The sequence below is a fragment of the Streptomyces sp. NPDC002870 genome (genome assembly GCF_042888505.1).
GTDB lineage: Bacteria > Actinomycetota > Actinomycetes > Streptomycetales > Streptomycetaceae > Streptomyces.
This window is the reverse complement of the sequence record NZ_JBIAPW010000016.1, coordinates 1-57,671: the sequence shown is the minus strand read 5'-3', so window position 1 is coordinate 57,671 and position 57,671 is coordinate 1. Positions and strand designations below refer to the sequence as shown.

Below are 57,671 nucleotides of genomic sequence, written 5' to 3'. Positions count from 1 at the left end.
ACTATGATCACGGCATGTCGCCCTACGACCCGTCGGCCTTTCCGCCCTTCGCTGTCACCGTCGACCTGGTCGTGCTCACCGTGCGTCGACATGCGCTCTGTGCGCTGGTGGTACGCCGCGGAGAGCCGCCGTTCCAGGGCCGGTGGGCGCTGCCCGGTGGCTTCGTCAGGGGTGACGAGGATCTGGCCGCGGCAGCAGCGCGCGAGCTCGCCGAGGAGACCGGGCTGTGCGCGCACGATCCGGCCTCCCCGGCACCGGGAAACGGCGCGCATCTCGAGCAACTGGCCACGTACGGCGACCCCAAGCGGGACCCCCGCATGCGAGTCGTCAGCGTCGCCCATCTGGTGCTTGCGCCCGACCTCCCCGCGCCCCGAGCGGGCGGTGACGCGAACAGCGCGCGGTGGGCCCCTGTCGAGGATCTCCTGGGCCAGGAGAACGGGTTCGGTCGCGAGGGCGAGCAGTCCGCGCAGCTCGCCTTCGACCATGCGCGGATCCTGGCGGACGGCGTGGAACGGGCCCGCTCCAAGATCGAGTACTCCTCGCTGGCCACTGCGTTCTGTCCACCGGAGTTCACGGTCGGCGAGCTGCGACGGGTGTACGAGGCCGTGTGGGGCGTCGCGCTCGACCCCCGCAATTTCCACCGCAAGGTCACCGGCACCCCAGGGTTCCTGGTGCCCGCGGGCGGCACGACCACCCGCCAGGGCGGCCGCCCCGCGCAGCTGTTCCGGGCCGGCGGCGCGACCTTGTTGAACCCGCCGATGCTGCGTCCCGAAGTCTGACCGAACCCGGTCCGATGTCGGTGAGGGGCTGACACCCGGGCTCTGGCCGTTGCGTGAAAAGTCGGAAATGTCGCGTTATCTTGCTGGGTACCCGCCGTGCCGCCGAGCGGTCTCACCTTCCGCGAGAGAAGCGATGCTCCAGGCCATCGGACTGACCAGCACCCCCCGCCGAGACCTCCCGCCCGCAGTCGACGACCTCACCTTCGAGGCGATGCCCGGCCGTGTCACGGCGCTCGTCGGAGCCGACGGCTCCGGCAAGACGACGGCGCTGCGGCTAATGCTCGAACTCGAGTCCGGCCGGGGCATCACGTACTTCCGCGGCAACCCTCTCCATCGCATCGCCGACCCAGCTCGCGAGGTGGGGGTGCTCCTCGGCGATGTTCCGGGCCATCCGGCAAGGACCGCCCGGGGCCAGCTCCGTATGCTCTGCGCCGCCGCCGGAGTGCCTGCCTCCCGGGCCGAGGAGCTGCTCGAAGTCGTCGGTCTCACCGGCCTCGGCGGTCGGCCTCTCGGGACGCTCTCGCTCGGCATGGACCGCAGGCTGGGGCTCGCCTCAGCGCTGCTGGGCGACCCGCAGACGCTCATCGTCGACGAGCCCGCGAAGGGTCTCTCGCCCCGCGAGAGCAGCTGGCTGTACGGACTGCTGCGCGCCCACGCCACCCGCGGCGGCACCGTCCTCTGCACCACCAACGACCCCAAGGAGGCCGCGCGCCTCGCCGACCGGGTCGTCACCCTCGATGAGGGCCGCCTCGTCGCCGACCAGGACGCAGCCGCCTTCTCCCGCACCAGGCTCCGCCCCCGCGTGGCGGTCCATACCCCGCACGCCGCCCGCCTGGCCGCCGTCGTCACCCGCGAGGCGCGCGCCGCCCGGCGCTCCGTCGAGGTCGTCGCCGAGGGGGGCAGCCTGCTCTCCGTCTACGGCAGCAGCTGCGCCGAGATCGGCGAAACCGCCTTCCGGCACGGCGTACTCGTCCACCGGCTCACCGACGAGGTCGGTGACACGGGCCCCGCGCCCAGCCCGGCACCGGAACCCGCCCCGGAACCGGCCCCCGCGTCGGCCCCCGCCTCGCCCGCCCCAGCCCCGCTTGCCTCTGCCGCGCACGCCCCCGGTGCCACCCCCGACCCCGACGCCGAGAAGCCCCCCGCCCCGCCCGCCCCCCCAGCCACGCAACACCCCGGCCCCCCTCCACCCCCAGCCCCACCCCCGGTCGGGTCCCAGCCGCGCCCCGTACGCAGCCCCCTCAGGCCCCTGCGGTACGAACTACGCCGCCTCCTCGGAGTCCGTACCGCCCTCCTCGTCGCGGCAGCCGTGCTCGTCGCTTCCGCCGCCCTGTGCGTCCTGCTCGCGCGTTCCGGCTCCACCCCCCTCCCGACCGCGCTCGCCGCCTGGCCCGACTTCCTCCCGCTGCCGCCCGCAGCCTTCGGCGCCGGACTGCTCGGGGCGCTCTCCTTCGGCGAGGAGTTCCGCTACCCCGCGCTCGCCGCCGCCCGCGGCACCGTGCCCCGCCGCCTCGGCCTCCTGCTGGCCAAGCTCGCGGTGACCGCCGTGGCCGCGCTTTTGCTCGCGTTCCTCACGGTGGCGGCCGACGTCCAGGTCCTCCGCCTCGTGTACGGAAGCGATTTGGCCCAAGTCCCACGGAACTGGCCCGACCCGGCTGTCAGTTGGGGCGGGCTGACGGTTGGCTGTGCATGGGCGGGTCTGCTCGCCGCCGGAGTCTTCCGGGTCACGGCCGCCGGGGTGGCCGCCGTACTCGCCGTACCGGTTCTCATCGCTCCCCTCGTACAGACGGCGCTCGTCGCTCCGTCAGTCCGTTCGATCGCCGGACTCCCGGGCAGGCTGCGTGAGCTGGCCTGGGTGCAGCTGCCGTGGCAGGCCGACGACTGGCTGACGGGCGGCGCGAGCCTCCTCGCCCAACCTGTCGGCGCGGCACTGGCGTTGTCGTTGTCGGCTCTGATCTGCGCGTATCTGTTCACGGGCCTTCGGCGTAGCGCCCGTTGGTGATCATGATCGACCGGGTCTCGGCGAACTGCTCACAACTCCCTTGAGTGCGCTCGCTTCTTTCCGATAAGGCGTCAATTGCGGGGCCAGCGCCGATCACCCTTTCGTGTGCTTTTCACCAAAGACCTCAAGGGCCGCTGAACCCAAGCCGACAAAGGATGCGTGAGTACCCTTGCGCACACCATGATGACCGCCGCCCGCCCCGCCGAGTCCGGCCTCGCCGGCCCGGGCGAACTCGACCGATACCCCTACGCGGAGTCGCCCGGCGCCGACCGCGTCGGCCCCCCGTCCTGGGACGGGTCCGACGCAGAGTTGGGCCGGGTCGGCCGCCGCGCGGCAGGCAGCCGCGGCCGCGGACTGCACGGCCAACTCGTCCAGCAGCTTGGCCAGATGATCGTCTCCGGAGACCTCGGAGCCGACCGCCCGCTCGTCCCCGAGGAGATCGGCCAGCGCTTCGAGGTCTCCCGCACCGTCGTCCGCGAGTCGCTGCGCGTCCTCGAGGCCAAGGGCCTGGTCAGCGCCCGCCCCAATGTCGGCACCCGGGTCCGTCCGGTGAGCGACTGGAATCTGCTCGACCCCGACATCATCGAATGGCGCGCCTTTGGTCCACAGCGTGACGACCAGCGCCGGGAGCTGAACGAGCTGCGCTGGACCATCGAGCCGCTCGCCGCCCGTCTCGCCGCAGGTCACGGCCGTGAGGACATCCAGCAGCGGCTCGCCGACATGGTCGAGATCATGAGCCATGCGCTCGCTCAGGGTGACGGGATCACTTTCTCGCGGGCCGACGCGGAGTTCCACTCCCTGCTGATCCAGCTCGCGGGCAACCGAATGCTGGAGCACCTCTCCGGCATCGTCTCCGCCGCCCTCCAGGTCTCCGGCGGCCCGGTCACTGGCTGTGACCGTCCGACCGAGGTCTCCCTCACCCATCACGCGCGGATCGTCGACACCCTCGCCACCGGCGACTCGCAAGCCGCTGAGTCGGCCATGCGTCAACTGCTCACCGTTCACCCGGAGGTGGAGCGAGTCGTGCCCGCGCCGCGCGAGCACTGACCGCGGGGCACGGTCAGGAGTATGGAGGCGTACGCATCGCGTGTCGCCGGATTCCACGGGGTCCGGCGGCACGATTGTGTGGTGAACGCCCCTTCTGACCGTTTCGTCGTGGATGGGGTGTGACTCGGGCCACGTGGATTGGGCGTAACACTCCTCGAAACAGTGCGATGACCTAAGAGGTGACAGCCGAAGAGGGAATACAGCCGCCAGTCGGCGCGCTGTGGCAAATCCGAGGTTCAGCCCGCGCCACCGGCACATCCGCAGCCTGGTGGTCGTCGGCTCCTGCCCAGTCATGGGCGGGGCCGGAAGCCGTTTCCATCGTTCCGAGAGGTTGTTCGTGTCGGCCAGCACATCCCGTACGCTCCCGCCGGAGATCGCCGAGTCCGAGTCTGTGATGGCGCTCATCGAGCGGGGAAAGGCTGATGGGCAGATCGCCGGCGATGACGTGCGTCGGGCCTTCGAGGCTGACCAGATTCCGCCAACCCAGTGGAAGAATGTTCTGCGCAGCCTCAACCAGATCCTCGAGGAAGAGGGTGTGACGCTGATGGTCAGTGCCGCGGAGTCGCCGAAGCGCGCCCGCAAGAGCGTCGCAGCGAAGAGCCCGGCAAAGCGCACCGCCACCAAGACTGTCGCGGCCAAGACCGCCACGGCGAAGACCGTCGCGGCCACCGCGGCGCCGACGGCCGAGACCGTCGACGTCCCGGCCGACGAGGTCGAGGCGAACGCGCCTGCCAAGAAGACCGCCGCCAAGAAGACGGCAGCCAAGAAGACGGCGGCGAAGAAGACCGCCGCCAAGAAGACCGTGGCCAAGAAGACCACGGGCAAGAAGGACGCCGACGAGGCCACCGAGGGCGAAGAGCTGCCCGATGAGGCCCAGCCCGGCGCCAAGGGCGAGGAAGAAGAAGCCGAGGGCGAGAACAAGGGCTTCGTTCTCTCCGACGATGACGAGGACGACGCGCCTGCGCAGCAGGTCGCCGTCGCCGGCGCCACCGCCGACCCGGTCAAGGACTACCTCAAGCAGATCGGCAAGGTCCCCCTCCTCAACGCAGAGCAGGAGGTGGAGCTCGCCAAGCGCATCGAGGCGGGTCTGTTCGCCGAGGACAAGCTGGCGAACTCCGACAAGCTCGCGCCGAAGCTCAAGCGCGAACTGGAGATCATCGCCGAGGACGGCCGCCGGGCCAAGAACCACCTGCTGGAGGCCAACCTCCGCCTGGTCGTCTCGCTGGCCAAGCGCTACACCGGCCGCGGCATGCTCTTCCTGGACCTGATCCAGGAGGGCAACCTCGGTCTGATCCGCGCGGTCGAGAAGTTCGACTACACCAAGGGCTACAAGTTCTCCACGTACGCCACCTGGTGGATCCGTCAGGCGATCACCCGCGCCATGGCCGACCAGGCCCGCACCATCCGTATCCCGGTGCACATGGTCGAGGTCATCAACAAGCTCGCGCGCGTGCAGCGCCAGATGCTCCAGGACCTGGGCCGTGAGCCCACCCCGGAGGAGCTGGCCAAGGAGCTCGACATGACCCCCGAGAAGGTCATCGAGGTCCAGAAGTACGGCCGTGAGCCGATCTCGCTGCACACCCCCCTCGGTGAGGACGGCGACAGCGAGTTCGGTGACCTGATCGAGGACTCCGAGGCGGTCGTCCCGGCCGACGCGGTCAGCTTCACCCTGCTCCAGGAGCAGCTGCACTCGGTGCTCGACACCCTGTCCGAGCGTGAGGCGGGCGTGGTCTCCATGCGCTTCGGTCTCACCGACGGCCAGCCGAAGACCCTGGACGAGATCGGCAAGGTCTACGGAGTGACGCGGGAGCGCATCCGGCAGATCGAGTCCAAGACCATGTCGAAGCTGCGTCACCCGTCGCGTTCGCAGGTTCTGCGCGACTACCTCGACTAGGTCGCGGTCGTACGTGGACGAAGGGCCCGCATCCCGTAAGGGGCGCGGGCCCTCTGCGTGCGCCATGCGTGGGCCCCGCGCATGCGCATCGTGTGTGCCCGGGTGCGTGCTGTGGTCGGCTGGCTGACTCTGGGTGGACTCGTTTCACGCTGAGTCAGGAGGCCTTTATGCGTCGTTCCCTCGCCCGAGCCCTGACCGGGGCGCTGGCCCTGATCACCGCGTCGGCGGTGGCGCCATTGACATCGCCCGTACCAGCCGCCGCCGACGGAGTGGTCGTGGGCGGTAATCCGGTACGTGTCGCCGACAGCCCATGGGTCGTTGCGCTGGCCAGCCGTGACCGGTTCGGGGGTACGCGCGCTGGTCAGTTCTGCGGAGGTGTCGTGGTGGCACCGACGAAGGTGCTGACCGCCGCCCACTGCCTGAGCCGGACCGTCCTCGGCAAGGAGGCGAGCGAGATCCCCGACCTGCGCGTCCTTTCCGGCCGCTCGGAGCTGGTCGGCGCGGGAGGCCAGGAGATCGCGGTCAGCGGCACCCGGATCGCGCCGCAGTACGACCCGGTGACGAACAACGTGGACGTGGCGGTCGTGACGCTGGCCAAGGCGCTGCCCGCCTCCCGAGTGATCGGTCTGGCGGGCCCCGGGGACCCGGCGTACCGGCCGGGCACGAGCGCCACCGTCTATGGCTGGGGCGACACGAGGGGGGACGGCAGCTATGCGTCCTCCCTCCATGCCGCCCAGGTGACGGTCCTGTCGGACCAGGCCTGCGGACAGGCCTATCCGGGTGGCCTGAGCGGGCGGTACGTGGCGTCCACGATGCTCTGCGCAGGAGACGCCAAGGGCGGGCGGGACGCCTGTCAGGGGGACAGTGGAGGGCCGCTGGTGGCCCAGGGGAGGCTCATCGGCCTTGTCTCGTGGGGCAGCGGCTGCGGGCAGGTGGGCAGCCCAGGGGTGTACACGCGGATCTCGGGCGTAGTCCGGTCTCAGCGGGAGCCCTGAAAGCCGTACGCCCGGCGACTGGGCCCTGACGCCGGCGCCTGGGGCCCGGGGCAGGACGCCTGAGCGAACGCCGCCGCGGTCACGGTATGAGAGCGGGCGGCCCCCCTGGTATTCAGGGGTGGCCGCCCGTCGGCCGGTCCTGGAGACCGGCCCTTGGCTCGTCGTGGGATGCGAGGTGTCAGTGTTCCTCTTCACCGACAGCGGCCGGCACGGCCGTGAGTCGGTCGGTCTCATCCTGTATTTCCGCGGCGATCTTCTTGAGTTCCGGCTCGAACTTGCGCCCGTGGTGGGCACAGAAGAGCAGCTCACCGCCGCTGGTCAGGACGACACGCAGGTACGCCTGGGCGCCGCAGCGGTCGCAGCGATCAGCGGCCGTCAGGGGGCTCGCGGGGGTCAGAACAGTAGTCACGTCGCCTCTTCTCTAGCTCGACGAGCTGTCGTACCAGGGTCAACATCCAACCAGCCCGAAAACGTTCCCGCTCGGGGCTTTTCCTCGAAACTTCTTCTCAAGGTGGCTGTGTGCTGCCGGTTGGCGGCGAATGAGCCGTATTGCTTCGCTCTACGGATTTCGCGTTGCTTGTCTCGTTTGGCCCTCCCGGCTGGGTTGCCGGTTGTGAATGAGGACGTGCCCGGAGCCTAAATGGTTCATGCCTCGAAGGGAACGTGATGTGCACGTCACTCCATAGAGGGATCGAACATGTATGCGAGGCTGGACTAGCATGAGAAATCACGAGGGTGGCGTTACATCGGCTCTACCAGGCCTCGGTACCCTCTGACGGGGCGACCGACGCCCGGCCTATACCCCACTGGGCCACATCTGAAATTCAGCGAGGAGCGAACCGCGTGACCGCCGAAACGTCCGTGCCGTCCACAGCGGTGCTGACCGCAGACCGTGACGGCTCCAACTACACCGCGCGGCACCTGCTCGTACTCGAGGGGCTCGAGGCGGTCCGCAAGCGCCCCGGAATGTACATCGGGTCCACCGACAGTCGCGGTCTGATGCACTGCCTCTGGGAGATCATCGACAACTCCGTCGACGAGGCCCTCGGGGGCCACTGCGACCACATCGAGGTGATCCTGCACGAAGACGGTTCCGTCGAGGTCAAGGACAACGGCCGGGGCATCCCCGTCGACATCGAGCCGAAGACCGGCCTCTCCGGCATCGAGGTCGTGATGACCAAGCTGCACGCCGGCGGCAAGTTCGGTGGCGGCTCGTACGCCGCCTCCGGCGGTCTGCACGGCGTGGGCGCCTCTGTCGTCAACGCCCTCTCCGCCCGCCTCGACGTCGAGGTGGACCGCGGCGGCGCGACGCATCTGATCAGCTTCCGGCGCGGGGTCCCCGGCATCTTCACCGAGTCGGGCCCGGACGCCCCCTTCGACCCGGCGAACGGGCTGCTCAAGGGCAAGCGGGTGCCCAAGACCCGTACCGGCACGCGCGTGCGGTACTGGGCGGACCGGCAGATCTTCCTCAAGGACGCCAAGCTCTCCCTGGAGAACCTCCACCAGCGCGCCCGCCAGACCGCCTTCCTGGTGCCCGGCCTGACCATCGTGGTGCGCGACGAGCGGGACCTGGAGGGCGAGGGCAAGAGCGAGGAGATCTTCCGCTTCGACGGCGGCATCAGCGAGTTCTGCGAATACCTCGCCCAGGACAAGGCCGTCTGCGACGTGCAGCGGCTGACCGGGCAGGGCACCTTCAAGGAGACCGTCCCGGTCCTCGACGACCGCGGCCATATGACCCCCACCGAGGTCACCCGGGAGCTCGCCGTCGACATCGCCCTGCGCTGGGGCACGGGGTACGACACCACCGTCAAGTCCTTCGTGAACATCATCGCCACCCCCAAGGGCGGCACACATGTGAGCGGCTTCGAGCGCTCCCTCACCAAGACGGTGAACGAGGTGCTGCGCTCCGCCAAGGTGCTGCGCGTCGCCGAGGACGACATCGTCAAGGACGACGCCCTGGAGGGCCTCACCGCGGTCGTCACGGTCCGGCTGGCGGAGCCGCAGTTCGAGGGCCAGACCAAGGAGGTGCTGGGCACCTCGGCGGCCAACAGGATCGTGGCCAATGTCGTCGCCAAGGAGCTCAAGGCGTTCTTGACCTCCACCAAGCGGGACGCCAAGGCGCAGGCCCGCGCGGTGCTGGAGAAGGCCGTGGCCGCCGCCCGTACGCGTATCGCGGCACGCCAGCACAAGGATGCGCAGCGCAGGAAGACCGCCCTGGAGACCTCCTCGCTGCCCGCCAAGCTCGCCGACTGCCGCAGTGACGACGTGGAGCGCAGCGAGCTCTTCATCGTCGAGGGGGACTCCGCGCTCGGCACCGCCAAGCTCGCCCGGAACAGTGAGTTCCAGGCGCTGCTGCCGATCCGCGGAAAGATCCTCAACGTCCAGAAGTCGTCCGTCTCCGACATGCTCAAGAACGCCGAGTGCGGCGCGATCATCCAGGTCATAGGGGCCGGATCGGGCCGTACCTTCGACATCGACGCGGCGCGTTACGGCAAGATCGTCCTGCTGGTCGACGCCGATGTCGACGGTGCACACATCCGCTGTCTGCTGCTCACGCTCTTCCAGCGCTACATGCGGCCGATGGTGGAGGCGGGCCGGGTCTTCGCCGCCGTGCCGCCGCTGCACCGGGTCGAACTCGTCCAGCCCAAGAAGGGCCAGGACAAGTACGTGTACACGTACTCCGACAGCGAGCTGCGCCAGACGCTGCTGGAGTTCCAGCGCAAGGGGGTCCGCTTCAAGGACTCCATCCAGCGCTACAAGGGCCTCGGCGAGATGGACGCCGATCAGCTCGCGGAGACCACGATGGACCCGCGCCACCGCACCCTGCGCCGGATCAACATCGGCGACCTGGACTCCTCCGAGCAGGTCTTCGACCTGCTCATGGGCAATGAGGTCGCGCCCCGCAAGGAGTTCATCACCAGCTCCGCCGCGACGCTGGACCGCTCGCGGATCGACGCCTGACGACGGCCCCGCCCACCCAGGGGTGGAGCCGACGGCTCCACCCCTGATCCGATCCGGCCCGGGGACCCGCTCCGTAGCATCGACGGCGACGGAGGAGGACCCGACGTGCCCAGCAGCCTGTGGACCGCGTGGCCCACGCGGGAAGCGCTGTCCCGGGTGGGCGTACCGCGCGTCCGGATCGCACTCGACATCGCCGTGCTGGCCTCCATGGCGGCCTGGGCGGTCTCCAGCGCGTACGCATCGGGAGCCTTCCACGGCTGGCGGGCTGTGCTTCCGGCGCTCGGCCTGCTCTGCTGCACCGCGGCCTTCCTCGGCTACCACCGGACGACCCTGGCAGGCCGGCTGCTGGCCTCGCTCGGACTGCTCGCAGCCGTTGCCGCGGTGGGGGCGGTGGCGTACGCCGCCGGGGCGGACGTTCCCTCGGCGGTGCTGTGGATCTCGGCCTCCGTCATGGCGATGGAGCGCCTCCCTCTGGCCCCCGCTCTGGTCACCGGCGTGGTGATGGTCAGCCTCTTCGCGCTGATCCAGGACAGGAGCGCCCTGGGGTACGGGATCACGGTGGCCGCCGTGCTGCTCGGCGGCTACTCACTGCGCCTGGACGCCCAGGCTCGTGGCGCCGGATTCCGACTGCTCGCCCAGGAGCGGGCCGCGCGCGAGGCCGAGGCCACCTCCGCGGCCCTCGCCGAGCGGGCCCGGATCGCGCGCGAGATCCACGACGTCCTCGCGCACAGCCTGTCCGCTCAGCTCGTACATCTGGAGGCGGCCCGGCTGCAGATCGAGCGGGGCCCGGAAGGGACGTTCCGCGAACAGATCCTGGAGCGGGTGGTGGCCGCCCGGGTGATGGCCCGCGAAGGCCTCGCGGAGACCCGGCAGGCGCTCTCCGCCCTGCGCGGCGAGATGGTTCCCGTCGAGGACTATCTGCGCGAGCTGGGAGTCGCCGACGGGGCCGAGACCGAGGTGACGGGCGAGCGGCGGCAGCTGACCGCCGAGGCCTCTCAGGCGGTACGGCGGGTGGCGCAAGAGGCCCTGACCAACGCGCGCAAGCACGCGCCGGGCGCAAAGGTACGCATGCTGCTCGCGTACGAGGACGGCGAAGTGGCTTTGGAGGTACGCAATTCGGGAGCCGCCGGCCAGGCCGGTGAGCTCGGGATCTCCGGCTCCGGGTACGGTCTGCTGGGGATGCGCGAACGGGCCGAACTGCTCGGCGGCACCCTGGAGGCGGGACCGGAGGGAGAGGGTTTCGTGGTGCGGCTGCGAGTGCCGGCATGACCGCGCGGATCGCCAGAGTGATCGTCGCCGACGATCAGGCGGTGGTGCGCGAGGGCATTGTGATGCTCCTGGGGTTGCTGCCGGGAATCGAGGTCGTCGGCTCGGCGAAGGACGGCGAGGAAGCCCTCACCCTGGTCGCCGAACTCGCCCCCGACGTCGTCCTGATGGACCTGCGGATGCCCCGCTGCGACGGGGTCGAGGCGACCCGCCGTATCCGCCTCGAACACCCAGGCACCCAGATCGTCGTGCTCACCACCTATGCCGACGACGACTCACTCTTCCCGGCCCTGCGGGCGGGTGCGCGCGGCTATCTCACCAAGGACGCCGACGGCGACGAGATCGTACGGGCCATCCAGGACGTCATCGCCGGCCGGGCCGGGCTTTCGCCGGTCGTCCAGCGCCGACTGCTGGAGCAGGTCACCTCGGCGCCCGAACCGTCGGGACCGAAGCTGCCCGACGGGCTGACGGCGCGGGAGGGCGAGGTGCTGACCCTGATCGCGGAGGGCCTCAACAACGCGGACATCGCCCGCAGGCTGCACATCTCCACGGCCACCGTGAAGACCCACATCAACAACCTCTTCTCGAAGACAGGCATTCACGACCGCGCGCAGGCGGTGCGGTACGCCTACCGGGAAGGTCTCGCGATGCCACCTGGGTCGGGGATCACCTGATGGGGTGAAGACCGGCGGTAGATGCGTCCGGGATCTTCCTGCTCTGTCCATCCTTGTACACGCGGCCGAAACGGTTCGCCGACAAGGAGAGTTGATCGGTGGAGAAGCAGGAAGGGCGGGACGCCGCGGGGGTACGGCTCGACGACCCGTGGTACGACGCGCTGGCCTCCGGCTGGGGCGAGCTGGACGGCACAGGCGCCCCCGCGCCCGTCCTGCCGCCACAGTCCGCGGACCGGCAGAGCGCCGGGCCGTGCGCGGCCGACATCTATCTCGAGGTGCAGCACAGCGCCGCCTTCCAGGAGGTGCGCGGACGCTACCGGAGGTTCGTCGTCCCCGCCGCGTTCGCCTTTCTCACCTGGTACTTGGCGTATGTCGTCGCGGCCGTCACGGCACCCGGGCTGATGGCCCGGCCGGTGGCGGGCGCGGTGAATGTGGCGATGGTCGCCGGGCTCGGACAGTTCCTCACCACATTCCTGCTGACCTGGGCGTATGCCCGCCATGCGCGACTGCGCCGGGACCGTGCCGCACTCGATCTGCGCTGGACCGTGTTCGATCAGACAAGGGCGCAGGAGCAGGCGAGAGCGCAGGAGCCGGCCAAAGCCCAGGAGCAGGCGAGAGCACAGGAGACGACGCGGGGGCACGAGCGTTGAGCGGCGACCACCAGACTCTGGCGCTACTGCTCTTCAGCGCGTTCGTCGCGCTCACCCTCGCCATCACGACCTGGGTGAGCCGCAACCGGCGAGGTTCCGCAGAGGAGTTCTACGCGGGCGGGCGGCTTTTCTCTCCCATGGAGAACGGGTTTGCCATCGCCGGCGACTACATGTCCGCCGCCTCGTTCCTCGGCATCTCCGGCCTCATCGCCCTCTACGGCTACGACGGAATGCTCTACTCCGTCGGCTTCCTGGTCGCCTGGCTGGTCGTTCTGCTCCTCGTCGCCGAACTCGTGCGCAACTGTGGCCGGTTCACTCTGGCCGATGTCGTCGCATCGAGGATGAGCGAGCGCCCCGTCCGCATCGCGGCGGGAACTTCTTCGGTCGCCGTGTCCGTTCTCTATCTGGTGGCGCAGATGGTGGGAGCCGGCAGCCTCGTCGCGCTGCTGCTGGGCGGTACGAGCGAAGCCGCGCGCTCGTGGACCGTGATCGGCGTGGGTGCACTGATGGTGATCTATGTGTCGTTGGGAGGGATGCGAGCCACCACCTGGATCCAGATCGTCAAGGCCGTGCTGCTGATGGCGGGCGCGATCACGATGACCGTGCTCGTACTGACACGCTTCCACGGCGACTTCAACCAGCTGCTGAACTCCGCCGCCGAACGGAGCGGCCACGGCAAGGATTTCCTCTCGCCCGGCCTCAAGTACGGCGGGAACTGGACCGCGCGCCTCGACTTCATCAGCCTCGGCCTGGCGCTCGTCCTGGGTACGGCGGGGCTGCCGCACATCCTGTCCCGCTTCTACACCGTGCCGACCGCGCGGGCCGCCCGACGCTCGGTGGTCTGGTCGATCGGCCTCATCGGCAGCTTCTATCTGATGACGATCGTGCTCGGCTTCGGCGCGGCCGCGGTGGTGGGCTCCGACGCGGTACGGGCGTCGAACGCCGCTGGGAACACGGCGGTTCCGCTGCTCTCCCTCGATCTGGGCGGGGGCGCCGGATCGACCGGCGGCACGGTGCTCTTCGCGGTGGTCGCGGCCGTGGCCTTCGCGACGATCCTCGCCGTCGTCGCCGGTATCACCCTCGCCTCATCGGCCTCGGTCGCCCACGATCTGTACGCCTCACTCAGGCGCCGCCACTCCAAGCAGCGCAGCGAGGTCGCGGTCGCCCGGGTCGCCGCGGTCGGCATCGGGGCGGCCGCCATTGCGCTCGGCCTGCTCGCCCGCGATCTGAACGTCGCGTTCCTGGTGGGCCTGGCCTTCGCGGTCGCCGCCTCCGCCAATCTGCCCGTACTGCTCTACTCGCTGTTCTGGCGGAACTTCACCACGCGCGGTGCGGTGTGGTCGGTGTACGGCGGGCTGATTCCGGCGGTGCTGCTTGTGGTGCTCTCGCCGGTCGTGACGGGCAGCCCGGAGGCGCTCTTCCCGGGGGCGGACTTCCATGTCTTCCCACTGCAGAACCCGGGGCTGGTCTCCATCCCGCTGGGCTTCCTGGCGGGCTGGCTCGGCACCGTAACCTCTGCTGAGCCCGCGGACGCAGCGAAGCACGCGGAGACGGAGGTGCGGGCGCTTACGGGTGCGGGCGCGGTCTGAAGCTCGCCGCGCGGTCTCAACTCGCTGCGGGCTGAACTCGCTGCGGTCTGAAGTTCGCTGCGGTCTGAGGTTCGCGGCCGCGGTCGAAGGCCGCCTGCGGGCCGTTTTTCTCAGATGCTCGCCGACCACAGGTACCGGTGTTCCGGGCGGCCCGTCTCGCCGTACTTCAGGCTCAGTTGCACTCGGCTCGTCCGCTCCAGCAGCTTCAGATAGCGCTGCGCCGTTTGCCGGCTCACCCCCGCACGCTCCGCGATCTCCTGGGTGGACAGCGGTCCCTCGGCGGCCAGCAGTACCTGGCGTACCAGCTCGGCGGTCGTCGGCGAGTGGCCCTTGGGCAGGTCCGGGGCGATCGAGCCGGCCGACAGTGCCCCGAATATCCGGTCCACCTCGGCCTGTTCCGCCTCGCCGCCGCTCTCCAGGGTGCGGCGGAGCGAGCCGTACGCCTCCAACTTGGCGTGCAGGCCGGCGAAGTTGAACGGCTTCACCAGGTACTGGAGGGCGCCATGGCGCATCGCCGCCTGGACAGTGGCCACATCCCGGGCCGCGGTCACCATGATCACGTCGGTCTGGTGGCCCAGCCTGCGCAACTCCCGTACGACCGCGAGACCGTTCCCGTCCGGCAGATAGTGGTCGAGCAGGATCAGATCCACCGGGCTGTCCGCGATCCGGGCGAGCGCCTCCGCAGCCGAGTAGGCCTTCGCGGAGACCCGGAAGCCGGGCACCTTGGACACATAGGCCGCGTTGATCTCCGCGACCCGGACGTCGTCGTCCACCACCAGTACGTCGATCATCGTGCCTCCACGACAGTGGCCAGGATCATTGCGCCTCCGCGACGGTGGCCAGCCCCGGCTCGGTCAGCGCTTCGGGGAGTACGACGGTGAACTCGGCGCCGCCGCCCGGCGCCTCGCTCACCTGTGCGCTGCCGCCCTGCCGTTCCGCGAGCCGGCGCACCAGCGCCAGGCCGAGTCCACGCTTGCCATGGGCCGGGAGTTCCTTGGTGGACCAGCCCTCGGTGAAGATCAACTCTCGCTGTTCGGACGGGACACCCGGGCCGCTGTCCGCGATCCGCAGGACGGCCGTACGGCCCTCGGCCCGCAGCTCGACCTCGATCCGCGGGTCCAGCGAACCGGCGGCCGCATCCAGCGCGTTGTCGACGAGGTTGCCGACGACCGTGACCAGACCGCGGGGGTCCACCAGCCTGTCGGGCAGCAGCGTCCCCGGCGCGATGCGCAGCGAGACGCCCCGCTCGGCCGCCACCGTCGCCTTGCCCACCAGCAGTGCGGCCAGCAGAGGATCATGGATCTTCTCGGTGATCTGCTCGGCGGTGGCCCGGTGCACGCCGACCACCTCGGTGACGAACTCAACTGCCTCCTCGTGCATCTCCAGTTCGAGGAGTCCGAGCAGGGTGTGCATCCGGTTGGCGTGCTCGTGGTCCTGGGCGCGCAGGGCGTCGATCAGTCCGCGGGTCGAGTCCAGCTCGCGGCCGAGCTGCTCCAGCTCGGTGCGGTCGCGCAGGGTGGCGACGGCGCCGCCGTCGTCGGTCGGCATCCGGTTGGCGATCAGCACCCGGCTGCCGCGTACGGTCAGCAGGTCCTCGCCGGTGACCCGGCCCGCCAGTACATCGGTCGTCCGGCCCCCGCCCAGCACCTCGTCGAGCGGTCGTCCCATCGCCTCGTGGCCGAGGCCGAGCAGCCGCTGCGCCTCGTCGTTCATCAGCCGGATCCGGCCCGACCTGTCCAGGGCCACGACCCCTTCCCGGATGCCGTGCAGCATCGCCTCGCGCTCCGCCAGCAGCGCGGAGATATCGGAGAAGGCCAGGTCATGCGTCTGCCGCTGGAGCCTTCTGGAGATCAGATAGGCGGCCAGGGCCCCGACGGCCAGTGCCCCGCCGGCGTACGCGAGCAGCCCGGGGATCGCGGCCAGCAGCCGGGCGCGCACGCTGTCGTACTCGATACCGACCGACACCGCGCCGACGATCCTGCCGCCGTCGTCGCGCAGCGGCACCTTTCCGCGGGCGGAACGGCCGAGTGTCCCGCTGTCGATCTCCATGACCTCGTTGCCCGCCAGCGCCTGGCTGGGGTCGGTGGAGACGACGCGGCCTATCTCCCGGGGGGCGGTGTGGGACCAGCGCACCCCGCGCCTGTCCATGATCACGACGTACTCCGCGCCGGTCGCCTGCCGGATCCGCTCGGCCTCGGCCTGTACCGGACCGGCGGCCGTCGGCCGTGAGCCGAGCAGCTCGTCGGCGACCTCCGGGGACGCGGTGGTCTCGGCGATGGCGAGCGCCCGGCGCATCGCCTGATCGTCGAGCTGGGCGCTGAGCGGCGCGAGGAAGAGACCGGTGGCCAGCACAGTGACACCAGTGGCGATGGCCAGCTGCATCAGCAGGACCTGGGAGAAAACCCGCTGCGGCCAGCCGAACCGCCGGCGCCGGGCGGGGACGGTCGGAACGGGGTTCATGTCTAGGAACGGTAGATGGCCGAGCGGCCTTTCCGAAACTTCCATTCCCGCGCAAATGGCTTGCGCGTTTTGCAGTCGACTTACGTCTTCTTCAAAGTCAGCGATAAAAGCCGCTGGTGTCGCCGGATTTCGGGGTTCCAGGCGGGGGTGGCCAGATCGCTTGGCGTGGTCATGGCAGTAGACGACTTGGCATAGCTCTGCAACTCTCTGACTGCCACGCGCAAAAGACCCAGTCCGACAGTGCACAAACGCCAGTCGCACAGGTACGCCGACAGAGCCGCGCCTCGTTGCGTCAGCGCACGGGGCCGAAGATCGGGGACATATGAGACCGCAACGCTGGAGTTGGCGGGTGCTCTCCGCCGTGATCACCGCCAGTCTTCTGATGATCGCCTGGCCGTCACTGACCGCATCGGCGGCACACGGCCCCAACATCGCCGCAGGCCGTCCCGCGGCTGCGAGCAGCGGCCACAGCGAGTACGCCGCCCGCAACATCACCGACACCGACCAGGCGACGTACTGGCAGAGCGCCGGTACAAGCTTCCCCCAGTGGGCGCAGACCGACCTCGGCACCACCAGCCGGATCGACGAAGTGGTCCTCAAGCTCCCCGCCGGGTGGGAGAGCAGGCAGCAGACGCTCTCCGTCCAGGGCAGCGCCGACGGCACCAGCTTCTCGACCCTGAAGACCTCGGCCGCGTACACCTTCAGCCCGGGCCAGGCCAATACGGTGGCCATCGTCTTCCCGGCCGCCCAGACCCGGTTCGTGCGCGTGCACATCACCGCCAACACCGGCTGGCAGGCAGCGCAACTGTCCGAACTCGAAGTCCATGCCGCAGGTGAGTCCTCCGCCGATCTCGCCCGCGGCAGGACTCTGACGGCCGGCAGCCACACCGAGGTCTACACGGCCGCCAACGCCAACGACGGCAACCGGGCCAGCTACTGGGAGAGCCGCAACGGCGATCTCCCACAGTGGATCCAGGCCGATCTGGGGTCCTCCGTACGCGTCGACCGGGTCGTCCTGCGCCTGCCGGCCGGCTGGGAAGACAGAACGCAGACCCTGCAGATCCAGGGCAGCCCGGGCGGCACGGACTTCACCGATCTGACCGCGTCCAGGGCGTACGAGTTCAACGCGGCCGGCGGCCAGTCGGTGACGATCTCCTTCGACGCCGCCACCACGCGGTACGTGCGGGTCCTGGTCACCGCCAACACCGGCCGGGCAGCCGCCCAGGTCTCCGAGTTCGAGATCTACGGCCCGGCGACCGGCGACACCCAGGCCCCCACGGCTCCCACCGCGCTTGCCTACACCGAGCCGGCCACCGGCCGGATCAAGCTGACCTGGGAGGCGTCCACCGACAACACCGGCGTCACCGGCTACGACATCTACGCCAACAACGAACTGCGCACCAGCGTCGCCGGAAACGTCACGACGTACACGGACACCCAGCCCACGAGCGCCACGGTGGCGTACTTCGTGCGCGCGAAGGACGCGGCCGGGAACCAGTCGGCCGACAGCAACACCGTGACCCGCAAGGCAGACACGGGCGACACCCAGGCGCCGACCGCACCCGCCTCTCTCGCCTTCACCGAGCCCGCCGCCGGGCAGATCAAGCTGACCTGGGGCGCGTCCTCGGACGACACCGGCGTCGCCGGGTACGACATCTACGCCAACAACACGCTGCGCAAGAGCGTGGCGGGCAACGTCATGACATACACGGACACCCAGCTCGCGAGCGCGACGGTCTCGTACTTCGTACGCGCCAAGGACGCCGCCGGGAACGAGTCCGGCAACAGCAACACAGTGACCCGCAACGGATCCACGGGCCCGGGGTCCAACCTCGCCGTCGGCAAACCGATCAGCGCCTCCTCCGTGATCCACACCTTTGTCGCGGAGAACGCCAACGACAACAGTCTGACGACCTACTGGGAGGGCGCCGCCGGCAGTTACCCGGGCACTCTCACCGTGAAACTGGGCGCCAACGCCGATCTGAGCAGCGTGGCCGTCAAGCTCAATCCGGACAGCAGCTGGGGCACGCGGACGCAGAACATCCAGGTACTCGGCCGTGAGCAGAGTGCGCAAGGCTTCACGAGTCTGGCCGCGGCGAAGGACTACACCTTCAATCCGGCGAGCGGCAACGCGGTCACCGTCCCGGTCGACGCTCGAGTCGCCGACGTACAGCTGAAGTTCACCTCCAACACTGGCGCGACCGCGGGGCAGGTGGCGGAGTTCCAGGTCATGGGCGTTCCGGCGCCCAACCCCGATCTGGAGGTCACCGGTCTGGCGGCGTCGCCCGCAGCACCCGTCGAGTCGGACCCGATCACCCTGTCGGCCACCGTACGCAACAGCGGACCCGTCGCCTCCGCCGCGAGCACGGTCGCGCTTCGGCTCGGCGGCACCAAGGTCGCCACAGCGCAGGCCGGCGCTCTGGCCGCCGGGGCGCAGACGACCGTCAGTGCGACGATCGGGGCGCGTGACGCGGGCACGTACCAGCTCAGCGCCGTCGCCGACGAGGCGAACTCCGTCATCGAGCAGAACGAGACCAACAACACCTACACCAGCCCGACTTCGCTGGTGGTCAAGCCGGTGGACAGCTCCGACCTGATCGCATCCGCGGTGAACTGGACCCCGAGCGGCCCCGCTGCCGGTGACACCGTCACCTTCTCCGTGGCCCTCAAGAACCAGGGAACGGTGGCCTCGGCGGGCGGCAGTCACGGCATCACGCTCGCCGTGACCGACTCCAGGGGCGCGACGGTCAAGACCCTCACGGGCGAGCACGGCGGAGCCATCGCCGTCGGAGCGACCACATCACCCGTGAACCTCGGCAGCTGGCCCGCCGCCAACGGCTCGTACACCGTGAAGGTGGTCGTCGCCGACGACGCCAACGAGCTGCCGGTCAAGCGCGCCAACAACAGGAGCACCCGTCCGCTGTTCGTCGGCCGCGGCGCCGACATGCCGTACGACATGTACGAGGCGGAGGACGGCACGGCGGGCGGTGGCGCAGAGATCGTCGGACCGAACCGGACCGTCGGCGACGTTGCGGGCGAGGCGTCGGGCCGCAAGGCCGTCACCCTCAACAACGACGGCAACTACGTGGAGTTCACGACCAGGGCGAGCGCCAACACCCTGGTGACGCGGTTCTCCATTCCGGACTCGCCGGGCGGCGGAGGCATCGACTCGACGCTCAACGTCTACGTCAACGGCTCCTTCCGCAAGGCGATCGACCTCACCTCCAAGTACGCCTGGCTGTACGGGGCGGAGGCCAGCCCCGGGAACTCTCCGGGATCCGGCGCCCCGCGCCACATCTACGACGAGGCGCACATCATGCTGGGCGATTCGGTTCCGGAAGGCAGCAAGATCAAGCTGCAGAAGGACGCGGCCAACGGTTCCAAGTACGCGATCGACTTCGTGAGCCTGGAGCAGGTCGCGCCCATCGCCAACCCCGATCCGGCGACGTACACCGTGCCGGCCGGATTCACTCATCAGGACGTCCAGAACGCCCTGGACAAGGTGCGGATGGACACGACCGGCGCGCTGGTCGGCGTCTATCTGCCGGCCGGCGACTACCAGACGTCCAGCAAGTTCCAGGTGTACGGCAAGGCCGTGAAGGTGGTCGGCGCCGGGCCCTGGTACACCCGGTTCAACGCGCCCTCGACACAGGACAACACCGATGTCGGCTTCCGGGCGGAGGCGTCCGCGAAGGGCTCGTCGTTCGCGAACTTCGCGTACTTCGGGAACTACACCTCGCGCATCGACGGCCCGGGCAAGGTGTTCGACTTCTCGAATGTCTCGGACATCGTGATCGACAACATCTGGAACGAGCACATGGTGTGCCTCTACTGGGGCGCGAACACCGACAAGATCACCATCAAGAACTCCCGCATCCGCAATATGTTCGCCGACGGCGTCAACATGACCAACGGGTCGACGGACAACCTCGTGACCAACAACGAGGCGCGGGCCACCGGAGACGACAGTTTCGCGCTCTTCTCGGCGATCGATGCCGGGGGCTCGGACATGAAGAACAACGTCTACGAGAATCTGACGTCGATCCTCACCTGGCGGGCCGCTGGCATCGCCGTCTACGGCGGCTACGACAACACCTTCCGCAACATCCACATCGCGGACACGCTCGTCTACTCCGGGATCACCATCAGCTCGCTGGACTTCGGCTACCCGATGAACGGCTTCGGGACCGAACCGACCACGGTCGAGAACGTCTCGATCGTCCGGGCCGGCGGGCACTTCTGGGGAGCGCAGACCTTCCCCGGGATCTGGCTCTTCTCGGCCTCGAAGGTGTTCCAGGGGATCCGGGTGAACAACGTCGACATCGTGGATCCGACGTACAGCGGAATCATGTTCCAGACCAACTACGCAGGAGGACAGCCGCAGTTCCCAATCAAGGACACGATCCTCAGTGACATCTCGATCTCCGGCGCTCGCAAGAGCGGGGACGCGTACGACGCCAAGTCCGGATTCGGGCTCTGGGCGAACGAGATGCCGGAGGCCGACCAGGGGCCCGCGGTCGGTGAGGTCACCTTCAACGGTCTGAGGTTCAGCAACAACGCCCAGGACGTGAAGAACACGACCTCCACCTTCAAGATCAATATCAACCCCTAGGCGACCTGTCGCCATGAGCGCGGACTAGCGCAAGCCGCTTGCAAGGCTTGCGCTAGTCTTGCGTGCATGACGCGACGACTTGCTCAGGTGGCGAAGAAGGTTGGGGTCAGCGAGGCCACGGTCAGCCGGGTGCTCAACGGCAAGCCGGGGGTCTCCGAGGCCACCCGGCAGTCCGTGCTGACAGCGCTGGACGTCCTTGGGTACGAGCGCCCGACCCAGCTGCGCGGCGAGCGGGCGCGACTGGTCGGTCTGGTCCTTCCGGAGTTGCAGAATCCGATTTTCCCGGCGTTCGCCGAGGTGATCGGCGGGGCGCTGGCGCAGCAGGGGTTGACCCCCGTGCTCTGCACCCAGACCAAGGGCGGTGTCTCGGAGGCGGACTATGTCGAGCTGCTGCTCCAGCAGCAGGTGTCCGGCGTCGTGTTCGCGGGAGGGCTCTTCGCCCAGGCGGACGCCCCGCACGACCACTACAGGCTGCTTGCCGGACGCAAGATTCCGGTGGTGCTGATCAACGCCTCCATCGAGAATCTCGACTTCCCCTGCATCGCCTGCGACGACGCCGTGGCAGTGGAGCAGGCCTGGCGGCACCTGGTCTCGCTCGGCCATGAACGCATCGGTCTGGTCCTCGGCCCGCCCGACCATGTGCCGTCCCGCCGCAAGCTCGCGGCGGCCCACGCGGCCGCGAAGTCTGCCGGCCGTGAGCTGCCCGACGAGCGCATCGAGCGCTCTATGTTCTCGCTGGAAGGCGGGCAGGCGGCGACCGCGCGACTGCTCGACCGGGGTGTCACCGGGATCATTTGCGCCAGCGATCCGCTCGCTCTCGGAGCGGTACGGGCCGCACGCCGGCGGGGTCTGTCCGTCCCCGGCGAGGTGTCGGTCGTCGGTTATGACGACTCCGCCTTCATGAACTGCACCGAGCCGCCGCTGACCACCGTGCGCCAGCCCATCGAGGCGATGGGGCGGGCCGCGGTGGAGCTGCTCTGCGCACAGATCCAGGGTGGCGAAGTGCCGCCCGGCGAGCTGCTCTTCGAGCCGGAGCTGGTGGTGCGCGGCTCCACGGCCCAGGCTCCGCGCTAGCCGCGCGTCCGGCCCAGGCGCCCGGCCCCCGCGCTGGCTGTCGCCCTCCGGCGTGCAACTGACTGTCAAGCATTTACGAAATCAGCGCGAGATATTGCGGTCTCCTGTCGCCGGTGGTTGAGTGTGCCGCGCCCCCGCTGCGTGTCAGCCGCGGGTCGTCCACGCTCTTGCCCGAGGGGGACCACCGATGACAAGTGCTTGGTTCCGTCGTACTCGCCGTGTCGGTCGTAGCACCGCGACCGCCCTCGTCTCCGCGCTCGCCCTCTCCGCCCTGGCCGCCTGCGGCACGAGCAGCAGCGGCAACAACGACGAGGGCTCCGGCGGTGGTTCGTCCGACCCGTCAGCGCCGCTGGACCCGAAGACCAAGCTGACCCTCACGATCGACTGCATGCCTCCGGCCGCCAAGGCCGCGGAGCTCAAGGAGTGGAACGAGGACGTCAAGGCGTTCAACAAGACGTACCCGAACATCAAGATCGAGGGGCGTTCGACGCCCGGCCAGTGTCTTGAGCCGCCGCGCTTCACCGCGATGCTCAAGGCCAAGTCCCAGCCCGACGTGTTCTACACGTACTTCACCGATCTTCAGCAGGTGCTGGACAACGCGGGCACCGAGGACATCTCCGCGTACGTGACCGCCAAGACCGTCCCCGCTTTGGCGGACATCGACCCCGACGTCATGAACTCCCTCAAGCAGGACGGCAAGCTCTACGGCCTCCCCACCAGCAACTACACCATGGGTCTGCTGATCAACCGCAAGCTCTTCGAGCGGGCCGGACTCGACCCCGACAACCCGCCGAAGACCTGGGAAGAGGTCCGCGCGGCCGCCAAGAAGATCGCCGGACTCGGCAAGGGAATCGCGGGCTACGGCGAGTACAGCGCCGGAAACACCGGCGGCTGGCACTTCACCGCCACCATGTACGGACTCGGCGGCGACATCGTCGACGCGAGCGGCAAGAAGGCCGCCTTCAACAACGACCTGGGCAAGCAGGTCGCCGAGAACCTCCACGCCATGCGCTGGCAGGACGACAGCATGGGCAAGACCCAGCTGCTCAAGTGGGGCGATCTGCAGAAGCAGATCGCCAGCGACAAGCTCGGGATGTTCCTCGCCGCGCCCGACGACATCGCGTACATGGTCCAGCAACTCGGCGCCAAGTACGAGAACTTCGGCATGGGGCCGATCCCGGGCGAGAAGAACACCCTCTTCGGCGGCAACAACTACATGATCAAGAAGGGGATGTCCCCGGACAAGATCAAGGCCGCCGTCGCCTGGCTCAACTTCAAGAACCTCACCGTGGGCAAGGGTCAGTTCGACTGGGCCCGCGCCAAGGCGGACGGTCTGCCCGTCGGTGTCCCGCAGCCGAACTTCTGGCTGAACGCCAGCAAGACCAAGGACGACGCGGCGCGCGCCGCCAGCGCCACCATGCCGGTCGAGAACTTCAAGGCCTTCATGGACAACCCCGTCAAGGGCAAGGCCGAGCCGCCCAAGGCCCAGGAGATCTACAAGGTCCTGGACAACGTGATGTCGGCAGTCCTGACCAACAAGAACGCGGACGTGGCGGGGCTGCTCTCCACCGCGGAGACGCAGGTCGACCAGATCCTGGCGAACCAGTAGCAGATGTCGGCCCCCACGCTCTCACCGCGCAAGGCCGCACCGTCCCCAGGGCAGGGTGCCGGGCTCCGTACGAACGCATCGAGGGAGGCGTTCGTACGAGCCCTGCGCCACAATCTGTCGGCGCACGGCTTTCTGATCGGCGCCGTGCTCTGCTTCTCGTTCTTCTCCTGGTATCCGATGGTCAGGGAGTTCATCCTGGCCTTCCAGAAGACCGAGGACGGACGGACCACCTGGGCCGGCTGGTCCAACCTCACCACCGTCTTCAACGACCCGGCCTTCTGGCAGGCCTGGCGCAACACGCTGCTGTTCACCGGTCTCGCGCTGCTCCTCGGCTTCGCCGTCCCGTTCGTCGTGGCGCTGGTCCTCAACGAATTCCGGCACGCCCAGGGCTACTTGCGGCTGCTGGTCTATCTGCCGGTGATGCTCCCGCCGGTCGCGTCCGTACTGCTCTTCAAGTATCTGTACGACCCCGGATACGGGCTTTTCAACCGGATCCTGGAACTGCTGCACCTCCCGCAGCAGCAGTGGCTCCAGGACCCCGACACCGCCATGCTCTCCGTCGTCATCGCCGCCACCTGGATGAACATGGGCGGCGCGACGCTGATCTACCTCGCCGCACTCCAGGGCATACCGGGGGAGCTCTACGAGGCGGCGGAGCTCGACGGCGCGGGAGTGCTGCGCAAGATCTGGTACGTCACCATCCCGCAGACCCGGCTGATCCTCTCGCTGATGCTGCTGATGCAGATCATCGCGACGATGCAGGTCTTCACCGAGCCGTTCCTGCTCGCGGGCGGCGCAGGCCCGGAGGGCTCCACGACGACCGTGGTCTACCTCATCTACCAGTACGCCTTCAACTTCAACGACTACGGCAGCGCGGCCGCGCTCGGCCTGGTCCTGCTCGTACTGCTCGCGGGGTTTTCCGCGGCGTACGTACGGCTCAGCCGCGGCAGCGAGGACGAGTAGGACGGGGGAGACGGACATGAGCAGCACACGCACACTCATCTCACCGGCCCAACTAGCCAGACCGCGCGGGAAGTTGCTCTACTGGGTCGTCTTCGCCCTGGTCGTCGGCCTCTTCACGCTGGTCTTCCTCGGCCCGCTCTACTGGATGGTCTCCGGCGGGCTCAAGACCACCCAGGAGATCGTCCAGTCACCGCCGACCTTCGTGCCCGAAACGGTTCACCCGGAGAACTACTCCCGGGCCTGGGACGTGATGGACCTGTCCCGGCTGCTGTTCAACACGCTCTACTACGCGTTCGGGGCGCTCGCCTTCCAACTGGTTCTCGACGTCGCCGCGGCCTACTCGCTCTCCAGGCTGCGGCCGGTGTTCGGCAAGGCTATCCTCGCCATGATGCTGGTCACGCTGATGATTCCGGCCACCGTCCTGGTCGTGCCGCAGTATCTGACCGTGCTCGACGTGCCGATCGTGGAGCGCAATCTGCTCAACTCGCCCTGGGCGATCTGGCTTCCGTCCGTCACCAACGCCTTCAACATCTTCCTGCTGAAGCGGTTCTTCGACTCGATCCCGCGCGAGCTCCTCGATGCCGCCGCCATCGACGGGGCGTCCCGGATGCGGACCCTGTGGTCCGTGGTGCTGCCGATCTCCCGGCCGATCCTGGGCGTCGTCTCCATCTTCGCGGTCGTCGGCGTCTGGAAGGACTTCCTCTGGCCGATGCTCACCCTGCCCGATCCGGGCAAACAGACACTCAACGTCGGCATCTACTCCCTCTCGAACGGCGTGCCCGAGAACGTGCTGATCGCCGCGCTCGCCATCGCGTCCGTGCCGACGCTGCTGATCTTCCTGACCTTCCAGCGCAGCATCATGAGCGGTCTCACCGCGGGCGGCCTCAAGGGCTGACGCACCGAGGACCGGCCTCCAAGGACCGGCCTCCAAGGACCGGTCTTCGCAAGGGTCCCGCCCAACGGCCCGTCGCACCGCTCGTGCCTCACGCCTCCGCCGCCGGCCTCTCTCCGGCGCCCCGCTGTCCGGGCCGGCGGCGGAGTCCCCACCCTGCCCGAAAGGACCGTCACGTGGCAGCCCCTCATTCGGATCAAGCGGACGACTGGTGGCGCAGCGCCGCCATCTACCAGGTGTACGTACGGAGCTTCGCCGACGGCGACGGCGACGGCACCGGCGATCTCGCCGGGGTGCGAGCCCGGCTGCCCCACCTTGCCGAACTGGGCATCGACGCGATCTGGTTCAACCCGTGGTACCTGTCGCCGATGGCGGACGGCGGCTACGACGTGGCCGACTACCGCGCTGTCGACCCGGCCTTCGGCACCCTCGCCGAGGCCGAGAAGCTCATCGGCGAGGCTCGCGAGCTGGGCATCCGCACCATCGTCGACATCGTCCCGAACCACATCTCGCACCAGCATGCGTGGTTCAGGGCGGCCCTCGCGGCGGGACCCGGCAGCCCCGAGCGCGAGCTGTTCCACTTCCGTCCGGGGCGCGGTGAGAGGGGTGAACTGCCGCCCAACAACTGGCCGTCGCAGTTCGCGGGGGAGACCTGGACCCGGGTCCCCGACGGCGAGTGGTACCTGCACCTGTTCACGCCGGAGCAGCCCGACCTCAACTGGGACCACCCGGTCGTACGCCGGGAGCACGAGGACGTGCTGCGCTTCTGGTTCGAGCGCGGCGCGGCGGGTGTACGGATCGACTCGGCGGCCCTGTGCGCCAAGGACCCGGCCCTGCCGGACGCCGACGAGGGCGACACGACCCCCTACGTCGACCGCGACGAGCTGCACGACATCTACCGTGCCTGGCGGGCCGTCGCCGACGAGTACGGCGGGGTGCTCATCGGCGAGCTGTGGGTGCCCGACCCGGACCGGTTCTCCCGCTACCTGCGCCCCGACGAGCTGCACACCGCCTTCAACTTCGACTTCCTGGCCCGCTCTTGGGACGCCGCGGAGCTGCACGCCTCCATCGACACGACGCTCGCGTACCACGCCCCCGTCGGGGCCCCCGCGACCTGGGTGCTCTGCAACCACGACGTGACACGCACGGTCACCCGCTACGGGCGGGACGACACCGGCTTCGACTTCGCGAAGAAGCGCTTCGGCACCCCCACTGACCTGGCCGTCGGGACCCGGCGCGCCCGGGCGGCGGCCCTGCTCTCGCTCGCCCTGCCCGGCAGCGTCTATCTGTTCCAGGGCGAGGAACTCGGACTGCCCGAGGCGGACATACCGCTGGACCGCATCCACGACCCGATGCACTTCCGCTCCCAGGGCGTGGACCCCGGGCGCGACGGCTGCCGGGTGCCACTGCCGTGGGCCGCGGACGCGCCGCATTACGGCTTCGGCTCGGACACGGAGCCTTGGCTGCCGCAGCCCGGCGACTGGGCCTCGTACGCCGCCGACCGCCAGGCCGCGGATCCCACCTCGATGCTGACCCTCTACCGGCGGGCCCTGCGCATCCGCCGCGTCGAGCCCGGCTTCGGCGACGGACCGCTGCGCTGGCTGAGGTCCGCGCAAGGGGTCCTGGCCTTCATCCGCACCGACGGCCTGATCTGCGTGGTCAATCTTGTCGGGGAACCCGCGGAACTCCCCGGCCACACCAGCGTCCTGCTGACGAGCGGTCCCCTGGACGACGAGGGCCGTCTTCCGCGGGACACGGCGGCCTGGCTACGGAGCTGACGCCGCGGCCGACGGCACAGTTCGGTGAGGTGGAGGCGTACCGCTCCTGACCCGTTCTTGGGGGCCGGTGTCGACAGGCGTCGGCCCTCGCCAGAGTCAGCTGTGGCCCGGTGGTGTGCCCGTGGCCATCTCCACGATGACGGAGTCAAAGATCTCAGCGAGGCGCCGTTCGTCGCTCTCAGGGGGCAGGGCTCGCTTTGCGTCGCGTGATGCGTCCCAATAGCGGAGGAAGGGTGCGCTGTTCGCGAGGTCCCGTGCATGCGCCCGGAGCTCTGCTTCGGAGTAGGTCCCCCATCTATAGGCGAGCAGAAAGTGGCCGAACGTCAGATTGGCGAACAGGTGCTGGCGGCTGACGACGGGGGGCGACGCGGGGAAGGCATTCCAGACATCAGCCAGGGAAGGGTCCTCCATGGCCATCCTGGAAAGCTGCACGTGCAGTCCGCGCATGTGGGACTCAGCGCTCCTGTGCAGTTCAATACGCGAACTGGCCAGTTCCTCGCGCTGCTCGGCGAGTTCGTGGCGCTGTAGTCGCAACTCCTGCTGCTGAAGGAAGAGCGTCACTACCAAGATGAGGAGAGCCATTCCGGAGAAGACGGCACTGGCTGCTCCGAAGTAGTCGCCGACCCGGCTCCGGTCTGCGGCTGCCTGAGCCCCTCCGCTGGACCGTTCGACAGCGTCTATGAGCCAGCCGCTGACCAGCACGGATGCAGCGCATACGAGAGCGATGACGAGGAGTGACAAGCCGCCCCAGACACAGGCCCGCCGCATCAGCTGTAACCGCTCCATGCCGTGTTTCCCCCGCCCCCGGCCGATGCGCTGGGTAGCACCGTACCCGTGCCGCAGAGCGGGAAACCCGGCCGACCTGGGGGCGCACACACGTATCCTTGAGCAGCTCAAACTCTGCGTGAAAAGGTGAAATCTTTGGTGAGGAACCCCATTCCCGTCGTCGTACTCGCGGGCTTTCTGGGATCCGGCAAGACGACCTTGCTCAACCATCTGCTGCGCGCGAGTCGTGGGACCCGGATCGGTGCGATCGTCAATGACTTCGGGTCCATCGAGATCGACGCCATGACCGTGGCCGGTCAGCTGGGCGACTCCACGGTGTCCCTCGGCAACGGGTGTCTGTGCTGCGCGGTCGACGCGAGCGAGCTGGACGTCTTCCTCGACAAGCTCACCCGGCCCGCCGCTCGCCTCGATGTGATCGTCATCGAGGCCAGCGGACTCGCCGAACCGCAGGAACTCGTTCGTATGCTTCTGGCCAGCGAGAACGAGCGCATCGTTTACGGCGGACTCGTCCAGGTCGTAGACGCGCCCGAGTTCGAAGCGACGCGGGAGCGGCACCCCGAGATCGACCGGCATCTCGGTATCGCCGATCTGATCGTGCTGAACAAGGCGGACCGTATCGGTGAGGCCGTCGGCCGACGGTTGCGGGAGACGGTTGCACCTCTCGCCGGGGGAGCCGCCGTGATGCCGGCGATGTACGGGCGGATTGACCCGGAACTGCTCTTCGAGTGCCGCCCCCGGACCGAGCGCGTGGGGCAGCTGTCGTTCGAGGATCTCCACGACGACGACCGAGATCACGACGGTCACGACGGCCATCTGCACACCGCTTACGAGACGGTGTCGTTCAGTTCGGCCGAGCCCCTCCACCCGCGCAGGCTGCTGGACTTTCTCGACTCACGGCCCGATGGCCTCTACCGCATCAAGGGATTTGTCGACTTCGGCGCGCCCGACCCTCGCAACCGGTACGCCGTCCACGCCGTCGGCCGGTTTCTCCGGTTCTACCCGGAGCCCTGGCCAGACGGCGCGCAGCGGGCGACCCAGCTGGTCCTGATCGGCTCCGGCGTCGACACCGGAGCACTGCTCAAGGAACTCGACGCCGCCCGGGTGACCCGGCCGCAGGACGCCCCCGATGAGCACAGCATGTGGGGCGTCCTGCGGTTCGTACAGGAAGAAGAGGCTGCGGGCTAGCCGACAGGCCCCGCCAGTACCGCCACCGGCGACGTCAGCGGTGTGCCCGAGCCGTCGCGGCGCGGGTCGGTCTCCGGCAGCTCGGCCGGTGCGCCGCTCTTCTGTGCAGCCCGCGCCGGAGCCGCGCCCGCCCAGGCCAGGACGAGCACGTCCTCGCCCTTGAGGAACCGCTGGCAGCGCACCCCGCCCGTGGCCCGCCCCTTGCGTGGGTACTGGTCGAAGGGCGTCAGCTTCGCGGTCATCACCGAGTCGTCCAGCGTGCCGTGCGAGCCGGCGACCGTGAACACCACCGCGTCCCCGGCGGGGTCCACCGCCGTGAACGAGATCACCTCGGCGCCGTCCGTCAGCTTGATACCGGCCATGCCGCCCGCCGCCCGGCCCTGCGGCCGCACCTGCGAGGCCGGGTAGCGCAGCAGCTGCGCGTCGGAGGTGATGAAGACCAGGTCCTCCTCGCCCGTACGCAGCTCGGCACCGCCGACGACCCGGTCGCCGTCCCTGAGGCCGATGACCTCCAGCTCGTCCTTGTTCGCGGGGTAGTCGGGCACCACACGCTTGACGACACCCTGCAGGGTGCCGAGCGCCAGGCCCGGCGAGGACTCGTCGAGCGTGGTGAGGCAGACGATCCGCTCGTCCGCCTCCAGTGACAGGAACTCCGAGACCGGCGCCCCGCCCGAGAGGTTGGGCGCCGAAGCGGTGTCCGGCAGCTGCGGCAGATCGATCACCGAGATCCGCAGCAGCCGCCCGGCCGACGTCACCGCGCCCACGTCGCCGCGCTGCGTCGCGGGCACCGCGGAGACGATCACATCGTGCTTGGCGCGCCTGCCGCCCTCGTCCACCGGCGGCTCGCCGGTGGCGGTACGGGCCAGCAGACCCGTCGAGGACATCAGCACCCGGCACGGGTCGTCCGCGACCTCGAGCGCCGCCGCGGCGAGCGGCGTGCTCGCCGACTCCAGCAGGACGGTGCGCCGGTCGGTGCCGAACTTCTTCGCCACCGAGGCCAGTTCGCCCGAGACCAGCTTGCGCAGCTCGGCGTCCGAGTCCAGGATCCCGGTCAGCTCGTCGATCTCGCCGTTCAGCCGGTCGCGCTCGCTCTCCAGCTCGATGCGGTCGAACTTGGTCAGCCGGCGCAGCGGGGTGTCCAGGATGTACTGGGTCTGGATGTCGCTGAGTGAGAAGCGCTCGATCAGCCGCTGCTTGGCCTGCGCGGAGTTCTCACTCGAGCGGATGAGGCGGATGACCTCGTCGATGTCGATCAGCGCGACGAGCAGGCCCTCGACCAGATGCAGCCGGTCGCGCCGCTTGGTCCGCCGGAACTCGCTGCGCCGGCGCACGACTTCGAAGCGGTGGTCGAGGTAGACCTCGAGCAGTTCCTTGAGCCCCAGCGTGAGCGGCTGCCCGTCCACCAGCGCCACATTGTTGATGCCGAAGGACTCCTCCATCGGCGTCAGCTTGTAGAGCTGCTCCAGCACGGCCTCCGGAATGAAGCCGTTCTTGACCTCGATGACCAGACGCAGACCGTGCGAGCGGTCGGTGAGGTCCTTGACGTCCGCGATGCCCTGGAGCTTCTTCGAAGAGACCAGGTCCTTGATCTTGGCGATCACCTTCTCCGGGCCGACGGTGAAGGGCAGTTCGGTGACGACCAGGCCCTTGCGGCGCGCCGTGACGTCCTCCACGGAGACCGTCGCGCGGATCTTGAAGGTGCCGCGCCCCGATTCGTACGCGTCCTTGATGCCGGTCAGGCCCACGATCCGGCCGCCGGTCGGCAGGTCGGGCCCGGGGACGAGGCGCATCAGCGTCTCGAGGTCCGCACCCGGGTGCTTGATCAGATGGCGGGCGGCGGCGATGACCTCGCCCAGATTGTGCGGCGGCATGTTCGTCGCCATACCGACCGCGATCCCGGACGCGCCGTTGACCAGCAGATTCGGGTAGGCGGCGGGAAGAGCGACGGGCTCGCGCTCCTGGCCGTCGTAGTTCGACTGGAAATCGACGGTGTCCTCGTCGATCGACTCGGTCATCAGTGACGTCGCGTCGGCCATCCGGCACTCGGTGTACCGCATGGCGGCCGGCGGGTCGTCATTGCCGAGCGAGCCGAAGTTGCCGTGCCCGTCGACCAGCGGCAGGCGCATCGAGAACGGCTGCGCCATCCGCACCAGGGCGTCGTAGATCGACGCGTCGCCGTGCGGGTGCAACTTGCCCATGACCTCGCCGACGACACGGGCGCACTTCACATAGCCCCGGTCGGGGCGCAGGCCCATCTCGTTCATCTGGTACACGATCCGGCGATGCACAGGCTTCATGCCGTCACGTGCGTCCGGCAGGGCCCGGGAGTAGATCACCGAGTACGCGTACTCGAGGAAGGAGCCCTGCATTTCGTCCACCACGTCAATGTCGAGGATTCTCTCCTCGAAATCGTCCGGCGGCGGGGTCTTCGTGCTGCGGCGGGCCATCGCGGCTGCTGCTCCTTCGCGTACCAGGTCTGGAACTGACGCCGACCATTGTGGACCGTCCCACTGACAGCGCCGACCGCGACCCGGAACTTCGCCAGGTGTCAGCGCGCTTGCATACAGTGGCAGGACTTCTCCATATCGCGATCGAAGGGACGTACATGCCCATGGGTCACACGGCCACAGCGCAGGCCGGTTCCGGCGGCCTGACAGCGACTGAGCACCGGCTGGCCAACGGCCTGCGCGTGGTGCTCTCCGAGGACCACCTGACCCCGGTCGCCGCTGTCTGCCTCTGGTACGACGTCGGCTCACGCCACGAGGTCAAGGGCCGCACCGGCCTCGCCCACCTCTTCGAGCACCTGATGTTCCAGGGCTCGGGCCAGGTGAAGGGGAACGGCCACTTCGAGCTGGTGCAGGGCGCCGGTGGCTCGCTGAACGGCACCACCAGCTTCGAGCGCACCAACTATTTCGAGACGATGCCCACACACCAGCTGGAGCTGGCGCTGTGGCTGGAAGCCGACCGGATGGGCTCGCTGCTCGCCGCGCTCGACGACGAGTCGATGGAGAACCAGCGCGACGTCGTCAAGAACGAGCGCCGCCAGCGGTACGACAACGTTCCGTACGGCACGGCTTTCGAGAAGCTGACCGCCCTCGCCTACCCCGAGGGCCACCCGTACCACCACACGCCGATCGGCTCGATGGCCGACCTGGATGCGGCGACCCTCGAGGACGCCCGTGCCTTCTTCCGTACGTACTACGCGCCGAACAACGCCGTGCTGTCCGTCGTCGGCGACATCGACCCGGAGCAGACGCTCGCCTGGATCGAGAAGTACTTCGGCACCATCCCGACCCACGACGGCAAGCAGCCGCCGCGCGACGGCTCGCTCGCGGAGGTCATCGGCGAGCAGCTGCGCGAGGAGATCGTCGAGGAGGTCCCGGCGCGGGCGCTGATGGCGGCCTACCGGCTGCCGCACGACGGCACGCGCGAGTGCGACGCAGCCGATCTGGCGCTGACCGTCCTCGGCGGCGGTGAGTCGTCCCGGCTGCACAATCGTCTGGTGCGCCGTGACCAGACGGCTGTCGCGGCCGGCTTCGGCCTGCTGAGGCTGGCCGGCGCGCCCTCGCTGGGCTGGCTGGATGTGAAGACGTCCGGCGGCGTGGAGGTGCCGCAGATCGAGGCCGCGGTCGACGAGGAGCTCGCGCGGTTCGCCGCGGACGGCCCCACGCCCGAGGAGATGGAGCGCGCGCAGGCTCAGTTGGAGCGCGAGTGGCTGGACCGGCTGGGTACGGTCGCGGGCCGCGCCGACGAACTGTGCAGGTACGCGGTGCTGTTCGGTGACCCGCAGCTGGCGCTGACCGCCGTGCAGCGGGTGCTGGACGTCACCGCAGAGGAGGTGCAGGCGGTCGCCAAGGCCCGGCTGCGCCCGGACAACAGGGCAGTGCTGGTCTACGAGCCCATCTCGGCCGACGACGGCGAGGGCGACGACAGCGACGACAGCGACGAGACCAACGAGCACGAGGGGACCGACCAGTGAGCGACGCTGCCGTGACCATGCAGTTCCACCCGCAGCCGGCGGCTGGAGAGGCCAGGCCCTGGGCGTTCCCCGCCCCCGAGCGAGGCACGCTGGACAACGGACTCACGGTGCTGCGCTGCCACCGTCCCGGCCAGCAGGTGGTGGCCGTCGAGATCTGCCTCGACGCACCGCTGGACACCGAGCCGGACGGCCTCGACGGCGTCGCCACGATCATGGCGCGCGCCCTGTCGGAGGGCACCGACAAGCACTCCGCGGAGGAGTTCGCGGCCGAGCTGGAGCGCTGCGGAGCGACGCTCGACTCGCATGCCGACCACCCCGGCGTCCGCGTCTCCCTGGAGGTCCCGGTCTCCCGGCTGCCCAAGGCACTCGGCCTGCTCGCCGAGGCGCTGCGCGCACCCGCCTTCGCCGACAACGAGGTGGAGCGGCTCGTACGCAACCGTCTGGACGAGATCCCGCACGAGACGGCCAATCCGGCCCGCCGGGCCGCCAAGGAGCTCTCCAAGCAGCTCTTCCCGGCCTCCCTGCGCATGTCGCGCCCCCGTCAGGGCACGGAGGAGACCGTGGCCCGGATCGACTCCGCGGCCGTGCGGGGCTTCTACGAGGCGCATGTGCGGCCCGCGACGGCCACAGCGGTGATCGTCGGCGACCTCACGGGGGTCGACGTGGACGCGGTGCTGGCCGACACCCTCGGCGCCTGGAAGGGCGACAGCGTCGCGCCCCGTCCCGTGCCGCCGATCACGGCCGACGACACGGGCCGCGTGGTCATCGTGGACCGGCCTGGCGCCGTGCAGACGCAGCTGCTGATCGGCCGCATCGGGGCGGACCGGCACGACCGCGTCTGGCCCGCGCAGGTGCTCGGCGCGTACTGCCTGGGCGGCACCCTCACCTCCCGCCTGGACCGCGTGCTGCGCGAGGAGAAGGGCTACACCTACGGCGTACGGGCCTTCGGCCAGGTACTGCGCTCCACCCCCGACGGGTCGGGCGCCGCGATGCTCGCCATCAGCGGTTCGGTGGACACCCCCAACACCGGACCGGCGCTGGAGGACCTCTGGAAGGTGCTGCGCACGCTCGCGGCCGAGGGGCTCACCGACGCCGAGCGGGATGTCGCCGTGCAGAACCTGGTGGGCGTCGCCCCGCTGAAGTTCGAGACGGCGGCGTCCGTCGCGGGCACGCTCGCCGACCAGGTCGAGCAGTCCCTCCCGGACGACTACCAGGCGCAGTTGTACGTACGGCTGGCCGAGACCGGCACCGTGGAGGCGACGGCCGCGGCCGTCAACGCCTTCCCGGTGGACCGGCTCGTGACGGTGCTCGTCGGCGACGCCTCGCAGATCGAGGAGCCGGTCAGGGCACTGGGCATCGGTGAAGTGACCGTTGTCACGGGCTGATTGACCGCACGACGATCGGCCATATTCGGCGAACAACTCAAAACAGACAATCGGAACCCCGGCCTCCATAGCGATGCCGGGGTTCTGTCTTATGCCCGGTTTGTTGGAGAGGTTGCCTGTCTGCCCTGTGGCATGCACTACAAAAGGGGCTGTCTGTTTGGTGAATGAAAGATGCCCCGCCTAGCGTCGGTCCGGCTGTCCGCCAGTAGCCCGCCGCACCCGCGGCATCGGACAGCCATCGCCGAGTCCCCGTATGGCGCGAGCCTGGGGAGCCGGGGACCCAATCAGTCCCTGGGGTGAATCGGACGCCTTCGCACCCGTGCGGAGGAGCCCGTAGGAGACCTTCCTGCTCCGAACCCGTCAGCTAACCCGGTAGGCGAGAAGGAAGGAAAGGATCAGCCACTTCATGGCGTTCACCCGTGCCACCGGGAAGCACCGTGCCCCGAGCCGCCTGACGCGCAAGAGCGCGAGCATGGCGGGCGTCGCGGCCCTTGCCACCACCGGCGTCATCGGAACCCTCGCTTCCCCGGCGCTCGCCGCCGAGCCCGGCGCCACCGCGGTCGAGGACACCGGCCTGACCCAGATCGTGGCCGCCGACTCGCTCGCCGACCAGATCGCCGACCAGGCCGCCGCCCAGAAGCGGGAGGCCGACGAGGCCGCCGCCAGGGCGAAGGCCGAGGCCGAGGCGAAGCGCAAGGCCGAGGCCCGCGCCAAGGAGGCTCGCGAAGCCAAGGAGCGCGCCGCCCGCGAGGCCGAGCGCAAGCGCCTCAACTCCTTCCGGCTCCCCGTCGCCGACGCGCACCTCACCACCGGCTACAAGGCCGGCGGCTCGCTCTGGTCCTCCGGCAGCCACTCCGGCGTCGACTTCCGTGCCCCGTCCGGCAGTTCGGTCATGGCCGTCGGCTCGGGCACCGTCGTCGAGGCCGGCTGGGCGGGCGCGTACGGCAACAACATCGTGATCAAGATGAACGACGGCTCGTACACCCAGTACGGCCACCTCTCGTCCATCGGCGTCTCGGTCGGCCAGCGGGTCACCCCGGGCCAGCAGATAGGCCTCTCCGGCTCGACCGGCAACTCCACCGGGCCGCACCTCCACTTCGAGGTCCGCACCAGCCCCGAGTACGGCTCCGACATCAACCCCGTCGCGTACCTGCGCGCCCACGGCGTCGACGTCTGACCGACACCCGAGTGAACGAAGGCCCCGGCCCCCGCCGGGGCCTTCGGCGTTCGGCCCGCTGGCCAAAAGATATCCATGAATTTCCAGGGGCCATCGGAAAATCCGGCCCACTGCAATAGAGTCACCGAACAGGCGTCAATCGGCTGCGTTTCGCGCGGATTAAAGCGGAGGTTCGGTCATGCGCATTCCCGCGCACTCGGTATGCACGGCGATCCGCGACGACATCGTCTCCGGCGTATTCGAGCGCGGCAGCCGGCTCACCGAGGAGCAGCTGGCGCGCCGCTACGGCGTCTCCCGGGTCCCCGTGCGCGAGGCCCTGCGCACACTGGAGTCCGAGGGCTTCGTCACCACCCGCCGCCACGCCGGCGCCTGCGTCGCCGAGCCCACCGAGCAGGAGGCGGCCGACCTGCTGGAGGTCCGGATGCTGCTGGAGCCGCTGGGCGCGGCCCGGGCCGCCCAGCGCCGCACGGAAGCGCACCTCAAAGTCCTGCGCGGTCTGGTCAGACTGGGGCAGGAGCGGGCCCGCCGCGGCCAGGGCGAGGATCTGCGCTCGCTGGGCGGCTGGTTCCACGAGACGCTCGCCCAGGCTTCCGGCAGCCCCGGCCTGACCGCCCTGCTCACCCAGCTGCGGCACAAGATCGCCTGGATGTACGCCATCGACCAGCCCGCCAAGCCCATCGAGTCCTGGGCCGAGCACGGCGCGATCGTGGACGCCGTGGCGCGCGGCGATGTGGAACGGGCGCGGGCGCTGACCGCCCTGCATGCCGAGCGGGCCACGGCCGCGCACCGGCTGCGCCGTCCCGAGCGGGTGAGGACTTCGCAACATGCCGTAAACACGGCAAGCGCCCGCAATTAACAGCCGCACCGTATACAAAGAGAAGATATTCGCGGGGCGGCTTTTATGCTGCCCGAATTCATGGTGCCCGGACCGCAAAAAAGCGGAGCCGCGATCTCCCGAATTCAGGACGCCGCGGCTCCGCCGTCGAGCAATTCGACTGCCAGATTCAGACGGTCTCGGGAAGCTCCTCGAGCCCCTCGGCGACCAGCTTGGCCAGACGGTCCAGGGCGGCGTCGGCGCCGTCCGCCTCGGAAGCGAGCACGATCTCCTCGCCGCCCTGAGCGCCCAGGCCGAGCACCGCGAGCATGGAGGCGGCATTGACCGGGTTGCCGTCGGCCTTGGCGATCGTCACCGGGATGCCGGAGGCCGTGGCGGCACGGACGAAGATGGAAGCGGGGCGGGCGTGAAGGCCCTCGGCCCAGCCGACATTGACGCGGCGCTCAGCCATGGTGTTGCCCTTCAAGTCTTAGCGGTTGTCTAGACCAGTCTCTCATGCGGTTGCGGCGTACTCGCACCGGCCTTCGGCCCGGGAGCGGCCGCCGGTCGGACCTCCTCAGACTGCCCGCGGCCAACAGCCGCCGCTACCGGTGGGTGAGCCGTACGCTTCTGGCATGCAGACCGAGCCGGACCACGCCTACCCCGATCACTGGGAAGCAGACGTGGTGCTTCGCGACGGCGGCACCGCGCGCATCAGGCCCATCACCACCGAGGACGCCGAGCGCCTGGTCAGCTTCTACGAACAGGTTTCGGACGAGTCGAAGTACTACCGCTTCTTCGCACCCTATCCACGGCTCTCCGCCAAGGACGTCCACCGCTTCACCCACCACGACTATGTGGACCGGGTGGGTCTCGCGGTCACGGTCGGCGGTGAGTTCATCGCGACTGTCCGCTACGACCGGATCAACGCGCAGGGCCGCCCCGCGAGTGCCCCCGCCGACGAGGCCGAGGTCGCTTTCCTCGTGCAGGACGCTCACCAGGGGCGCGGGGTCGCGTCCGCGCTGCTCGAACACATCGCGGCGGTCGCCCGCGAGCGCGGGATCCGGCGCTTCGCCGCCGAGGTGCTGCCGGCCAACAACAAGATGATCAAGGTGTTCCGGGATGCGGGCTACACCCAGAAGCGCAGCTTCGAGGACGGCTCCGTCCATCTGACCCTCGACCTGGAGCCGACCGCCGAGTCCCTCGCCGTGCAGCGCGGCCGCGAGCAGCGCGCGGAAGCCCGTTCCGTGCAGCGCCTCCTCGCCCCCGGGTCGGTCGCGGTCATCGGCACCGGCCGCGCGCCGGGCGGTGTGGGCCGCACCGTGCTGCGCAACCTCCTCGACGCCGGGTACACCGGTCGTACGTACGCCGTGAACCGCGCCTTCCCCGAGGGGCAGCGGGAGGTGGACGGCGTCCCCGCTTTCCGCTCCGTCGGCGAGGTCGGGGAGCCGGTCGACCTCGCGGTCGTCGCCGTTCCCGCCGAACGGGTGCCGGAAGCGGTCGCCGACTGCGGCGAGCACGGCGTCCAGGGTCTGGTCGTCCTCACCGCCGGATACGCCGAGAGCGGCGCAGCCGGGCGGGAGCGGCAGCGCGAACTGGTGCGGCAGGCCCGCTCGTACGGCATGCGCATCATCGGCCCGAACTCCTTCGGCATCATAAGCACGTCGGACGCCGTCCGCCTCAACGCGTCCCTCGCGCCCCACTCCCCGGCGCCCGGCCGCATCGGCCTGTTCACCCAGTCCGGCGCGATCGGCATCGCCCTGCTGTCGGGCCTGCACCGGCGCGGCGCGGGCCTGTCCTCCTTCATCTCGTCGGGCAACCGCGCGGACGTGTCCGGCAATGACTTTCTGCAGTACTGGTACGAGGACCCGGACACCGATGTCGTGCTGCTGTACCTCGAATCGATCGGCAACCCGCGCAAGTTCACCCGCCTCGCGCGGCGTACGGCGGCAGTGAAGCCGGTCGTCGTGGTCAAGGGCGCCCGCCACAGCGGCAGCGAGCCGCCCGGGCACGCGGTGCCGGTGACCCGGATCCCGGACGCCACGGTCGGGGCGCTGCTGCGCCAGGCGGGCGTGATCCGCGTCGACACGGTGACCGAACTCGTCGACGCGGGGCTGCTGCTGGCGGGCCAGCCGCTGCCGGCCGGGCCGCGGGTGGCGATCCTCGGCAACTCCGAGTCCCTCGGCCTTCTCACCTATGACGCCTGCCTCACCGAGGGCCTGCGCCCAATGCCGCCGCGCGACCTCACGACGACGGCCACCCCGGCGGACTTCCGGGCGGCGCTCGCCGAAGCGCTGACCGGCGATGTATGCGACGCCGTGGTGGTGACGGCGATCCCGTGGGTGGGCGAGAACGGCGTCACGGAATCGGGTGACGGCGAGGTCCTGGCGGCGGCCCTGCGCGACGCGGCGGCGACGTCACCGGCGAAGCCGGTGGCGGTGGTCCACGTGGAAATGGGCGGCCTGGCGGAGGCGCTGGCAGCGGCCACGAGCACGCGTACGGTCACGTCCACGTCCACGAGCACCGGTACGGGCACGGCAGCGGCCACCGGCACGGCTCCGGCCGCGGCCACGAGCACCGGCACAGGTACGGCCACAGGCACGGCTACGGGCACAGGTACGGGCACGGCCCCGGCTGCGGCCACAAGCACCGGCACCGGTACGGTTCCGGCCGCGGCCACCAGTACCCGCATGGCCACGACCCCGGCGGCCCACGCCGACGGCCCGGCCCCCGGCGCCGGACACAAGGCACCGGCAGCCGCCCCGCGGCCCGCAGCCGCCCCCCGCCGTTCCCCGGGGCAGAGCGCGTCCCCCGTGTCCGCCGCCGTGCGCTATGGCGCCCCGGCCCCCGCGACCGCCCCGCACGACTACCGCATCCCCGCCTACCCCGCCGCCGAGCGCGCCGTCCGCGCGCTCTCCGAGGCGGTGAAGTACGCCCAGTGGCGTCGGCACGCCGCCGAGCCCGGCAAGGTCCCCGTGTACGAGGACATCGACGAGCCCGGCGCCGCCGCCCAGATCGACGCGCTGCTCGGCGAGCACGGCAACCCCCGCGGCACCACGCTCGCCCCTGCCGCCGCCGATGAGCTCCTTCGCCGGTACGGCATCTCCGTACGGCCGGCCCTCCCCGCCCCGGGCCCCGACGCCGCCGCGCAAGCCGCCGCCCGCCTCGGCTATCCCGTCGCCCTCAAGACCACCGCCCCGCACCTGCGCCACCGCGCCGACCTCGGTGGCGTACGGCTCGATCTGGCCGACGAGGTCCAACTGCGGCAGGCATACCGCGAGTTGACGGACGTCCTGGGCAAGCCCGAAGAGCTGCAGCCCGTCGTGCAGGCCATGGCCCCCCGCGGCGTCGACACCGTCGTCCGCGCCGCCATCGATCCCGCCGTCGGCGCCGTGCTCTCCTTCGGGCTCGCAGGCGCCCCCTCCGAGCTGCTCGGTGACACCGCCCACCGGCTCGTCCCGGCCACCGACCGCGACGCGGCCGAGCTGATCAGGAGCATCCGGACCGCGCCCCTCCTCTTCGGCTGGCGCGGCTCCGCGCCCGTCGACACCCCGGCACTCGAAGAGCTGCTGCTGCGGGTGTCACGGCTGGTCGACGACCACCCGGAAGTGGTCGCAGTCAGCCTCGAACCGGTCGTCGTCGCTCAGCGCGGCCTCTCCGTGCTCGGCGCGTCCGTCCGCCTCGCGCCACCCCCCGCCCGCACCGACCTCGGCCCCCGGCGACTCCCCAGCTACTGAGCGCTCACCGTCCCCGCGGCCCCGTAGGATGGACCGCATGGCGAAGACCGGTACGACGACCCAGGGGCTGCGCGCGGCGATCGAGCGCAGCGGCTACTACCCGGCCCTCGTGGCCGAGGCGGTGGAAGCCGCGGTCGGTGGTGAGCAGATCGCGTCGTTCCTGGTGCACCAGGAGACCACCTTCGACGCGAACGAAGTGCGCCGCCATGTCACCGTCCTCGTTCTGACAGCCAACCGCTTCATCGTCAGCCACACGGACGAGCAGGCGGCCGACTCGTCCTCCCCGACGCCGTACGCCACCACCTCCACCGAATCGGTCAAGCTCGGCCGGATCTCGTCCGTCGTGGTCAGTCGCGTCGTGGCCAACCCCGAGTCGTACACCCCCGGCACTCTGCCCCGCGAGGTCGTCCTCACCATCGGCTGGGGCGCCGTATCCCGCCTGGACCTGGAGCCCGCCGCCTGCGGCGACCCCAACTGCGAGGCGGACCACGGTTACACCGGCAACTCCACCGCCGACGACCTGAGCCTGCGCGTCAGCGAGGCCGGTGACGGCCCGGACGCCGTCCGTCAGACGCTCGCCTTCGCCCAGGCGCTCTCCGAAGCCACGGCAGCCACGCGCTGATGGCCCAGCCCGCAGCCTGGCCGGACGACCCCGTTCCGCTCGCCCTCACCACCGCGCCCGTCCCCGACTACGGCACCGGATCGCTCGCCGATCTGCTGCCGACGCTCGCCGCGGGCCAGGGAGTCCCGGGCCTCGCCCAGGCGATCCCCGAGCTCACCCCCGCCGACCGGAACTGCGTGTTCCTGATCGACGGACTCGGCTGGGAGCAGATCAAGGCCCACCCGGACGAGGCCCCGTACCTCACGTCGCTGCTCGCCACCTCGCGCGGCGGCACGGGACGGCCGATAACCGCCGGTTTCCCCGCCACCACCGCCACTTCGCTGGCCTCCGTCGGCACCGGCATGCCGCCCGGCGCGCACGGCCTGCCCGGCTACACCGCGCGGAACCCGGAGACCGGCGAGCTGATGAACCAGCTGCGCTGGAAGCCGTACACCGATCCAAGGGCCTGGCAGCCGTACCCCACTGTCTTCCAGCTGGCCGACGCGGCGGGCGTGCACACCGCCCAGGTGACCTCGCCGACCTTCCAGCACACCCCGCTCACCAAGATCGCACTCAGCGGCGGCAGCTTCCTCGGCCGGCTCTCCGGCGAGGAGCGGATGGACCTCGCGGCGGAGCAACTGGCCGCGGGGGACCGGTCGTTGGTCTACACGTACTACAGCGACGTGGACGGCAAGGGCCACCGCTTCGGGGTCGACTCCGACGCCTGGCGCGGCCAGGTGATGTACGTCGACCGGCTGGTGCAACGCCTTGCCGAGCAGCTCCCGCCCCGCGCGGCCCTGTATGTCACCGCAGACCACGGCATGATCGACATCCCCTTCGACGAGCAGTCGCGCATCGATTTCGACGAGGACTGGGAGCTGCGCGCGGGAGTCGCCCTGCTGGGCGGCGAGGGCCGGGCCCGCCATGTCTACGCCGTCCCCGGCGCCGAGTCCGATGTGCTCGCCGTCTGGCGCGAGGTCCTCGGTGAGCAGTTCTGGGTGGCGAGCCGGGACGAGGCGATCGCGGCCGGCTGGTTCGGGGCCCGGGTCGACGAGCGGGTGTACGGGCGCATCGGTGACGTCGTCGCCGCGGCCCACGACGACGTGGTGATCACCGCGTCCGTCAATGAGCCGCACGAGTCGGCGATGGTGGGGATGCACGGCTCGATGACCCCCGTCGAGCAGCTCGTCCCGCTCTTCGAAGTACGCTCATAAGCGCCCGCGGACGCTCCCCTCACGCAGACCCGAAAGGTCCTCAACTTCCCATGCCCGAGCTGGTGTTCTTCTCCGGAACGATGGACTGCGGAAAGAGCACCCTCGCTCTTCAGATCGAGCACAACCGGTCCACGCGCGGCCTCCAGGGCATGATCTTCACGCGCGACGACCGCGCCGGCGAGGGCAAGCTCTCCTCCCGGCTCGGCCTGGTCACCGACGCGGTCGAGGCCGCGGAGGGCTTCGACTTCTACGCGTATCTCGTCGCCCACCTCTCCAGAGGCGGACGCTGTGACTACGTCATCGCCGACGAGGCGCAGTTCCTCGCGCCCGAGCAGATCGACCAGCTCGCGCGCGTCGTCGACGACCTCGACGTGGACGTCTTCGCCTTCGGCATCACCACCGACTTCCGCTCCAAGCTCTTCCCCGGCTCGCAGCGGCTCGTCGAACTCGCCGACCGGGTCGAGGTGCTGCAGGTCGAGGCGCTGTGCTGGTGCGGTGCGCGGGCCACGCACAACGCCCGTACCGCAGGTGGGGTGATGGTCGTCGAAGGCGCCCAGGTCGTCGTCGGCGACGTCAACCAGTCGCCGGACGAGATCGGTTACGAGGTGCTGTGCCGGCGCCACCACCGGCGGCGGATGACCGCCGCCACGGCCCGCGCCGCCGCGCTCTCCCCGGACGTCCTGCCGGTCGAGGTAGCCGACGTCAGTGACCGGCCGTCCGTACGATCGTGAAGACCGCGCCCTCCGGGTCCGCGACGGTCGCGAGCCGCCCGCCGGCATCGTCCCTCGGCGGCTGCAGCACATGCCCGCCGAGATCCGCTACCACGCGCGCGGCCTCGTCGGTGTCCTCGACCTCGAAGTACGTCATCCAGTGCGCGCCCCGGTCGCGCGGCAGGGCATGGCCCACGCCGCGCAGGGCAGCCACCGAACGCCCGTCCAGGTGCAGCGTCACACAGTCGAAGTCTGCCGAGACGACCGGCGCCAGCTCATAGCCGAAGACCGCCTGGTAGAACTTGCTGACCGAAGCGGTCTCCGTGGTCAGCAGCTCTTCCCAGACCGGTGTGCCGTGCGTGCCGTACACGGCCGTGCCGCTGTGGGCGGCACGCTGCCAGATACCGAACACCGCGCCCGCCGGGTCGGTGACGATGGCCAGCCGGCCATCGTCACCGGCGTCCAGCGGGCCGACGCCGACCGTGCCGCCGTAGCTCCTGATCTTTTCGACGGTCGCGTCCGCGTCGTCGGTCGCCAGATACGGTGTCCAGGCGACCCCGAGGTGCCGGTCGGCCGGGAGCCGGCCGATGCCCGCGACTTCCTTGCCGTCCAGCAGGGCGCGGACGTACGGCCCGAGCTGCTGCGGGCCGGGTGCGAACTCCCAGCCGAACAGCTCTGCGTAGAAGGCCTGGGTCGCGTCAAGGCTGTGCACCATCAAGCTCACCCAGCAGGGCGCGCCGGGTGTGTGCCGAGTCGCCTCGGTCATCGTCACTCTCTCCTCGGACCATCGTGGTGGCCGTGCGGGGGACTGGAAACGCGCCGCTGTGCGGAACGACGTGCGCCCCGTGCAGATGCTCGCACCACCCGGCGTCCGGTGCGCCCCGGCCGCGCCGCTTTTGGCCGGTTCCCGATGGAGGATGCCCGTTTTGGGATTAACCATCCGTTTCAGAGGCGTTACTCTCCGCCCGGTCGCTGCGCGAGGATGGCCGCATGAACCACATCGTTACCGCGACCGATCTCGCGAGCGAGCTTGCCGGATCCCGCCCTCCGGTGCTCCTGGACATCCGCTGGCAGCTGGGCGGGCCGCACGGGCGGCCCGACTACGAGGCCGGTCACATCCCCGGCGCGGTCTTCGTCGACCTGGACGCGGAACTGGCCGGCCCGCCCGGCGACGGCGGCCGGCACCCGCTGCCGGATCCGGAAGCCTTCGGCGCGGTGATGCGCAGGGCGGGCGTTTCGGCCGGCTCGCGCGTTGTCGCGTACGACGGCGGCCAGGGCTGGGCGGCGGCCCGCGCCTGGTGGCTCCTGCGCTGGACGGGCCACACGGACGTACGGGTCCTGGACGGCGGCCTCGCCGCGTGGACGGGACCGCTGGAGACCGGGACCGTGGCTCCCGCCGAGGGCGCCTTCACCCCCGTGCCGGGCGCGCTCCCGCTCCTGGACGCCGACGCGGCGGCCGCCCAGGCCCGCTCGGGCATCCTCCTCGACGCACGCGCGGCTGAGCGCTACCGGGGCGACGTCGAGCCGATCGACCGCGTGGGCGGCCACATCCCGGGTGCGATCTCGGCCCCGACGAGTGAAAACGTCGACCAGGAAGGCCACTTCCTCCCACCGGGGGCACTCGCAGCCCGCTTCTCCAAGCTGGGAGTCTCCGAGACCACGCCCGAGGTCGGCGTCTACTGCGGCTCCGGCGTCTCGGGGGCGCACGAGGCGCTGGCCCTTGCGATCGCGGGCTTCACACCGGCGCTGTACGCGGGCTCCTGGTCGCACTGGTCCAGGGACGAGTCCCGGCCGGTGGCGACGGGTCCCCAGCCGGGCTGACGCCTGGGCGCGCGAAGGGGCCCGGCACCGTCGTGGTGCCGGGCCCCTTCGCGCAGTCGGTCGCCGCAGGCGCGCCTCAGTCCTGCTTCTTGCGGCGCGTGCCGAACACGATCTCGTCCCAGCTGGGCACCGCCGCGCGGCGGCCCGGGCGGACGCCGTCCGCCTCCGCCTGCCTGTCCGTCGTACCCGTCAGGCGGTCGCGGTGACCTGCCACCGAGCGCGGCATGAGCACGTCCGCGTACGCCGATCCCGCGCCCGCCGAGGCAGCAGGAGCGACCGGCTCCTCCTCCTCGGGCTCCTGGACGGGCTCGGTCGCGGGAGGCTCCGGCGGTGCGGGTCGCTCGGGCACGACCATGTCGCCCCGGAAGCTCGGCACCGCCTCCAGCAGGCTCGTCAGGGAGTCCCGCTCGCCACCGCTCTCCTCGGGATCGGCCGACGGCGCGGGCGGGCGCTCCAACTGGCGGTCGAGGGCACGGTCCAGCGGCCGGTCCCGCGGCAGCCGCGCGATGCGCGGTACGAACGGAAAGCTCGGCTCCTGGGTCGCGATCGTGTCGTCCGTCTCGCCGATCAGCGCGCGCGCCTCGTCGTCGACGGCCTGGACGAGCCGCCGCGGCGGGTCGTACGTCCAGCTCGCCGAGTGCGGCTCGCCCGCCACCCGGTAGACCAGCAGCACCTCCCAGGTGCCGTCGTCCCGGCGCCAGGAGTCCCATTGCGCGGTTTCCTTCTCGGCGCCGCGCAGCGTCAGCCGCTCCTGCACCGCCTCGCCGAGCTGCGGTCCGGTGTTCTCGCCGGGACGGCGTACGGGAGTCTTGCGGGCCCGCTCCGCCATGAACGCGCGCTCGGCGAGCACGGGTCCCTCGAAGCGCCGCACCCGGTCGACCGGAATGCCGGCGAGCTGTGCGACCTCCTCGGCGGAGGCTCCGGCGCGTATACGTGCCTGGATGTCGCGGGGCCGGAGGTGGCTCTCCACCTCGATCTCGATCTGGCCGAGGCGGGCTCGGTCATTGCGCACGGCAGCGCGCAGCCGCTCATCAATCGGAAGCGTGTACTCCGTGCTGTCCGCAGCCTTGAGCACCAGTCGTGTGCCGTCGTTGGAGACGGCCACGACACGCAGTTCGGGCATGGGGACCTCCCGGGTGGTGCCTGCCGACGTCACGTGCGTCGCTGCTTCCGCTAGTCGAGTGTGGCCTGCCCGGGTGCAGCCTGCCACAACCTTGCCGAGTTGCCCGGCGTGTCGGGCACAGGCCCTGGATCGCCGTTATGGCACGGTTACCTATTTGCCACTCTGAGTGACGGGCGGTCACTCTGTGCATCCAGTCCCCGTGCGGTGCCGCGGCGCCGCCGGATCGAGCGCCGCTTTCGGCCCCCTACCTGGGGTCCGGACATCCGAGGGGGAGGCCGGGCCCAGGGCTCGCCACAGTACTCCATTCGGGCCATGCAGGTGGACCGCCGCGCCGCCGAACTTCTGCTCGAGTGCGGGAGTTGGGCGTCTGGGACATGGGTGACCAGGGGTCCTGATTCACAGAACCTTCCCAAAAGGAACTATTCGCTTCGCTCATCTGTCCCTGCCTGGTGCGTGGTTGTGCAGATGAGCAAGGGGGGCCGTCGGCGGGACTCCGGTCGTCAGTCGCCCAGGACCCGCCGCAGATAGTCGTTGCCGAACAGCCGCTCCGGGTCCAACCGGTCGCGCAGCGCCGTGAATTCACCGAACCGCGGATACACCTCGGCGAAGTACTCCGCGTCCCGTGTGTGCACCTTGCCCCAGTGCGGCCGACCGCCGTGCGCGGTCATGATCCGTTCCACCGCGGTGAAGTACGACTGGTGCGGCGTGCCCTTGTAGAGGTGCACGGCTATGTAGGCGCTCTCCCGGCCCGAGGCCGTCGAGAGCGCGATGTCGTCGGCCGGGGCGGTCCGCACCTCAACCGGGAAGCTGACCCGCAGCGGAGAGCGCTCGATCATCGCCTTCACCTCGCGCAGCGCGCCCATCGCCGCCTCCCGCGGAAGCGCGTACTCCATCTCAATGAACCGCACCCGGCGCGGAGATGTGAAGACCTTGTAGGGAATGTCCGTGTACATACGGGCGGAGAGGGCGCGGCTGGAGATCTTGGCGATCGCCGGGATGGTCGCGGGGACCGCCCGGCCCAGCGAACTGACCACCTGGAAGACGCCGTTGGACAGCAGCTCGTCCTCGATCCAGCCGCTGATCTGTCCGGGCGGGGCTGCGGGTCCCGCGCTGCGGTTGTTGCGCTTGGTGTTGCAGTTGCCGGTGTGGGGGAACCAGTAGAACTCGAAGTGTTCGTTCTCGGCGAAGAGCGCGTCGAATTCGGCGGTGACCTTGTCGAAGGCCATCGGCTCCTCGCGGGCCGTGAGCAGAAAGACCGGCTCCACGGCGAAGGTGATCGCGCTGACGACGCCGAGCGCGCCGAGCCCGATCCGGGCCGCCGCGAAGACGTCCGGATTCTCCTTCTCGGAGCAGCTCAGCACCGAGCCGTCCGCGGTGACCAGCTCAAGTGCCCTGATCTGGGCGGCGATAGAGGCCGATTCGCGGCCCGTGCCGTGCGTGCCGGTGGAGGTCGCGCCCGCCACCGTCTGATCCATGATGTCGCCCATGTTCGTGAGCGAGAGCCCTTCGCGGGCGAGGGCCGCGTTCAGCCGCTTGAGCGGAGTGCCCGCCTCGACGGTCACGGTCATGGCCGTACGGTCGATGTCCCGGATCCCGGTCAGCAGTTCGGGCCGGATCAGCACCCCGTCGGTGGCCGCGGCGGCCGTGAAGGAGTGACCCGTGCCGACGGCCTTCGCCTTGAAGCCGTCCTCGGCCGCCTTCCGTACGGCGGCGGCGAGTTCCTCGGTGGAGGCGGGCGAGACCTCCCGCACCGGACGGGCGGTGACATTCCCCGCCCAGTTACGCCACGTGCTGCGCCCCGTCTTCGTAGTCCCGCTCACGCTGCCCCTCCCGCGTCGGCACCGGCCTGCGCAGCCGGCGGTACCCCAGGAACGCCACCACGGCCGCGAGCGCTCCCGCGACGGCGGGCACCACGTACCCCGCTTCCGCTCCCGACGCGTCGACCACCCAGCCCGCGGCCGAGGAGCCGAGCGCCACTCCGACCGCGAGCCCGGTACTGGTCCAGGTCATGCCCTCGGTCAGGTTGGTGCGCGGTACGTGCGCTTCGATCAGGGCCATGGTGGTCACCATCGTGGGTGCGATGGACAGGCCCGCGACAAAGAGCGCCACGGCCAGAAAGGGAAGGCTCCCGGCCAGTTGGAGGGGGATCATACTCACGGCCATCGCACACACTCCCACCAGCCACCTCCGGGAGGCCGAGCCCTTGAGGTGGAGCAGTCCGAAGACCGCTCCGGCGAGGCAGGAGCCGAGCGCGTACACCGCGAGGACCAGGCTCGCCGCGGCCTTGTGCCCCTGCTCCTCCGCGAAGGCCACGGTGACGACGTCGACCGAGCCGAAGATCGCGCCCGTCGCCACGAAGGTGGCCACCAGAACTTGAAGTCCCGGGGAGCGCAGCGCGGAGCCGCCGGTGTGGTCCTCGCGCGGATGCGGTACGGGCTCGGTGGCTCGCTGCGCGGTCAGCCAGAAGACGCCGACGGCCAGGAACGCGGCGGCGAGCAGCGGGCCCGCCTCGGGGAACCAGGCGGTGGAGAGCCCGATGGAGATGATCGGGCCGAAGATGAAGCACACCTCGTCGACGATCGACTCCCACGAGTACGCGGTGTGCAGCTCGCGCGGCGAACCCCGGTAGATCTCGGCCCACCGGGCGCGGATCATCGAGCCCACGCTGGGCACACAGCCCGCGGCCGCGGAGAAGACGAACAGCGTCCAGTCCGGGGCGCCTTGCTGGGCGCAGACGAGCAGACCCGCGACGGCTGCCACCGAGGCGAGCGTGGCCGGGCGCAGCACCTTGGCCTGGCCGTGCCGGTCGACCAGCCGGGAGATCTGCGGGCCGAGCACCGCGGCCGACATCGCGAGCGTGGCCGAGAGCGCGCCCGCGAGTCCGTAGCGCCCCGTGAGCTGGGAAATCATGGTCACGATGCCGATGCCCATCATGGACAGCGGCATCCGGCCGAAGAAGCCTGCGGCGGAGAACCCCTTGCTCCCCGGGGCGGCGAAGATGGCGCGGTACGGACTGGGCAAGGAGTGCTCCGGTAGGCGCCTCACCGGGGGCCGTGGCGGGCGGGGGCCGGGGGGCGGTTGCTGGTCGCTGCGCCTGGGTGACTTCGCCACCGTAAGGCGTATGAAAGGCGTTGACAGCTTACGCCCGTACGACTGTTCCGCGCACGGCGGTTTTCTCGCCGTCAGAGGCTGGTGGCAGGATCGGTCTCATGTCGGATCAGCGTGACCCAGCCCCCTACGACGCCCTGCTGCTGCTCTCCTTCGGCGGTCCCGAAGGCCCGGACGACGTCGTCCCGTTCCTGGAGAACGTCACCCGTGGCCGCGGCATCCCCACGGAGCGGCTCAAGGAGGTGGGGCAGCACTACTTCCTGTTCGGCGGGGTCAGCCCGATCAACGACCAGAACCGCGCCCTGCTGGACGCCCTGCGCAAGGACTTCGCCGAGCACGGCCTGGAGCTGCCGGTGCACTGGGGCAACCGGAACTGGGCGCCGTATCTCACCGACACCCTGCGCGAGATGGTCCAGGACGGTCACCGTCGCATTGCCGTCCTCGCCACCAGCGCGTACGCCTCCTACTCCGGCTGCCGCCAGTACCGCGAGAACCTCGCGGACGCGCTGGCCACCTTGGAGGCGGAAGGGCTCGAGCTGCCGCGTGTGGACAAGCTGCGGCACTACTTCAACCACCCCGGTTTCGTACGCCCCATGATCGACGGCGTCCTCAAGTCGCTGGCGGACCTCCCCGAGAAGCTGCGCGCGGGGGCCCGTCTCGCGTTCACCACGCACTCCATCCCGACGTCCGCGGCCGACGCGTCGGGTCCGGCCGCCGGGCACGGCGAGGGCGGTGCGTATGTACGCCAGCACCTCGAGGTCGCCCGGCTGATCGCCGACGCCGTGCGCGAGCAGACAGGCATCGAGCACTCCTGGCAGCTCGTCTACCAGTCGCGCAGCGGTGCCCCGCACATCCCGTGGCTGGAACCGGACATCTGCGACCACCTGGAGGAGCTGCACGGCTCCGGCGCGCCCGCGGTGGTGATGGTGCCCATCGGCTTCGTCTCCGACCACATGGAAGTCCTGTACGACCTCGACACCGAGGCCACCGCGAAGGCTGCCGAGCTGGGGCTGCCCGTGCGGCGTTCGGCGACGGTCGGCGCCGACCGCCGGTTCGCCGCCGCGGTGCGCGACCTCCTCCTGGAACGGGCCGCGGTGGAGCGGGGCCTGCCCGCCGAGCGCTGCGCGCTGGGGGCTCTCGGCCCTTCGCACGACCTCTGTCCGGTCGGCTGCTGCCCGGCCCGGGCGCCGAAGCCCGCGGCCGCAGGCGCCGACAGCCCTTACGCGTAAGGAAGCCCCGTGACCGATCCACTCCTGCCCGAACTGCTCGACCTCGCCCTGGAGGCCGCTCGCCGGGCCGGGGAGCTGCTGCGCGACGGCCGTCCCGCCGACCTGGGCGTCGCCGCCACCAAGTCCAGCCCCATCGACGTCGTCACCGAGATGGACATCGCGGCCGAGAAGCTGATCACGGGCTTCCTGACCGAGCACCGGCCCGACGACGGCTTCCTCGGCGAGGAGGGCGCCTCCACGGCGGGCACCAGCGGCGTCCGCTGGGTCATCGACCCGCTCGACGGCACCGTCAACTACCTGTACGGCCTGCCGACCTGGGCGGTCTCCATCGCCGCAGAGCGCGACGGCGAAACGGTCGTGGGGGTGGTGGCGGCCCCGATGCGCCGCGAGACCTACCGGGCGGTGCTCGGCGGCGGCGCGTACGTGGGCGACAAGCCCCTCCGGTGCCGCCCTGCGCCCCCGCTGGACCAGGCCCTGGTCTCCACCGGCTTCAACTACGTCGCGGCCGTACGCACCCACCAGGCGGACGTCGCCCAGCGGCTGATCCCGCGGCTGCGAGACATCCGCCGCAGCGGCTCCGCGGCCGTGGACCTCTGCGACGTCGCCGCGGGCCGCCTGGACGGCTACTACGAGCGCGGCCTCCACCCCTGGGACCTGGCGGCGGGCGACCTGATCGCCCGCGAGGCCGGCGCCCTGACCGGCGGCCGTCCCGGGCAGGGGCCTTCGTACGATCTGACGGTGGCGGCGAGCCCGGGCGTCTTCGAGCCGCTGCAGGGGCTCCTGGAGGAGTCCGGCGCCTGGCACGACTAGCAGCACCGCTGGAACAGGCAGCACGTCTGGAACAAAGCAAGCACGACTGGAACGAACAAGCAGCACAGAAGGGCCCCGGCGCCGTCCCGCGGCGTCGGGGCCCTTCTCATGTCCGGTACCTGTACGGTCCGGCGCTACGCGGCGCTGACCTCCACGCCGTGCTCCGCGGCCAAGCGGCGCAGGTCGTCCAGCTCTGCCTGCTCGACATCCGCAAGGAAATCGTCGCCCGTCTCGCGAGCGAGCGTGAGGTCTGTCTCCGCGGCCTTTATGCGCTGCAGCAGTCCTGCGGTGAAAGCATCCATGGTGTGCGCCCCCTCGTCGTGGGTCGGTGGCACGGGGGTGTGCCGACGGTGGGTTGATCAACCCTGGAACAGGTCGTGGTGTGCCACATACAGGGCGTGATCTCGGGTGTGCAGACGTCCTCCCCCCGCCTTCCCTCAGAGAAACCTCAACTGCCCCGGGAATCCGGATATTTCCTTGAGGCTCCGGCCCGCAGTTTCGGGCCTGCACCGCCTTACAGCCGGTTTACGCGCGTAACGGGCAGGATGGATGCGCACAGCCAGTGCTCACAACCTGCCCTGATCACGGGGTGACGGGCCCAAAGGAAGGATCACGACGTGCGCGTACTCGTCGTCGAGGACGAGCAGCTGCTCGCCGATGCGGTGGCCACCGGACTGCGCCGGGAGGCCATGGCCGTCGACGTCGTGTACGACGGCGCGGCGGCCCTGGAGCGCATCGGGGTCAACGACTACGACGTGGTCGTTCTGGACCGCGACCTTCCGCTGGTCCACGGCGACGACGTGTGCCGCAGGATCGTCGAGCTGGGAATGCCGACCCGGGTGCTGATGCTGACCGCGTCCGGCGACGTCAGCGACCGCGTCGAGGGCCTGGAACTGGGCGCGGACGACTACCTCCCCAAGCCCTTCGCCTTCACCGAGCTCACCGCCCGCGTACGGGCGCTGGGCCGCCGTACGACCGTGCCGCTGCCGCCCGTCCTGGAGCGCGCGGGCATCAAGCTCGACCCGAACCGCCGCGAGGTCTTCCGCGACGGCAAGGAGATCCAGCTCGCGCCCAAGGAGTTCGCCGTCCTGGAGGTCCTGATGCGCAGCGAGGGCGCTGTCGTCTCGGCCGAGCAGCTGCTCGAAAAGGCATGGGACGAGAACACCGACCCGTTCACCAATGTCGTGCGCGTGACCGTGATGACCCTGCGCCGCAAGCTCGGCGAGCCGCCCGTGATCGTCACCGTGCCCGGCTCCGGATACCGGATCTGATCGATGGCCACCACCCCCGCGCCACCGGTGGCGCCTCCGAAACCGACCTGGGACCCGCGGGAGCCGGTGCGGCCCTGGCTGCGCCCGACCATCCGGATACGGCTCACGCTGCTGTACGGCGGGATGTTCCTGATCGCCGGAATCCTGCTGCTGTCGATCATCTATCTGCTCACCGCGCAGGCCCTGCACGTCAGGGCCGGCGACCTGCCCTTCGAGATCGTGACGGGAGAGGTGCAGCCCACCAACGAGTGGTGCAGGCTGCCGAAGCAGGGGACCGGCAAGCAGTTCAACGAGGCCATCGCGGGGTGCCTCCAGTACCAACGGGAGATGGCACTCGACGATCTGCTGCGCCGGTCGCTCTTCGCGCTGCTCGGCCTCAGTGTCATCGCCTTCGCCTTCGGCTACGCCATGGCGGGCCGTGTTCTGTCCCCGCTCGGCCGGATTACCCGCACCGCCCGTCAGGTGGCCGGCTCCGACCTCGCGCGGCGGATCGAGCTGGACGGCCCGGACGACGAGCTCAAGGAGCTCGCCGACACCTTCGACGAGATGCTGGACCGCCTGGAGCGGGCCTTCACCGCGCAGCAGCGGTTCGTCGCGAACGCCTCGCACGAGCTGCGTACACCGCTCGCGATCAACCGCACGCTGCTGGAGGTCCACCTCTCCGATCCCGGAGCGCCCGTGGAGCTTCAGCAGCTGGGCAAGACCCTCCTGGCCACCAACGAGCGCAGCGAGCAGCTGGTCGAAGGCCTGCTGCTGCTCGCCCGCAGCGACAACCAGGTCGTCGAGCGCAAGCCGGTGGACCTCGCCGAGGTCGCAACGCGCGCCGTCGACCAGGGGCGCGCCGAGGCCGAGGCGACAGGCGTGGAGATCCGCGGGAGGCGGGCGCCCGCCGTCGTGCAGGGCAATGGCGTCCTGCTGGAGCGGATCGCCCTGAACCTGGTGCAGAACGCCGTGCGCTACAACATTCCGGAAGGGGGCTGGGTGGAAGTCACCACCGAGACGCGGCAGGGCCACGCGGAGCTGGTGGTCTCGAACACAGGGCCGGTGGTTCCCGCGTACGAGATCGACAACATCTTCGAGCCCTTCCGGCGGCTGCGTCAGGAGCGCACCGGCAGCGACAAAGGCGTCGGCCTGGGGCTTTCGATCGCCCGCTCGGTGGCCCGCGCTCACGGAGGCCGTATTATCGCGGAGCCCCGGGAGGGCGGCGGCCTCGTGATGCGTGTCACCCTCCCGGTCTGAGATGCTGATCGACGCGACTCGCTTCGTTCGCTTTACGCGGAATTTTCGGGACGCGTGCCCGAGAGGCCCGTGTGCGATCGATCACAGGAGCGAATTTCAGGCCATCTACTCTCCGTGATCAAGGATCTGCCGGAAAACCAGGAAAAGTCCGGGTTTCCAGGGGTCGAGATCACGGGAAGTACACGGGGTGGCGCCCGTGAAGTGCAACATTCGGACCGTGTACGGTCCCGATCGCCATCCAACCAGAGCACTCTTGAGGAATCCGGTTGGGTGTCGATTGAGTAACAGACCTTGATGTGAGGCAAAATCTCCGCCTCGGGTCGGGCACAAGTCCGGCCTCTCACGCGTTACGTGCGCTGGAGACACCGCAGACACCCAGAGGGGGAGAGCGACATGGCAACGGACTACGACACCCCACGCAAGACCGACGACGACGTCGATTCGGACAGCCTTGAGGAACTGAAGGCCCGCCGGAACGACAAGACGACGTCGTCCGTCGACGTCGACGAATTCGAGCAGGCCGAAGGCCTCGAGCTGCCCGGAGCGGACCTTTCCAACGAGGAACTGTCCGTTCGCGTGCTGCCGCGGCAGGCTGACGAGTTCACCTGCATGAGCTGCTTCCTGGTGCACCACCGCAGCCAGCTGGCCCGCGAGAAGAACGGTCAGCCGATCTGCCGCGACTGCGACTGAGGTCCGGTCGGCCGTGGCAGGCGATACACCGTTCAGGAAGCGGCGCTTCCGGCGTCACAAGCCGCCGGAGGCGCACCAGGGCGGTACGGGCCCGGCACACGACGCAGAGGCGTCAGCCGAGCACTCGGCCGCCCTGCTGCCCCACGGCGCGGCAGACGACGACGGGCGGGGCCTGCCGGCCTCGCTCGAAGCAGTCGGTCAGGCGGGGTCCCCGACCAGGGCTCCACGCCTGACCGCCGTACGGAACAGCGTCCGGAAAGGTGGCGAGAGCGCCAGGGCGGGGCTCGCGTACATCGCCGACCGGATCATCGAGAACGCACCACGCGTGCCGGTGCGCGATCTCGCGACGCTGCGCAAACAGTTCCCCGGCCTCGCTCCCGAGCAGCTTGCGGACAAGCTGGTCGCGGGCGCGGCCAACGGCACATCCACGGTCGGCGCGGGTATCGGCGCGGCCGCGATGCTGCCCGTACCTCCGGCGATGCCGGCCGAGCTGGCCGCGGAGATCACCGCCGTCGCCGCGATCGAGCTCAAGCTCATCGCCGAGCTCCACGAGGTCTATGGCATTCGGCCGCCGGGCAACCTCACGGAGCGCAGCGCCGCCTATCTGACCTCCTGGACGGAGGAGCGCGGGATCGACGTGACCAAGCCGGCGACGGTGAACGCCGCTCTCGGCAGCCGTTTCAAGCGCGAGCTGAGGCAGCAGATCATCAAGCGCACGATGCGCAATCTGCCGAATCTGATGCCGTTCATGGTCGGTGCGGTCGTCGGAGCCGTGCTGAACCGCAGGGACACCTGGAAGCTCGCCGAGCGCATCCGCAAGGACCTGCGCAGCAAACAGGTCCCCTGGGACGCGCTGCCGCCGCTCCCGCCGCTGGAGCAGCCCAAGAATCCGCTGGAGACGGGGCAGGGCCCCCGCGAACTGGGCCGCTGACCCCCCAAGGCCGTCAGGGCGTGCGCGCCGCCGTCAGGCCGTGCGCACCGTCGTCAGGGCGGCTGCCAGCGCCTTCGGTCTACGCGTCGAGAGATAGACGTACGGCGTCGGGTCGGCCGGATCCGTGATCTCGATCCGCAGAGCCGTCGGTACATAGCTGCGCAGCAGCATGAAGGCCCGGGGATCCGCCTTGTACGAGCGCCAGGCGCGCGCCTCGTCCGCGTCCAGCACCTCGGCCTCGCCGAGCGCAGTCAGCGGGATCCGGGCGTCCCCGGCGACCAGCGAGCCCGCCACCACACGGATGCGCACAGAGCCGTAAGAACTGACCACGGCCGCCGCCACCGCTGCCGCGCCGATCAGGCCGCCGAGCATCGGCAGCGTCCCCAGCGGCAGCATCAGCAGCCCGCCCGCGACGCCCACGAGGGCGGTGATGACCCACCACGAACGGGGTGCGGTCAGACGTTCTTCGTACTGCGGGACGGAAGGCTGCATGAGTCCAAGCTTGGCACGGTGCGGCCTGCGAGTTGCCGCGCGGGTAAGGTCTGCGCCTGTGAGCACTGCGAAATCCCGGGGGGCAGCCCCCGGACCCTCGGGACGGGCCGTGGCAATGATCCCTCCGGCCGACGCCATACCGCCGGTGAGGCACCCCGAAGCCCCGGCCCCCGGTGAGCTGCTCGGCGCGCACTACGAACACTGTTTCGGCTGTGGCGAGGCTCAGCCGCACGGACTGCACCTTCAGGCCCGGGCCGGCGAGGGCGTACGCGTCACCGCCGAGTTCACCGTCAAGCCCGCCCACCAGGGCGCGCCCGGCCTCGCGCACGGCGGCGTGCTCGCCTCGGCCCTGGACGAGACGCTCGGCTCGCTGAACTGGCTGCTGCGGACCATCGCGGTCACCGGCCGGCTCGAGACCGACTTCGTACGCCCGGTGCCCGTGGACACCGTGCTGCACCTCCAGGCCGAGGTGACCGCGGTCTCCGGACGCAAGATCTTCTCCACCGCCGTCGGCCGGATCGACGCCCCCGACGGACCCGTCGCCGTGCGTGCCGACGCCCTCTTCATCGAGGTGAAGGTCGACCACTTCATCGACAACGGCCGCCCGGAGGAGATCCAGGCAGCCATGGCCGACCCCGACCAGATCAGGCGCGCCCGCGCCTTCGAGGTGAACCCCTGATGCGCAACCCTGTCGATGTGCTGATCCGTCGTGTGGACCCCGAGGTGCCGCTCCCGGCGTACGCACACCCCGGCGATGCCGGAGCCGACCTGGTGACCACAGAGGCGGTCGAGCTGGCCCCCGGTGAACGCGCCGTGCTGCCCACCGGGGTGTCCGTCGCCCTCCCCGACGGGTACGCGGCCTTCGTGCACCCACGATCCGGTCTCGCCGCCCGCTGCGGAGTAGCCCTCGTGAATGCCCCGGGGACGGTGGATGCCGGGTACCGTGGGGAGATCAAGGTGATCGTGGTCAATCTCGATCCGCGCGAGACCGTGCGGTTCGATCGGTTCGACCGGATTGCCCAACTGGTCGTCCAGCAGGTCGAGAAGGTGCGCTTCCACGAGGTGGCGGAGCTTCCCGGCTCGGCGCGGGCCGAGGGGGGCTTCGGGTCCACCGGCGGTCATGCCGCCGTGGACGGCTCAACGGGTGGGAATCGATACGCTTCGGTCGTATCCGACCGGGAAGGACAGTGACGTGTTCGGACGTCGCAAGAAGAGTGGTTCCGCCATGGACGCGGCGGACGCAACGGGCGAGGCCGAGCAGGTCGTCGACGAGCGCGACACGGAGTACGCCGAAGAGGAGGGGGCGCCCCGCCGGGCGAACCTTCCGCCGGCGCCCCGGCCCGACGGCCCCTGGGACGTCTCCGAGGTATCCAAGCCCGGCGAGGGCCGGGTCGATCTGGGCGGTCTTTTCGTGCCCGGAGTCGAGGGAATGGAGCTGCGCGTCGAGGTCGCGGGTGACGCGATCGTCGCCGCCACCGTCGTGCTGCGCGACAGCGCCGTACAGCTGCAGGCCTTCGCGGCGCCCAAGAAGGAAGGCATCTGGGGCGAGGTCCGCGAGGAGATCGCCTCCGGCATCACGCAGCAGGGCGGCGTCATCGACGAGGTCGAGGGGCCGCTCGGCTGGGAGCTGCGGGCCCAGGTTCCGGTACAGCTGCCGGACGGCACGGGCGGTGTGCAGCTGGTGCGCTTCATCGGCGTCGACGGGCCGCGCTGGTTCCTGCGCGGAGTGATCTCCGGACAGGGCGCCGTGCAGCCGGCCGCAGCCGGGCTGCTCGAGCAGATCTTCCGGGACACCGTCGTCGTACGGGGCGACGGGCCGATGGCGCCGCGCGACCCGATCGTCCTCAAGCTGCCGGACGATGCGCAGATGGTGCCTGAGGGCGTCCAGCAGGAGGAGCAGGAGGGCTCCCGCTTCTCCGGCGGCATGGGGCAGCTGCAGCGCGGCCCCGAGATCACCGAGGTGCGCTGACACCTCGGGCGGAAATCGACCCCGCCGGGGGGGGGGCCCCCCCCCCCGGGGGGGGGGGGCCCCCCGGGGGGGCGCCCCCCCCCGCCCCCCGCCCTCACTAAATAGCAAAAAAAACCAACAAGGGCGCCCCCCCCCCCCCCCAGGTGATCAAAATT

Annotated in this window: 47 protein-coding genes and 1 riboswitch; of the genes, 35 read left to right on the top strand and 12 right to left on the bottom strand. The window is 70.0% G+C overall.

Annotation, left to right across the window (positions count from 1 at the left end):
• The first annotated feature begins 14 nt into the window (after positions 1–14).
• The 5 genes from ACFYWY_RS20975 to ACFYWY_RS20955 all read left to right on the top strand — a co-directional run bounded on the left by ACFYWY_RS20975 (position 15) and on the right by ACFYWY_RS20955 (position 6,717).
• Positions 15–779, top strand: a complete 765-nt coding sequence (locus ACFYWY_RS20975) for an NUDIX domain-containing protein (RefSeq protein ID WP_389188618.1) — start codon at positions 15–17, stop codon at positions 777–779.
• A 133-nt stretch (positions 780–912) separates the two neighbouring features.
• A complete protein-coding gene (locus ACFYWY_RS20970; protein WP_389188615.1) occupies positions 913–2,781 on the top strand; it encodes an ATP-binding cassette domain-containing protein in 1,869 nt (622 codons plus the stop codon).
• Between the two features lie 159 nt (positions 2,782–2,940).
• Positions 2,941–3,828 carry a FadR/GntR family transcriptional regulator gene (locus tag ACFYWY_RS20965; RefSeq protein ID WP_389188612.1) on the top strand — a complete coding sequence of 296 codons (888 nt, stop codon included), beginning with the start codon at positions 2,941–2,943 and terminating at the stop codon, positions 3,826–3,828.
• 337 nt (positions 3,829–4,165) lie between these two features.
• Complete coding sequence (locus tag ACFYWY_RS20960; RefSeq protein WP_389188609.1) at positions 4,166–5,722, top strand: RNA polymerase sigma factor; 1,557 nt, start codon at positions 4,166–4,168, stop codon at positions 5,720–5,722.
• Positions 5,723–5,889: 167 nt separating this feature from the next.
• Positions 5,890–6,717 (top strand): serine protease, encoded by an 828-nt coding sequence (locus ACFYWY_RS20955; protein WP_389188606.1) that lies wholly within the window; start codon positions 5,890–5,892, stop codon positions 6,715–6,717.
• Positions 6,718–6,895: 178 nt separating this feature from the next.
• Here the strand turns inward: ACFYWY_RS20955 and ACFYWY_RS20950 are convergent, their stop codons facing one another.
• A complete protein-coding gene (locus ACFYWY_RS20950; protein ID WP_307660675.1) occupies positions 6,896–7,126 on the bottom strand; it encodes a hypothetical protein in 231 nt (76 codons plus the stop codon).
• A 434-nt stretch (positions 7,127–7,560) separates the two neighbouring features.
• On the opposite strand from ACFYWY_RS20950, the gene ACFYWY_RS20945 reads away from it, so the two are divergent.
• The 5 genes from ACFYWY_RS20945 to ACFYWY_RS20925 all read left to right on the top strand — a co-directional run bounded on the left by ACFYWY_RS20945 (position 7,561) and on the right by ACFYWY_RS20925 (position 13,857).
• Entirely contained in the window at positions 7,561–9,678 is a 2,118-nt protein-coding gene (locus ACFYWY_RS20945) for a type IIA DNA topoisomerase subunit B (protein WP_389188602.1), read from the top strand.
• A gap of 105 nt (positions 9,679–9,783) precedes the next feature.
• On the top strand, positions 9,784–10,947 hold the full coding sequence (locus ACFYWY_RS20940) for a sensor histidine kinase (protein WP_389188599.1): 1,164 nt from the start codon (positions 9,784–9,786) through the stop codon (positions 10,945–10,947).
• Positions 10,944–11,618, top strand: coding sequence for a response regulator (locus ACFYWY_RS20935; RefSeq protein WP_389188596.1), 675 nt, complete (start codon positions 10,944–10,946; stop codon positions 11,616–11,618). The genes ACFYWY_RS20940 and ACFYWY_RS20935 overlap by 4 nt, the downstream gene beginning before the upstream one ends.
• 98 nt (positions 11,619–11,716) lie before the next feature.
• Complete coding sequence (locus ACFYWY_RS20930) at positions 11,717–12,268, top strand: DUF485 domain-containing protein (protein ID WP_389188593.1); 552 nt, start codon at positions 11,717–11,719, stop codon at positions 12,266–12,268.
• Positions 12,265–13,857 carry a cation acetate symporter gene (locus ACFYWY_RS20925; RefSeq protein ID WP_389188590.1) on the top strand — a complete coding sequence of 531 codons (1,593 nt, stop codon included), beginning with the start codon at positions 12,265–12,267 and terminating at the stop codon, positions 13,855–13,857. Before ACFYWY_RS20930 ends, ACFYWY_RS20925 begins: the two co-directional genes overlap by 4 nt.
• A gap of 110 nt (positions 13,858–13,967) precedes the next feature.
• Here ACFYWY_RS20925 and ACFYWY_RS20920 read toward each other — a convergent pair whose 3' ends face one another.
• Together ACFYWY_RS20920 and ACFYWY_RS20915 are read right to left on the bottom strand one after the other, a co-directional pair.
• Positions 13,968–14,648, bottom strand: coding sequence for a response regulator (locus tag ACFYWY_RS20920; protein WP_389188587.1), 681 nt, complete (start codon positions 14,646–14,648; stop codon positions 13,968–13,970).
• Positions 14,649–14,673: 25 nt separating this feature from the next.
• Positions 14,674–16,317: an ATP-binding protein gene (locus tag ACFYWY_RS20915; protein WP_389188584.1), complete on the bottom strand. Its 1,644-nt coding sequence runs from the start codon at positions 16,315–16,317 to the stop codon at positions 14,674–14,676.
• A gap of 322 nt (positions 16,318–16,639) precedes the next feature.
• Here ACFYWY_RS20915 and ACFYWY_RS20910 point away from each other — a divergent pair, with 322 nt between their 5' ends.
• From ACFYWY_RS20910 to ACFYWY_RS20885, 6 genes are all read left to right on the top strand, one after another.
• On the top strand, positions 16,640–20,929 hold the full coding sequence (locus tag ACFYWY_RS20910) for a discoidin domain-containing protein (protein WP_389188581.1): 4,290 nt from the start codon (positions 16,640–16,642) through the stop codon (positions 20,927–20,929).
• A gap of 66 nt (positions 20,930–20,995) precedes the next feature.
• Complete coding sequence (locus tag ACFYWY_RS20905; protein WP_389188578.1) at positions 20,996–22,003, top strand: LacI family DNA-binding transcriptional regulator; 1,008 nt, start codon at positions 20,996–20,998, stop codon at positions 22,001–22,003.
• Between the two features lie 187 nt (positions 22,004–22,190).
• Complete coding sequence (locus ACFYWY_RS20900; RefSeq protein WP_389188575.1) at positions 22,191–23,612, top strand: extracellular solute-binding protein; 1,422 nt, start codon at positions 22,191–22,193, stop codon at positions 23,610–23,612.
• A 3-nt stretch (positions 23,613–23,615) separates the two neighbouring features.
• Positions 23,616–24,575: a carbohydrate ABC transporter permease gene (locus ACFYWY_RS20895; RefSeq protein WP_389188572.1), complete on the top strand. Its 960-nt coding sequence runs from the start codon at positions 23,616–23,618 to the stop codon at positions 24,573–24,575.
• A 16-nt stretch (positions 24,576–24,591) separates the two neighbouring features.
• A complete protein-coding gene (locus tag ACFYWY_RS20890) occupies positions 24,592–25,470 on the top strand; it encodes a carbohydrate ABC transporter permease (protein WP_389188569.1) in 879 nt (292 codons plus the stop codon).
• Between the two features lie 173 nt (positions 25,471–25,643).
• On the top strand, positions 25,644–27,245 hold the full coding sequence (locus ACFYWY_RS20885; RefSeq protein WP_389188566.1) for an alpha-amylase family glycosyl hydrolase: 1,602 nt from the start codon (positions 25,644–25,646) through the stop codon (positions 27,243–27,245).
• A 96-nt stretch (positions 27,246–27,341) separates the two neighbouring features.
• On the opposite strand, the gene ACFYWY_RS20880 is transcribed toward ACFYWY_RS20885, so the two are convergent.
• Positions 27,342–28,031 (bottom strand): DUF6082 family protein, encoded by a 690-nt coding sequence (locus ACFYWY_RS20880; protein ID WP_389188563.1) that lies wholly within the window; start codon positions 28,029–28,031, stop codon positions 27,342–27,344.
• A gap of 138 nt (positions 28,032–28,169) precedes the next feature.
• Between ACFYWY_RS20880 and ACFYWY_RS20875 the strand changes: the two genes are divergently transcribed.
• A complete protein-coding gene (locus ACFYWY_RS20875; RefSeq protein WP_389188560.1) occupies positions 28,170–29,216 on the top strand; it encodes a CobW family GTP-binding protein in 1,047 nt (348 codons plus the stop codon).
• On the opposite strand, the gene ACFYWY_RS20870 is transcribed toward ACFYWY_RS20875, so the two are convergent.
• Positions 29,213–31,663: a DNA topoisomerase (ATP-hydrolyzing) subunit A gene (locus ACFYWY_RS20870; protein WP_389188557.1), complete on the bottom strand. Its 2,451-nt coding sequence runs from the start codon at positions 31,661–31,663 to the stop codon at positions 29,213–29,215. The two genes, ACFYWY_RS20875 and ACFYWY_RS20870, sit on opposite strands and share 4 nt — an antisense overlap.
• Positions 31,664–31,821: 158 nt before the next feature.
• On the opposite strand from ACFYWY_RS20870, the gene ACFYWY_RS20865 reads away from it, so the two are divergent.
• The 4 genes from ACFYWY_RS20865 to ACFYWY_RS20850 all read left to right on the top strand — a co-directional run bounded on the left by ACFYWY_RS20865 (position 31,822) and on the right by ACFYWY_RS20850 (position 36,613).
• Positions 31,822–33,195, top strand: coding sequence for a M16 family metallopeptidase (locus ACFYWY_RS20865; RefSeq protein WP_389188834.1), 1,374 nt, complete (start codon positions 31,822–31,824; stop codon positions 33,193–33,195).
• Positions 33,192–34,580, top strand: coding sequence for a M16 family metallopeptidase (locus tag ACFYWY_RS20860; protein WP_389188554.1), 1,389 nt, complete (start codon positions 33,192–33,194; stop codon positions 34,578–34,580). Before ACFYWY_RS20865 ends, ACFYWY_RS20860 begins: the two co-directional genes overlap by 4 nt.
• 229 nt (positions 34,581–34,809) lie before the next feature.
• A riboswitch (cyclic di-AMP (ydaO/yuaA leader) is annotated at positions 34,810–34,974 on the top strand.
• Positions 34,975–34,986: 12 nt separating this feature from the next.
• On the top strand, positions 34,987–35,757 hold the full coding sequence (locus tag ACFYWY_RS20855; protein ID WP_389188551.1) for a M23 family metallopeptidase: 771 nt from the start codon (positions 34,987–34,989) through the stop codon (positions 35,755–35,757).
• A gap of 178 nt (positions 35,758–35,935) precedes the next feature.
• Positions 35,936–36,613, top strand: a complete 678-nt coding sequence (locus tag ACFYWY_RS20850) for a GntR family transcriptional regulator (RefSeq protein ID WP_389188548.1) — start codon at positions 35,936–35,938, stop codon at positions 36,611–36,613.
• A 148-nt stretch (positions 36,614–36,761) separates the two neighbouring features.
• Here the strand turns inward: ACFYWY_RS20850 and ACFYWY_RS20845 are convergent, their stop codons facing one another.
• Positions 36,762–37,043 (bottom strand): HPr family phosphocarrier protein, encoded by a 282-nt coding sequence (locus ACFYWY_RS20845; RefSeq protein WP_389188545.1) that lies wholly within the window; start codon positions 37,041–37,043, stop codon positions 36,762–36,764.
• A 163-nt stretch (positions 37,044–37,206) separates the two neighbouring features.
• Between ACFYWY_RS20845 and ACFYWY_RS20840 the strand changes: the two genes are divergently transcribed.
• From ACFYWY_RS20840 to ACFYWY_RS20825, 4 genes are read left to right on the top strand one after another with little or no spacing between them, the layout of a single operon-like run.
• Positions 37,207–40,308: a GNAT family N-acetyltransferase gene (locus ACFYWY_RS20840; RefSeq protein ID WP_389188542.1), complete on the top strand. Its 3,102-nt coding sequence runs from the start codon at positions 37,207–37,209 to the stop codon at positions 40,306–40,308.
• A 37-nt stretch (positions 40,309–40,345) separates the two neighbouring features.
• Complete coding sequence (locus ACFYWY_RS20835; protein WP_389188539.1) at positions 40,346–40,930, top strand: DUF5998 family protein; 585 nt, start codon at positions 40,346–40,348, stop codon at positions 40,928–40,930.
• A complete protein-coding gene (locus ACFYWY_RS20830) occupies positions 40,930–42,123 on the top strand; it encodes an alkaline phosphatase family protein (RefSeq protein ID WP_389188537.1) in 1,194 nt (397 codons plus the stop codon). The genes ACFYWY_RS20835 and ACFYWY_RS20830 overlap by 1 nt, the downstream gene beginning before the upstream one ends.
• 50 nt (positions 42,124–42,173) lie before the next feature.
• Positions 42,174–42,854, top strand: a complete 681-nt coding sequence (locus ACFYWY_RS20825) for a thymidine kinase (RefSeq protein WP_389188534.1) — start codon at positions 42,174–42,176, stop codon at positions 42,852–42,854.
• Here ACFYWY_RS20825 and ACFYWY_RS20820 read toward each other — a convergent pair.
• On the bottom strand, positions 42,826–43,599 hold the full coding sequence (locus ACFYWY_RS20820; protein ID WP_389188531.1) for a VOC family protein: 774 nt from the start codon (positions 43,597–43,599) through the stop codon (positions 42,826–42,828). The two genes, ACFYWY_RS20825 and ACFYWY_RS20820, sit on opposite strands and share 29 nt — an antisense overlap.
• A 224-nt stretch (positions 43,600–43,823) precedes the next feature.
• On the opposite strand from ACFYWY_RS20820, the gene ACFYWY_RS20815 reads away from it, so the two are divergent.
• A complete protein-coding gene (locus tag ACFYWY_RS20815; protein WP_389188528.1) occupies positions 43,824–44,654 on the top strand; it encodes a sulfurtransferase in 831 nt (276 codons plus the stop codon).
• Between the two features lie 76 nt (positions 44,655–44,730).
• On the opposite strand, the gene sepH is transcribed toward ACFYWY_RS20815, so the two are convergent.
• The 3 genes from sepH to ACFYWY_RS20800 all read right to left on the bottom strand — a co-directional run bounded on the left by sepH (position 44,731) and on the right by ACFYWY_RS20800 (position 48,798).
• Positions 44,731–45,777 carry a septation protein SepH gene (sepH, locus tag ACFYWY_RS20810; protein ID WP_389188525.1) on the bottom strand — a complete coding sequence of 349 codons (1,047 nt, stop codon included), beginning with the start codon at positions 45,775–45,777 and terminating at the stop codon, positions 44,731–44,733.
• Positions 45,778–46,277: 500 nt separating this feature from the next.
• On the bottom strand, positions 46,278–47,597 hold the full coding sequence (locus tag ACFYWY_RS20805) for a D-arabinono-1,4-lactone oxidase (RefSeq protein ID WP_389188523.1): 1,320 nt from the start codon (positions 47,595–47,597) through the stop codon (positions 46,278–46,280).
• Positions 47,557–48,798, bottom strand: a complete 1,242-nt coding sequence (locus ACFYWY_RS20800; RefSeq protein ID WP_389188520.1) for an MFS transporter — start codon at positions 48,796–48,798, stop codon at positions 47,557–47,559. The genes ACFYWY_RS20805 and ACFYWY_RS20800 overlap by 41 nt, the downstream gene beginning before the upstream one ends.
• A 188-nt stretch (positions 48,799–48,986) precedes the next feature.
• Between ACFYWY_RS20800 and ACFYWY_RS20795 the strand changes: the two genes are divergently transcribed.
• Both ACFYWY_RS20795 and ACFYWY_RS20790 read left to right on the top strand, forming a co-directional pair.
• The gene (locus ACFYWY_RS20795; RefSeq protein WP_389188517.1) at positions 48,987–50,114 is read left to right on the top strand and encodes a ferrochelatase; all 1,128 of its coding nucleotides are present in this window, start codon (positions 48,987–48,989) and stop codon (positions 50,112–50,114) included.
• A 9-nt stretch (positions 50,115–50,123) separates the two neighbouring features.
• Positions 50,124–50,924, top strand: a complete 801-nt coding sequence (locus ACFYWY_RS20790) for an inositol monophosphatase family protein (RefSeq protein ID WP_389188514.1) — start codon at positions 50,124–50,126, stop codon at positions 50,922–50,924.
• Between the two features lie 134 nt (positions 50,925–51,058).
• Here ACFYWY_RS20790 and ACFYWY_RS20785 read toward each other — a convergent pair whose 3' ends face one another.
• Complete coding sequence (locus ACFYWY_RS20785) at positions 51,059–51,226, bottom strand: hypothetical protein (RefSeq protein ID WP_186356888.1); 168 nt, start codon at positions 51,224–51,226, stop codon at positions 51,059–51,061.
• Between the two features lie 315 nt (positions 51,227–51,541).
• Between ACFYWY_RS20785 and ACFYWY_RS20780 the strand changes: the two genes are divergently transcribed.
• The 4 genes from ACFYWY_RS20780 to ACFYWY_RS20765 all read left to right on the top strand — a co-directional run bounded on the left by ACFYWY_RS20780 (position 51,542) and on the right by ACFYWY_RS20765 (position 55,055).
• Complete coding sequence (locus ACFYWY_RS20780) at positions 51,542–52,195, top strand: response regulator transcription factor (RefSeq protein WP_189474730.1); 654 nt, start codon at positions 51,542–51,544, stop codon at positions 52,193–52,195.
• A 3-nt stretch (positions 52,196–52,198) separates the two neighbouring features.
• Positions 52,199–53,434 (top strand): sensor histidine kinase, encoded by a 1,236-nt coding sequence (locus tag ACFYWY_RS20775; RefSeq protein ID WP_389188509.1) that lies wholly within the window; start codon positions 52,199–52,201, stop codon positions 53,432–53,434.
• A gap of 393 nt (positions 53,435–53,827) precedes the next feature.
• Entirely contained in the window at positions 53,828–54,124 is a 297-nt protein-coding gene (locus ACFYWY_RS20770; protein ID WP_142213239.1) for a DUF4193 domain-containing protein, read from the top strand.
• 13 nt (positions 54,125–54,137) lie between these two features.
• Entirely contained in the window at positions 54,138–55,055 is a 918-nt protein-coding gene (locus ACFYWY_RS20765) for a hypothetical protein (RefSeq protein WP_389188505.1), read from the top strand.
• A 33-nt stretch (positions 55,056–55,088) separates the two neighbouring features.
• Here ACFYWY_RS20765 and ACFYWY_RS20760 read toward each other — a convergent pair whose 3' ends face one another.
• Positions 55,089–55,547 (bottom strand): DUF3093 domain-containing protein, encoded by a 459-nt coding sequence (locus ACFYWY_RS20760; RefSeq protein ID WP_389188502.1) that lies wholly within the window; start codon positions 55,545–55,547, stop codon positions 55,089–55,091.
• Positions 55,548–55,662: 115 nt separating this feature from the next.
• On the opposite strand from ACFYWY_RS20760, the gene ACFYWY_RS20755 reads away from it, so the two are divergent.
• Genes ACFYWY_RS20755 through ACFYWY_RS20745 form a run of 3 tightly spaced genes read left to right on the top strand, consistent with a single transcriptional unit; the run spans position 55,663 to position 57,516 of the window.
• Positions 55,663–56,226 (top strand): PaaI family thioesterase, encoded by a 564-nt coding sequence (locus tag ACFYWY_RS20755; RefSeq protein WP_389188831.1) that lies wholly within the window; start codon positions 55,663–55,665, stop codon positions 56,224–56,226.
• Entirely contained in the window at positions 56,226–56,738 is a 513-nt protein-coding gene (gene dut / locus ACFYWY_RS20750; RefSeq protein WP_307660644.1) for a dUTP diphosphatase, read from the top strand. Before ACFYWY_RS20755 ends, dut begins: the two co-directional genes overlap by 1 nt.
• A gap of 1 nt (position 56,739) precedes the next feature.
• Positions 56,740–57,516, top strand: coding sequence for a DUF3710 domain-containing protein (locus ACFYWY_RS20745; RefSeq protein ID WP_389188497.1), 777 nt, complete (start codon positions 56,740–56,742; stop codon positions 57,514–57,516).
• The last annotated feature ends 155 nt before the right edge of the window (positions 57,517–57,671 follow it).

Bases quoted from the DNA above. Each gene is read 5' to 3' on its own strand.
- ACFYWY_RS20835 (WP_389188539.1), top strand. From the start codon at position 40,346: ATGGCGAAGACCGGTACGACGACCCAGGGGCTGCGCGCGGCGATCGAG.
- ACFYWY_RS20785 (WP_186356888.1), bottom strand. From the start codon at position 51,226: ATGGATGCTTTCACCGCAGGACTGCTGCAGCGCATAAAGGCCGCGGAG.
- ACFYWY_RS20855 (WP_389188551.1), top strand. From the start codon at position 34,987: ATGGCGTTCACCCGTGCCACCGGGAAGCACCGTGCCCCGAGCCGCCTG.
- ACFYWY_RS20880 (WP_389188563.1), bottom strand. From the start codon at position 28,031: ATGGAGCGGTTACAGCTGATGCGGCGGGCCTGTGTCTGGGGCGGCTTG.
- ACFYWY_RS20915 (WP_389188584.1), bottom strand. From the start codon at position 16,317: ATGAACCCCGTTCCGACCGTCCCCGCCCGGCGCCGGCGGTTCGGCTGG.
- ACFYWY_RS20910 (WP_389188581.1), top strand. From the start codon at position 16,640: ATGAGACCGCAACGCTGGAGTTGGCGGGTGCTCTCCGCCGTGATCACC.
- ACFYWY_RS20795 (WP_389188517.1), top strand. From the start codon at position 48,987: ATGTCGGATCAGCGTGACCCAGCCCCCTACGACGCCCTGCTGCTGCTC.
- ACFYWY_RS20770 (WP_142213239.1), top strand. From the start codon at position 53,828: ATGGCAACGGACTACGACACCCCACGCAAGACCGACGACGACGTCGAT.
- ACFYWY_RS20840 (WP_389188542.1), top strand. From the start codon at position 37,207: ATGCAGACCGAGCCGGACCACGCCTACCCCGATCACTGGGAAGCAGAC.
- ACFYWY_RS20920 (WP_389188587.1), bottom strand. From the start codon at position 14,648: ATGATCGACGTACTGGTGGTGGACGACGACGTCCGGGTCGCGGAGATC.
- ACFYWY_RS20905 (WP_389188578.1), top strand. From the start codon at position 20,996: ATGACGCGACGACTTGCTCAGGTGGCGAAGAAGGTTGGGGTCAGCGAG.
- ACFYWY_RS20935 (WP_389188596.1), top strand. From the start codon at position 10,944: ATGACCGCGCGGATCGCCAGAGTGATCGTCGCCGACGATCAGGCGGTG.
- ACFYWY_RS20760 (WP_389188502.1), bottom strand. From the start codon at position 55,547: ATGCAGCCTTCCGTCCCGCAGTACGAAGAACGTCTGACCGCACCCCGT.
- ACFYWY_RS20975 (WP_389188618.1), top strand. From the start codon at position 15: ATGTCGCCCTACGACCCGTCGGCCTTTCCGCCCTTCGCTGTCACCGTC.
- ACFYWY_RS20865 (WP_389188834.1), top strand. From the start codon at position 31,822: ATGCCCATGGGTCACACGGCCACAGCGCAGGCCGGTTCCGGCGGCCTG.
- ACFYWY_RS20775 (WP_389188509.1), top strand. From the start codon at position 52,199: ATGGCCACCACCCCCGCGCCACCGGTGGCGCCTCCGAAACCGACCTGG.
- ACFYWY_RS20845 (WP_389188545.1), bottom strand. From the start codon at position 37,043: ATGGCTGAGCGCCGCGTCAATGTCGGCTGGGCCGAGGGCCTTCACGCC.
- ACFYWY_RS20955 (WP_389188606.1), top strand. From the start codon at position 5,890: ATGCGTCGTTCCCTCGCCCGAGCCCTGACCGGGGCGCTGGCCCTGATC.
- ACFYWY_RS20820 (WP_389188531.1), bottom strand. From the start codon at position 43,599: ATGACCGAGGCGACTCGGCACACACCCGGCGCGCCCTGCTGGGTGAGC.
- ACFYWY_RS20755 (WP_389188831.1), top strand. From the start codon at position 55,663: ATGATCCCTCCGGCCGACGCCATACCGCCGGTGAGGCACCCCGAAGCC.
- ACFYWY_RS20830 (WP_389188537.1), top strand. From the start codon at position 40,930: ATGGCCCAGCCCGCAGCCTGGCCGGACGACCCCGTTCCGCTCGCCCTC.
- ACFYWY_RS20900 (WP_389188575.1), top strand. From the start codon at position 22,191: ATGACAAGTGCTTGGTTCCGTCGTACTCGCCGTGTCGGTCGTAGCACC.
- dut (WP_307660644.1), top strand. From the start codon at position 56,226: ATGCGCAACCCTGTCGATGTGCTGATCCGTCGTGTGGACCCCGAGGTG.
- ACFYWY_RS20970 (WP_389188615.1), top strand. From the start codon at position 913: ATGCTCCAGGCCATCGGACTGACCAGCACCCCCCGCCGAGACCTCCCG.
- ACFYWY_RS20825 (WP_389188534.1), top strand. From the start codon at position 42,174: ATGCCCGAGCTGGTGTTCTTCTCCGGAACGATGGACTGCGGAAAGAGC.
- sepH (WP_389188525.1), bottom strand. From the start codon at position 45,777: ATGCCCGAACTGCGTGTCGTGGCCGTCTCCAACGACGGCACACGACTG.
- ACFYWY_RS20895 (WP_389188572.1), top strand. From the start codon at position 23,616: ATGTCGGCCCCCACGCTCTCACCGCGCAAGGCCGCACCGTCCCCAGGG.
- ACFYWY_RS20870 (WP_389188557.1), bottom strand. From the start codon at position 31,663: ATGGCCCGCCGCAGCACGAAGACCCCGCCGCCGGACGATTTCGAGGAG.
- ACFYWY_RS20850 (WP_389188548.1), top strand. From the start codon at position 35,936: ATGCGCATTCCCGCGCACTCGGTATGCACGGCGATCCGCGACGACATC.
- ACFYWY_RS20815 (WP_389188528.1), top strand. From the start codon at position 43,824: ATGAACCACATCGTTACCGCGACCGATCTCGCGAGCGAGCTTGCCGGA.
- ACFYWY_RS20890 (WP_389188569.1), top strand. From the start codon at position 24,592: ATGAGCAGCACACGCACACTCATCTCACCGGCCCAACTAGCCAGACCG.